Origin of the sequence: Lacticaseibacillus chiayiensis (assembly GCF_004123795.1) — a bacterium.
GTDB lineage: Bacteria > Bacillota > Bacilli > Lactobacillales > Lactobacillaceae > Lacticaseibacillus > Lacticaseibacillus chiayiensis.
This window is the reverse complement of sequence record NZ_MSSM01000025.1, coordinates 1-43,345: the sequence shown is the minus strand read 5'-3', so window position 1 is coordinate 43,345 and position 43,345 is coordinate 1. Positions and strand designations below refer to the sequence as shown.

Annotated in this window: 37 protein-coding genes; 36 read left to right on the top strand and 1 reads right to left on the bottom strand. The window is 47.5% G+C overall.

The genetic code is table 11. The features are described 5' to 3' along the window. Positions 1-494: 494 nt before the first annotated feature. From BVJ53_RS09530 to rny, 3 genes are all read left to right on the top strand, one after another. Positions 495-1,736, top strand: coding sequence for a competence/damage-inducible protein A (locus BVJ53_RS09530; protein WP_129302211.1), 1,242 nt, complete (start codon positions 495-497; stop codon positions 1,734-1,736). A 49-nt stretch (positions 1,737-1,785) separates the two neighbouring features. Beyond that, a complete protein-coding gene (recA, locus tag BVJ53_RS09525; RefSeq protein WP_129302210.1) occupies positions 1,786-2,829 on the top strand; it encodes a recombinase RecA in 1,044 nt (347 codons plus the stop codon). A gap of 466 nt (positions 2,830-3,295) precedes the next feature. After that, positions 3,296-4,867: a ribonuclease Y gene (gene rny / locus BVJ53_RS09520; protein ID WP_010489446.1), complete on the top strand. Its 1,572-nt coding sequence runs from the start codon at positions 3,296-3,298 to the stop codon at positions 4,865-4,867. Between the two features lie 146 nt (positions 4,868-5,013). On the opposite strand, the gene BVJ53_RS09515 is transcribed toward rny, so the two are convergent. Beyond that, the gene (locus BVJ53_RS09515; protein WP_129302209.1) at positions 5,014-5,667 is read right to left on the bottom strand and encodes a YigZ family protein; all 654 of its coding nucleotides are present in this window, start codon (positions 5,665-5,667) and stop codon (positions 5,014-5,016) included. Positions 5,668-5,694: 27 nt separating this feature from the next. On the opposite strand from BVJ53_RS09515, the gene BVJ53_RS09510 reads away from it, so the two are divergent. The 33 genes from BVJ53_RS09510 to clpP all read left to right on the top strand — a co-directional run bounded on the left by BVJ53_RS09510 (position 5,695) and on the right by clpP (position 43,020). After that, entirely contained in the window at positions 5,695-6,957 is a 1,263-nt protein-coding gene (locus BVJ53_RS09510) for a DEAD/DEAH box helicase (RefSeq protein WP_129302208.1), read from the top strand. A 157-nt stretch (positions 6,958-7,114) separates the two neighbouring features. Then, positions 7,115-7,633: a ComF family protein gene (locus tag BVJ53_RS09505; RefSeq protein ID WP_129302207.1), complete on the top strand. Its 519-nt coding sequence runs from the start codon at positions 7,115-7,117 to the stop codon at positions 7,631-7,633. Positions 7,634-7,757: 124 nt separating this feature from the next. After that, on the top strand, positions 7,758-8,315 hold the full coding sequence (hpf, locus tag BVJ53_RS09500; RefSeq protein WP_129302206.1) for a ribosome hibernation-promoting factor, HPF/YfiA family: 558 nt from the start codon (positions 7,758-7,760) through the stop codon (positions 8,313-8,315). A gap of 266 nt (positions 8,316-8,581) precedes the next feature. Continuing rightward, positions 8,582-10,945: a preprotein translocase subunit SecA gene (gene secA / locus BVJ53_RS09495; protein WP_129302205.1), complete on the top strand. Its 2,364-nt coding sequence runs from the start codon at positions 8,582-8,584 to the stop codon at positions 10,943-10,945. Between the two features lie 91 nt (positions 10,946-11,036). Continuing rightward, a protein-coding gene (prfB, locus tag BVJ53_RS09490; protein WP_129302204.1) for a peptide chain release factor 2 occupies positions 11,037-12,153 on the top strand; the annotation gives its coding sequence in 2 pieces (ribosomal slippage) (positions 11,037-11,108 and positions 11,110-12,153; 1,116 coding nt in all). A 77-nt stretch (positions 12,154-12,230) separates the two neighbouring features. Next, a complete protein-coding gene (gene ftsE / locus BVJ53_RS09485; protein WP_129302203.1) occupies positions 12,231-12,917 on the top strand; it encodes a cell division ATP-binding protein FtsE in 687 nt (228 codons plus the stop codon). Beyond that, a complete protein-coding gene (ftsX, locus tag BVJ53_RS09480; RefSeq protein WP_129302202.1) occupies positions 12,907-13,794 on the top strand; it encodes a permease-like cell division protein FtsX in 888 nt (295 codons plus the stop codon). The genes ftsE and ftsX overlap by 11 nt, the downstream gene beginning before the upstream one ends. 529 nt (positions 13,795-14,323) lie before the next feature. Next, positions 14,324-15,433 (top strand): PDZ domain-containing protein, encoded by a 1,110-nt coding sequence (locus BVJ53_RS09475; RefSeq protein ID WP_129302201.1) that lies wholly within the window; start codon positions 14,324-14,326, stop codon positions 15,431-15,433. Beyond that, positions 15,430-16,137 (top strand): response regulator transcription factor, encoded by a 708-nt coding sequence (locus tag BVJ53_RS09470; RefSeq protein WP_129302200.1) that lies wholly within the window; start codon positions 15,430-15,432, stop codon positions 16,135-16,137. The genes BVJ53_RS09475 and BVJ53_RS09470 overlap by 4 nt, the downstream gene beginning before the upstream one ends. Then, complete coding sequence (gene pnpS, locus BVJ53_RS09465; RefSeq protein ID WP_129302199.1) at positions 16,130-17,797, top strand: two-component system histidine kinase PnpS; 1,668 nt, start codon at positions 16,130-16,132, stop codon at positions 17,795-17,797. The genes BVJ53_RS09470 and pnpS overlap by 8 nt, the downstream gene beginning before the upstream one ends. 90 nt (positions 17,798-17,887) lie before the next feature. Beyond that, a complete protein-coding gene (locus BVJ53_RS09460) occupies positions 17,888-18,754 on the top strand; it encodes a phosphate ABC transporter substrate-binding protein PstS family protein (protein ID WP_129302198.1) in 867 nt (288 codons plus the stop codon). 144 nt (positions 18,755-18,898) lie between these two features. Continuing rightward, positions 18,899-19,822 carry a phosphate ABC transporter permease subunit PstC gene (pstC, locus tag BVJ53_RS09455; protein ID WP_129302197.1) on the top strand — a complete coding sequence of 308 codons (924 nt, stop codon included), beginning with the start codon at positions 18,899-18,901 and terminating at the stop codon, positions 19,820-19,822. Then, on the top strand, positions 19,819-20,703 hold the full coding sequence (gene pstA / locus BVJ53_RS09450; RefSeq protein ID WP_129302196.1) for a phosphate ABC transporter permease PstA: 885 nt from the start codon (positions 19,819-19,821) through the stop codon (positions 20,701-20,703). Before pstC ends, pstA begins: the two co-directional genes overlap by 4 nt. 84 nt (positions 20,704-20,787) lie before the next feature. Beyond that, positions 20,788-21,606, top strand: coding sequence for a phosphate ABC transporter ATP-binding protein PstB (pstB, locus tag BVJ53_RS09445; RefSeq protein WP_129302195.1), 819 nt, complete (start codon positions 20,788-20,790; stop codon positions 21,604-21,606). Between the two features lie 9 nt (positions 21,607-21,615). Then, positions 21,616-22,380: a phosphate ABC transporter ATP-binding protein PstB gene (gene pstB, locus BVJ53_RS09440; RefSeq protein WP_129302194.1), complete on the top strand. Its 765-nt coding sequence runs from the start codon at positions 21,616-21,618 to the stop codon at positions 22,378-22,380. Positions 22,381-22,390: 10 nt separating this feature from the next. Next, positions 22,391-23,068 carry a phosphate signaling complex protein PhoU gene (phoU, locus tag BVJ53_RS09435; protein ID WP_129302193.1) on the top strand — a complete coding sequence of 226 codons (678 nt, stop codon included), beginning with the start codon at positions 22,391-22,393 and terminating at the stop codon, positions 23,066-23,068. Between the two features lie 165 nt (positions 23,069-23,233). After that, positions 23,234-24,724 (top strand): daptomycin-sensing surface protein LiaX, encoded by a 1,491-nt coding sequence (gene liaX / locus BVJ53_RS09430; RefSeq protein WP_129302192.1) that lies wholly within the window; start codon positions 23,234-23,236, stop codon positions 24,722-24,724. A gap of 12 nt (positions 24,725-24,736) precedes the next feature. Further along, entirely contained in the window at positions 24,737-24,997 is a 261-nt protein-coding gene (locus BVJ53_RS09425) for a hypothetical protein (protein ID WP_129302191.1), read from the top strand. A gap of 2 nt (positions 24,998-24,999) precedes the next feature. Continuing rightward, positions 25,000-25,335: a phage holin family protein gene (locus BVJ53_RS09420; RefSeq protein ID WP_129302190.1), complete on the top strand. Its 336-nt coding sequence runs from the start codon at positions 25,000-25,002 to the stop codon at positions 25,333-25,335. Positions 25,336-25,563: 228 nt separating this feature from the next. Further along, on the top strand, positions 25,564-26,523 hold the full coding sequence (gene hprK / locus BVJ53_RS09415; protein WP_129302189.1) for an HPr(Ser) kinase/phosphatase: 960 nt from the start codon (positions 25,564-25,566) through the stop codon (positions 26,521-26,523). 1 nt (position 26,524) lies between these two features. Continuing rightward, positions 26,525-27,352 (top strand): prolipoprotein diacylglyceryl transferase, encoded by an 828-nt coding sequence (lgt, locus tag BVJ53_RS09410; RefSeq protein WP_129302188.1) that lies wholly within the window; start codon positions 26,525-26,527, stop codon positions 27,350-27,352. 10 nt (positions 27,353-27,362) lie between these two features. Beyond that, positions 27,363-28,418 carry an NAD(P)H-dependent glycerol-3-phosphate dehydrogenase gene (locus BVJ53_RS09405; RefSeq protein WP_129302187.1) on the top strand — a complete coding sequence of 352 codons (1,056 nt, stop codon included), beginning with the start codon at positions 27,363-27,365 and terminating at the stop codon, positions 28,416-28,418. A 65-nt stretch (positions 28,419-28,483) separates the two neighbouring features. After that, complete coding sequence (gene trxB / locus BVJ53_RS09400; protein WP_129302186.1) at positions 28,484-29,431, top strand: thioredoxin-disulfide reductase; 948 nt, start codon at positions 28,484-28,486, stop codon at positions 29,429-29,431. A gap of 241 nt (positions 29,432-29,672) precedes the next feature. Continuing rightward, on the top strand, positions 29,673-31,400 hold the full coding sequence (locus BVJ53_RS09395) for a phospho-sugar mutase (RefSeq protein WP_129302185.1): 1,728 nt from the start codon (positions 29,673-29,675) through the stop codon (positions 31,398-31,400). Positions 31,401-31,607: 207 nt separating this feature from the next. Then, positions 31,608-32,255, top strand: a complete 648-nt coding sequence (locus tag BVJ53_RS09390; protein WP_129302184.1) for a YfbR-like 5'-deoxynucleotidase — start codon at positions 31,608-31,610, stop codon at positions 32,253-32,255. A 172-nt stretch (positions 32,256-32,427) separates the two neighbouring features. Beyond that, positions 32,428-34,443 carry an excinuclease ABC subunit UvrB gene (gene uvrB, locus BVJ53_RS09385; RefSeq protein WP_129302183.1) on the top strand — a complete coding sequence of 672 codons (2,016 nt, stop codon included), beginning with the start codon at positions 32,428-32,430 and terminating at the stop codon, positions 34,441-34,443. 195 nt (positions 34,444-34,638) lie between these two features. Then, positions 34,639-37,527 carry an excinuclease ABC subunit UvrA gene (gene uvrA / locus BVJ53_RS09380; protein WP_129302182.1) on the top strand — a complete coding sequence of 963 codons (2,889 nt, stop codon included), beginning with the start codon at positions 34,639-34,641 and terminating at the stop codon, positions 37,525-37,527. A 482-nt stretch (positions 37,528-38,009) separates the two neighbouring features. After that, positions 38,010-38,549, top strand: a complete 540-nt coding sequence (locus BVJ53_RS09375) for an HdeD family acid-resistance protein (RefSeq protein WP_129302181.1) — start codon at positions 38,010-38,012, stop codon at positions 38,547-38,549. A gap of 139 nt (positions 38,550-38,688) precedes the next feature. After that, positions 38,689-39,576 (top strand): RNase adapter RapZ, encoded by an 888-nt coding sequence (gene rapZ / locus BVJ53_RS09370; RefSeq protein WP_129302180.1) that lies wholly within the window; start codon positions 38,689-38,691, stop codon positions 39,574-39,576. Further along, positions 39,573-40,601: a gluconeogenesis factor YvcK family protein gene (locus BVJ53_RS09365; RefSeq protein ID WP_129302179.1), complete on the top strand. Its 1,029-nt coding sequence runs from the start codon at positions 39,573-39,575 to the stop codon at positions 40,599-40,601. Before rapZ ends, BVJ53_RS09365 begins: the two co-directional genes overlap by 4 nt. A 4-nt stretch (positions 40,602-40,605) precedes the next feature. Continuing rightward, a complete protein-coding gene (gene whiA / locus BVJ53_RS09360; RefSeq protein ID WP_129302178.1) occupies positions 40,606-41,553 on the top strand; it encodes a DNA-binding protein WhiA in 948 nt (315 codons plus the stop codon). A gap of 303 nt (positions 41,554-41,856) precedes the next feature. Continuing rightward, complete coding sequence (locus BVJ53_RS09355; RefSeq protein WP_129302177.1) at positions 41,857-42,312, top strand: MarR family winged helix-turn-helix transcriptional regulator; 456 nt, start codon at positions 41,857-41,859, stop codon at positions 42,310-42,312. 117 nt (positions 42,313-42,429) lie between these two features. Further along, complete coding sequence (gene clpP, locus BVJ53_RS09350; protein ID WP_005684526.1) at positions 42,430-43,020, top strand: ATP-dependent Clp endopeptidase proteolytic subunit ClpP; 591 nt, start codon at positions 42,430-42,432, stop codon at positions 43,018-43,020. The last annotated feature ends 325 nt before the right edge of the window (positions 43,021-43,345 follow it).

The following is a 43,345-nucleotide window of genomic DNA, read 5'->3' as shown; positions in this document are numbered from 1 at the left end:
ATATTCATGACGAACAAAGGCAACTTTGATATTATGGTCTGGTATTCCAAGGACGGACAGTGTAGGATCGTATTGGGACATTTACTCATAACCTCGCTTGCTTTTGGTTTCGACGCTAACAAGCATAGCATGGACACTGAGTAGGTGTCTTTTTGCGTTATCCAAAAAGGGCCTACACGTTCAGTGTTGATTATTTCTCAACACCAGAAAGTGTAGACCCGAATAAGTTTGTTAGAAACCCAGGTCAGGTGATCTGGGTTTTTTAGTACGCAGATTTCTGCATCAGTGTGGGCTATGTAAGCCGGTAGTTAGGGGACCGCACCCGTCTTGTTGGCAAAGGCTGTTTTGTGCAATCACAGGTAGTAAAATAGATTGTAGGCAAACAGCGTTTTAATATGTAATGTGTGGGTTGCAATGGCCTTTATCCAGAAAATTTTGATTTGAAAAAGGGAAAAAGGAATTAAAGTCGAACTTTATTGTTAGGTGGGAAAGATATGCAAGCAGAGATTATTGCCGTCGGAACTGAAATTCTGATGGGTCAGATTACCAATACTAATGGCGCCTATATGGCTAAACAATTGGCCGCTCTTGGAATTGCTAGCTATCATCAACAAGTTGTCGGTGACAATGCGCAGCGCTTGGCGGATGCGATCAGCTTAGCCGAAAAACGCAGTGACATCGTGATTTTGATTGGCGGTTTGGGACCAACGCCGGATGACTTGACAAAACAAACGTTGGCGTCACATTTAAATTTACCACTGGTTGAAGATGCCGATGCGATGGCAAAATTGACAGCACGTGTCAAGCAACAGCAACGACCGATGACGCCAAATAACAAACTACAGGCAATGTATCCGCAAGGTGCTGATGTGTTGGTCAATCGAGTGGGGTTGGCTGTTGGTGCTTGGATCAAGCAAAAGCAGCATGCTTATGTGTTACTGCCTGGGCCGCCTAAGGAATTTGTTCCCATGGTTGATCACGAGTTGTTACCGCATTTGGCTAAGTACAGTGGGCATCACGAAGTTTTGGTCAGTCGCGTGATGCGTTTCTTTGGCATCGGTGAATCACAATTGGTGACGGATCTCGGCGACTTAATTGCCAAACAGACGAATCCGACACTTGCCACCTACATCAAAGATCATGAGGTGACCATTCGGGTGACGGCAAGCGGTAAGACCCAAACAGACGCTGACGCAAAACTGGAGCCTGTGATCGGAACCATTATGGATCGTGAAGGTCGTTATTTTTATGGTTATGGCGATGATAACAGTTTGGTCAAAGAGCTGGTGAAGGCATTAGCGGCGACCGATAAGCAAATAACAGCGGCAGAGAGCTTGACTGCCGGTGAATTTCAGGCGGCTTTGGGGGATGTTCCCGGGGTCTCGAGTTATTTCAAAGGCGGTTTTGTGACGTATTCACTAGCCACGAAAGCAGCGTTTTTGAACATTGATGCACGTGAGTTAGCCGCTCATGGGGTGGTTAGTGAATTTACCGCAAAGGCAATGGCCGAACATGCTCGTCAGCGAGCAGCAGCCGATATTGCAGTCAGTTTTACCGGAGTTGCCGGTCCGGACACGTTGGAAGGGCAACCAGCCGGGACCGTTTGGATAGGATTGGCGCGACTTGGACAAGCACCGATCGCACAGGTTTATCATTTTCCCGGTGGTCGTAATGATGTTCGTAAACGGGCCGTGATGACAGGTATGATGATGGCACTAAGAAGTTTGCGTGATTGATTTTTAAGTTGGTTCGGTAGGCGTTTGAATGACGAGGGGGCGGCAGGAAGTGGCAGAAAAAGAACGACAGGAAGCGTTGGCGACAGCATTAAAGAAGATCGAAAAGAATTTTGGTAAAGGGGCCATCATGAAAATGTGCGACAAGGCTGATACACGTGTTTCGGCCATTTCCAGTGGCTCACTTGCGATTGATGAAGCACTTGGCGTTGGTGGCCTGCCACGTGGGCGGATTGTCGAGATGTATGGTCCCGAAAGTTCCGGGAAAACCACTGTTGCCCTGCATGCGGTGGCAATGGTGCAACAGCATGGCGGAACAGCGGCTTATATTGATGCGGAAAATGCCATGGATCCTAAGTATGCGACCGCGCTAGGAGTCAACATTGATGACCTGTTGCTGTCCCAACCAGACACTGGTGAACAAGGACTGGAGATTGCTGACGAATTGGTCGCCTCAGGAGCGATTGATATTCTGGTAATTGATTCGGTGGCCGCGCTAGTCCCGCAAGCCGAGATTGACGGTGACATGGGTGATGCACACGTTGGCTTACAGGCACGAATGATGTCACAAGCATTGCGGAAACTGTCTGGCAACATCAGTAAGACGAAAACCATTGCAATCTTTATTAACCAGATTCGTGAGAAAGTCGGCATCGTTTTTGGTAACCCGGAAATAACGCCGGGCGGTCGGGCCTTAAAGTTTTATGCAACAGTACGGCTGGAAATCCGCCGCTCTGAACAAATTAAAAACGGTGCGGAAATTATCGGTAATCGCACTAAAATCAAGGTTGTCAAAAACAAGGTGGCGCCGCCTTTCAAAGTGGCGATTGTGGACATTATGTATGGTCGTGGCATTTCACAAAGCGGTGAACTCGTCGATATGGCGGTTGAAAAAGAGATCATTGAAAAGTCCGGATCGTGGTACGCCTACCAAGGTGAGCGAATCGGTCAAGGACGCGAGCATGCCAAGACTTACCTTGAAAATCATGAGGAAATGCATAAAAAGATTGAGGCACAAGTGCGTGAAGCTTACGGAATGCCGTTAAACCAAGTGATTGAAGTGGAAGATCCGGATGTATCAGTGCGAGCTTCCTAGATAGTGGCGACTTGCTAAATGATTCGGAAGTTGAATAGTGAAATCCAAGTTATATAGACACTAGTCGGCGAATTTGGGGTTTAGTGTCTGTTTGGTTTTAGAGGAGTAAGTAGGAGCTGAAAAATGTTTGTTGGCGCTGGAGTATGCTTGTAAAAATCTTGAGTGTAGTGGACAAAAATTTGAGTTGTTGGGGACGGAGAATAGATTGAATTGGCATCTGCGCGTTTGGAGAGACACTCAGAGACTGAGAGACTTCAGATTTATGGCCGAGGTCACTTATGCTCAGGATTATAGTTGGGGGGTGCGTGCTTTTGTTTGAAATTAGTCTGACACATACACCGATGAACGGTCAGTTGACACCTTCATTGCCAGCACGTAAACTGATAGAGGTGTAATAATTTAAAAAGCATCAAAGATTTTGATCAACGAAATGATTGAATCGCTTAGATGATGCGGAGGTGAAATGATGAGTTCAGTAACACTGGTCTCAATAACCCTCGCAGCAGTCATCGCTTTAGCGGTCGGTTTATTGATCGGATTTGCACTTCAAAAGAAGCTCCACCAGAACAGTTTGGATCGAGCGACGCAGACAGCAGAAGGCATAATTGAGGCCGCTAAAAAAGAAGCAGCGACTTTAAAAAAAGAGAAACTGCTAGAAGCAAAAGATGAGAATCATCGCTATCGAACCCAACTTGAAGATGAATTGAAAGATCGGCGGGCGGAAGTCCAGAAGTCGGAACATCGACTGAATCAGCGGGAAGATACTCTGGATCGGCGTGATGACACGCTTGATCGTAAGGAGCAGAGTCTTGCTGACCGAGAAGCAAATTTGAACAAGCGGCAGCAACAGTTAGATGAACGTGAACAAGATATCTCTTCAGAAATCAGTAAGCAACAGACGGAGCTTGAACGTATTGCCGAGTTAACGCATGAACAGGCGCGGACTCAGATTCTTGACGAAACGCAATCAGAATTGACGCATGAACGCGCGGTTATGATTAAAGAAAGTGAAGATGAAGCTAAGGAAGCTGCGGATAAGAAAGCCAAGGTACTGATTGCGGATGCTATCCAACGCAGTGCTTCGGATATCGTTGCCGAAACAACGGTGACCGTGGTGAACTTGCCTAATGACGACATGAAAGGCCGGATTATCGGTCGTGAAGGTCGCAATATTCGGACGCTTGAGACTTTGACGGGTATTGATTTGATTATTGACGATACCCCACAAGCCGTTGTTTTGAGCGGCTTTGATCCGATTCGGCGGGAAATCGCTCGGATCGCTTTGGAGAAGCTCATTCAAGATGGTCGGATTCATCCGGCACGCATTGAAGAAATGGTTGATAAAGCACGCAAAGAAATGGATGACCGTATTCGTGAAATTGGTGAACAAGCCATTTTTGACGTGGGCATTCATAATATGCATCCTGATCTGATTAAGATTTTGGGTCGGCTGCATTTTCGGACAAGTTACGGCCAGAATGTCCTGGATCACTCAATTCAGGTTGCAAAGCTGGCCGGTGTCATGGCTGCTGAATTAGGAGAAGATGTTACCTTAGCAAAACGTGCGGGGTTATTACATGATATTGGTAAGGCACTTGATCACGAGGTAGACGGATCCCACGTTGAAATCGGGGTTGAGTTGGCAACAAAGTACAAGGAACCAAAGACGGTTATTAACGCCATTGCATCCCATCATGGTGACGTTGAGCCGACCAGCGTTATTTCGGTGCTGGTCGCCGCCGCTGATGCTATTTCCGCCGCTCGTCCAGGCGCGCGGTCGGAATCACTTGAAAACTACCTGCATCGCTTAGAAAAACTGGAAGCCATTGCCAACAGTCATGCTGGTGTTGATCACAGTTTTGCGATTCAGGCTGGTCGCGAAGTACGCGTGATTGTTCAACCGGAGAAGCTCTCTGATGATCAGAGTGTGATTTTGGCACGGGACATTCGCAATGAAATCGAAAAAGAATTAGAGTATCCGGGTCACATCAAAGTTACCGTGATTCGTGAAACCCGAACCGTTGAATATGCTAAATAGACACGCGGGGAACCAACGTTAGCGTTTGGATGTCGAGTGTCGCATCAAAAAGATCCGCAAGATGAGTTTTGTCTTGCGGATCTTTTTGTACCCGAATGATCGCTGGCTTGCTGACCGTTTGTTAAATCTTAACCCGGTCGCAACAGTCATTCCCGCTTTTTGGCAAATGGATACGGCGCCTCGCGATACTCACTCTGGCCGATTGTCGGGGAAAACTGGCCGTTCAGAAAATCATTGATCAACGTTAATGAGGCATTTAGTTGGTCTTCATCCAAGTACAGCGTCATGGTGACCTTCACGCCGTAATCAATTTTGGCAATGGCCAGATGGTGGGTAATCAAAAAATGTTGCAACGGTTCAAGATCGGCGTAAGGAATCCGAAATGTGACGGCTTTTTGCTTGATGCGTGTGACAATGCCGATGGTTTCAATGGCGTTGTTGACGTTACCGGCATAGGCGCGAATCAAACCGCCGGCACCAAGCTTGATGCCACCAAAATACCGAGTTGTGACTGCCACCACATCGCGTAGTTCGTGGTTCAGTAAACCTTCAAGAGTAGGGTTTCCGGCTGTTCCTGAAGGCTCGCCGTTGTCGCTCGCCCGCTGAATCTGACTTTCATCGCCGAGAACATACGCATAGACATTGTGATTAGCTTTAGCGTTGTCATGGCTGATTTGATCAATGATGGTCTTGGCTTCATCTTCACTTTGGATGCGGGCTAAATGGGTCATGAAGCGCGATTTTTTAATGATCCGAGTGTAATTTCCGGATTCTTTAATGGTGAGATATGGCTTGGTCATGCGTAATCTCCTTTTGAGGTGATAAAAATGGATCTTGCTGGAGCACAACTCACCCAACCTGAGCTGGCGCGGTTGGCTGTCTCTAATATAGCACAGGCCACCGTGGTACCGGCATTGGTTAAGGTTAAAGGCCATTGGCGCTGTCAACGGTGCCGCAGCCAGTTTCCCGTGGCATTGCCGGATGGCCGCTTCTATTGTCCGGAATGTGTGACACTAGGACGATTGACTGATCAGGATAACCTTTATCGATTCGACCAACCACATCAGCCGGTTGGAGACGGTCGACTGACTTGGCATGGGACGCTCACACCTGACCAGCAAGCGGCTTCTGATGCGCTAATGGCGAGTGTAACGGCTGGCCGCGATCATCTCATCTGGGCAGTCACCGGCGCAGGGAAGACCGAGATGCTATTTCCAACCATAGCTCGGCTGATTCAGCAACAACAACGCGTTGCCATCGTCTCACCGCGAATTGATGTTATCCGAGAGCTGGCACCACGATTTCGCGCAGCATTTGGAACGACACCGATCACCGTGCGTTATGGCGGGCATTTTGATCAGACGGATAGCGACTTGCTGTTAGCCACGGTGCATCAGCTGTTGCGATTTTATCAGGCGTTTGATCTGATTGTTGTCGATGAAGTTGATGCGTTTCCCATGAACGGCACGCCAATGTTGCATCAGGCCGTCCAGCAGGCACGCCGCGGGTCGGTGGCGTATTTAACCGCAACGCCGGATCGTGTCTTGAAAAGAGCGTTACATCGCGGCCTGGGCGTCAGTCGGCTGTTTCGCCGTTTCCATGGACATCCCTTACCTGTGCCAATTATTCGTCTGATGAATTTGCAAAAAGTGCCGCACCAACTTCCGGCTGCCATGATCACGTGGATTCGCCAAGTGCTTGCAACAAAGCGGGTTTGTTTGTTATTCGTACCAAAAATCAGTTGGTCAGAACAGATTGCCGACGTGCTACGTCAACTGGGCCTAAAAACTGCTGGAGTAGCCAGTACCGATCCGCAACGGGCAGAAAAAGTCATGGCATTTCGGCAGCGGCAGATTGATGTCCTAGTCACGACCACTATTTTGGAAAGAGGGGTGACAGTTACCCAGTGTGCGGTGGGGGTCATTTCGGCCGCGGATCGAGAATTTTCGGCCGCGGCTTTAATTCAGATTGCGGGGCGAGCCGGACGAGCAGCAGATAGCCCTGATGACCCGGTCGTGTTTTTTACGGATCGGTACACGCTGGCGCTCTTAGCTGCTAAACGCCAGATCGTGATGATGAACGGAAGGTGATAGTATGCGCTGTATCGGATGTGATCGGCCTACAGACCGCAGTTTGCAACTGACGACTTTGTTTGCTCATGGACCGCTGTTGGCGCCGAGATTGTGCCACAGTTGTTTAAGTCGGTTTTGCCTGATTACCGGGGCGACCTGTGTTGGATGCGGGCGGATGCAACCAACCGAGCAACTGTGTTCGGATTGCCGCAAGTGGGAACACCAAGGCCGACTTTTACATAATCGGGCGTTATTCGCGTATGATGCAAGCATGAAAGCGTGGATTTACCAATATAAGGGGCTTGGCGACTACCGGCTGCACGTCGCGTTTCAGGACCTAATTGCGGCGCGTTTACGACATGCCGCCGCGCTCGTGCCGATTCCAAGCGAACCGAAGCACTTCGAACTGCGGGGGTTTGATCCGATTATCGGCTTGTTTGGCTGTTTACGGTTGCGGTCGTGGTTGCGCAAAACCGCCACTGAGCGGCCACAAGCCCAAAAAACCCGGCAGGAACGTCTTAAGACCCCGCAAAGTTTTCACGTTCTGGCGTCAGAACAGATGTTGAATCGGGCTCGGCAAATCACGTTGCTCGATGATTTGTATACCACCGGACGAACCTTATACCATGCGCGTGATGCATTGGTGGCGGCCGGTTTTAAGGGAACAATCGATTCGTTTACATTAATTCGCTGAATCGCGGCTTTTGTTGTGTCTGACTGCAACATTCGGGTATAATGAAATTGAAGATTGGAAGGGTTTTATCCCAGCCAATCAGCGTGTAAGCATTTGGTTACACGCAGGAAAGGGGAGAAGTTTTATGCTCACATACAATGTTCGTGGCGAAAACATCGAAGTCACCGAAGCCATCAGAAATTACGTGGAGAAGCGAATTAGCAAACTGAACAAGTTCTTCGGAGGTTCAGTCACTGCGACGGCGCACGTCAATTTGAAGGTTTATCCGGATAAGACCGCAAAAGTCGAAGTGACAATCCCGCTCTCGTTTTTGACCCTGCGTGCGGAAGAAACCAGTCCTGATTTATACGCCAGCATTGATCTTGTAACTGATAAGCTGGAGCGGCAGGTTCGTAAGTTCAAGACGAAGATCAATCGTAAATCCCGTGAAAAAGGCTTTGGCCAAATTGATGTTGATACCAGTGCATCAGCTGAACCAAAACCAGCCGAAGACGATGATAATCTGACGGTGGTACGAACAAAGCGGGTTTCATTAAAGCCAATGGATTCGCAGGAAGCCATTTTACAAATGGATATGCTGGGCCATAACTTCTTCATCTTCGAAGATGCTGATACAAATGGTACGAGCATTGTTTACAAGCGTCGTGATGGACGTTACGGCCTGATCGAAACCAACGAATAAATAAATACCCTTTAAGCAAAAACAAGGCTGCTGGTGCTGGCAGTCTTGTTTTTGTTTGTTGAGCGCGGCAACCATTTGCTGTAATTGGAAGGCATTAAGTCGAATGCCATGCATTTTCTGTGCATCATAATTGAGTTAAATAACCGGAAATGTCATCATGGTATTTTCAATCCCCCCGTGAAAATGTTAAGATGTTACAATGTATTAATGTTAGAATGATTAAAGTGTGTTAGATTCACGAGGTTTCGACAGAGAGGAATCCATTTATGGCCAATATTCTTAGAAAATGGGTCGAAAGCGATAAGCGAGAGATCGGTCGCCTCGGCAAAATCGCTGATCAGGTTCAGCGCTATGAAGATGAATATGCAGCATTATCTGATGAACAATTAAAAGCAAATACCAAGAAATTTAAAGATCGGCTTGCAGCAGGCGAAACACTGGACGATATTTTACCAGAAGCCTTTGCAACTGCTCGTGAAGGTGCCAAGCGGGTTTTGGGACTATTCCCGTTTCGGGTTCAGATTATCGGTGGCATCGTGTTACACGAAGGCAATATCGCGGAGATGAAAACCGGTGAAGGTAAGACTTTGACCGCCACCATGCCTGTTTATTTGAACGCCTTGACTGGCAAAGGTGTGCATGTTGTTACCGTCAATGAGTATCTATCCACCCGTGATGCCACGGAAATGGGCGAGTTGTATAACTGGCTTGGCCTAAGTGTCGGGTTGAACCTCAACTCCAAGAACAGTGATGAAAAGCGCGAAGCTTACAATTGTGACATTACCTATTCGACCAACAGTGAACTTGGATTTGACTACTTGCGAGATAACATGGTTGTCTACAAGGAGCAAATGGTTCAACGACCATTAAACTTTGCGATTGTCGACGAGGTGGATTCCATCTTGATCGATGAGGCGCGGACGCCGTTGATCATTTCTGGTGGTGCCGAGAAGTCAACGGGTCTCTATATTCGGGCTGATCGGTTTGTGAAGACGCTGAAAGCCGATACCGATTACAAGATCGACTGGCCGACAAAGACCATTTCCCTGACAGAAAGCGGCATCCGTAAAGCTGAAAAGAATTTTGGCTTGGACAATCTGTATGACACGGAAAATACCGCATTGACCCATCATATCGATCAAGCCTTGCGTGCCAATTATATTATGCTTAAGGATATCGATTACATGGTTTCAAACGGTGAAGTCTTGATTGTCGATCAGTTTACCGGTCGGGCAATGGAAGGCCGACGTTATTCTGATGGCCTGCATCAAGCAATTGAAGCCAAAGAAGGCGTTCAGATTCAGGATGAAAATAAGACGATGGCCAACATCACTTATCAGAACTTCTTCCGGATGTATAACAAACTGGCTGGGATGACCGGGACGGCGAAAACCGAGCAAGAGGAATTCCGCGAAATTTATAATATGGAAGTCATTTCGGTACCGACCAATAAACCGGTCATTCGAGTTGATTCGCCTGATGTCCTTTACCCGACACTGGATGCTAAGTTCAATGCCGTCGTTGAAGATATTAAAGAACGCCACAAGAAGGGTCAACCGATTCTGGTCGGGACAGTTGCGATTGAATCGAGCGAACGGTTAAGTAAGCAGCTTGATGAAGCCAAAATTCCGCACACTGTTTTGAATGCGAAAAACCATTTTAAGGAAGCGGAAATCATCATGAATGCTGGCCAGCGGGGCGCGGTTACGATTGCGACCAACATGGCCGGACGTGGTACCGATATTAAATTAGGACCTGGCGTGACCAAATTAGGCGGGCTTGCTGTCATCGGTACCGAGCGCCACGAAAGCCGCCGGATCGATAACCAGTTGCGTGGTCGCTCTGGTCGACAAGGTGATCCGGGTTCCACTCAATTTTATTTGAGTCTTGAAGATGATTTGATGAAACGTTTTGGTTCCGAACGTATCAAAGCCATGCTGGATCGTTTCAAAGTGGCTGACGATGATCAGGTCATCCAAAGCCGCATGATTTCCCGGCAAGTTGAGTCGGCCCAGAAGCGGGTTGAAGGGAATAACTACGATACCCGCAAGAACACTCTGCAATACGATGATGTGATGCGCGAACAGCGTGAGGTTATCTACAAACAGCGGCAGCAGATCATTGATGAAAACGAAACACTGAAGCCAGTCTTGATGGCGATGATCAATCGTACAATTACCCGGATTGTTCAGACCCACACGCAAGGCGAGCAAAAAGGCTGGAATCTGGATGCGTTGTATGCGTGGATTACCGCGAACATGGTTGATCCGGAGAAATTCAAGCGCAGCGAACTGGATGGCAAGTCACAGGACGAGCTGATCGGTTTGTTGGCAGATCTGGCCGAAAATAACTTCAAGCAAAAGAACAAGCAACTTGGTGATGACGCCCAGATGCTTGAGTTTGAGAAGGTTGTTATTTTGCGGGTGGTCGACTCGGCTTGGACCGATCATATCGATGCTATGGATCAGCTACGTCAGTCCATTGGCTTGCGTGGTTATGGTCAAATGAACCCGCTTGTTGAATATCAAGAAGAAGGCTATCGGATGTTTGAAGAAATGATTGCCTCAATTGACGATGACGTAACCCGGCTGTTCATGAAAGCCGAAATCCGGCAAAATATCCGCCGTTAACAATGAACAGGCGCCCCGGCACTGCATTTTTGATACTGCAGTACTGGGGTGTTTTGAGGATAAGGACGAAATTATGGAGGAAATGAAACAAATGGAACTTAATGTTATGCGCAATACCTTGGCCGCCATGCGAACCAAAATAAATCAATTTAGGGGGTCACTTTGACCTCGATGCGTTGAACGAACGAATTACTGAGAACGAAGGCAAGATGGCCGAACCGGGCTTTTGGGATGACTCTGAAGCTGCACAAAAAGTGATTGATGCCAACAATGCGTTGAAGGAAAAGCATGATCGCTTTTATGCGCTTGAAAACGAGTTAGAGGATCTTGAAGCTGGCCTTGAGCTTTTGCAGGATGAACCTGATCCGGATCTGCAGCATGAAGAAGAAACCAAGATTAAGGATCTTCAAGACAAGCTCGATCATTACGAAATGCAGCTCCTTTTGAACGGCCCGTACGATCACAACAATGCCATTTTGGAAATTCATCCCGGAGCTGGCGGTACGGAATCGCAAGACTGGGGTTCCATGTTGATGCGCATGTATCAACGGTGGGCCGACCAAAATGGTTTTAAAGTGGAAGTGGCCGATTATCAGCCGGGGGACGAGGCCGGTATCAAAAGCGTGACGCTGCTGATCAACGGTGAGAATGCCTATGGTTTGCTGAAAAGCGAAAAAGGCGTGCATCGCCTGGTGCGGATTTCGCCATTTGATTCCGCCGGCCGTCGTCATACCAGTTTTGCCTCTGTCGATGTGATGCCCGAACTCGACAATTCGATTCAGGTCGACATTCGTCCTGAAGATGTCAAAATGGAAGTGTTCCGATCTAGCGGTGCTGGCGGTCAGCATATTAACAAAACTTCCAGCGCGGTTCGGCTGATTCATATTCCAACTGGGATAGTCACCTCAAGCCAGGCACAACGGTCGCAATTCCAAAATAAAGCGACCGCGATGGCCATGCTGAAAGCCAAGTTGTATCAGCGCGAAGAAGAAGCTAAACGCGCCAAAGCCAAAGCAATTCAAGGCGAACAAAAAGATGTCGCGTTTGGCTCACAGATTCGGTCTTACGTTTTCCATCCATATACAATGGTTAAGGATCATCGGACTAATTATGAAACCGGCAACGGTAACGCTGTCATGGATGGGGATCTCAATCCTTTTATCAATGCTTATTTACAGTGGGAACTCTCGCAGAAAAATCCGGATTAAAACTGTAATCTGCCTGAAACCTTGCTGACTTAATCGCCTGTTATACTGTCTCTAGCTTAGAAAAAGGAGCAAAATGCATGATTCAAATGGAAAACGTGACGAAGCAATACGCTAATGGCGTCACCGCTATCAAGGATGTGAACCTTGAGATCCAAGACGGTGAGTTTGTTTACGTCATCGGGCCTAGTGGTGCCGGAAAATCGACACTTGTTAAAATGCTATACCATGAACTGATGCCAACCAGCGGCACCATTAAAATCGATAGCTTTGACTTTTCGACAATGAAACCCGCAGAAGTACCGTTTTTACGCCGTCATATCGGCATTGTCTTTCAAGACTTTAAACTTTTGCCGCGATTGACTGTTTACGAAAATGTTGCTTATGCCATGCAGGTTATTGAGGCACCCGATGCCGAGATTAAAGACAGAGTGCTTGAGGTGCTAGGGCTAGTTGGGCTAGAGCAGAAGTTGCGTCGTTTTCCTGATGAATTATCTGGTGGTGAGCAGCAGCGGGTGTCAGTTGCCCGTGCGATTGTCAACAAGCCAAAGGTTCTAATTGCTGATGAACCAACCGGTAACTTAGATCCACAAACCTCCGATGAAATTGTTGATATCCTTGAACGCATCAACGCCAACAGTACGACCGTTATCATGGCGACGCATAACAAGGATATTGTCAATGAACGGCAACATCGGCTGCTTGAAATTGCCGGTGGTCGTTTAGTTCGTGACGAAGAAGGAGGCACATACGGCAATGAAGAGTAAAGTCTTTTTCCGTCATGTCAAAGATTCCCTGCGCAGCTTGCGGCGTAACGGCTGGATGTCAGTTGCCGCTGTCAGTGCCGTGACGGTGACCTTGTTACTTGTCGGCATTTTTATGGCATTAATCTTCAACTTGCACCATATTTCGCAACAGGTTGAAAACGATGTTCAGGTACGGGTTTATATTGATAAAAAAACAACAGTCAAGCAACGGGATGAGTTAAAGAACAAGCTGAAGAAGCTTGATCATGTCAATAAAGTGACTTACCGTTCACGTCAGCAGGAATTGGATACGATTATCGGCGGTTACGGGTCTCAATGGCGGATGTTCTCCGGCGACCAAAATCCGTTAAGCGACGTCTATATGGTTAAGACCACCAGTCCCAAGGCAACGATAACCGTGTCTAAAGAGGCACAAAAGCTTGATCATGTCGTTGATGCCAGTTACGGCGGCCGAACGGCGAAGAAACTTTTTAATTCTGTCGATCTTGCTCAAAAGTGGGGACTTGGCTTCACGATTCTGCTCCTATTTGTCGCTGTGTTCTTGATCAACAACACCATTCGCATCACGATTCTATCGCGTTCCGACGAAATCAGAATCATGCGGTTAGTCGGCGCAACCAATTCCTATATTCGGTGGCCGTTCTTACTTGAAGGGGCATGGACTGGCTTGTTCGGGGCAATCTTGCCGATCATCGTTGTCGATGTCGGCTATGCGGTTGTCTATCATAGTTTCAGCATGGCTAACGGCGCCAGTGGTTATTCACTTTATGCCAATATGCCATTCCTATTCTGGCTAGATTTGATGTTAGCTGGCATCGGGATCGTCATTGGTGCGCTCGGATCGGTCATCTCAATGCGTCGGTTCCTTAAGTTCTAGAGCATTAATCACCAAGCAAAAGTCGGATTAGTTAATTGGCAAGTAAGAGGTTGAGCCATAATTCGTGTGGGATGTCTTTTAATCACTGAATTCCGAACGATACAGAAGTTTGATTAATTAGTTCCTTGCCGTGCCAAACTCCGCAATCTCCGGCCGATGGTGCTGGAACGCTGTGACGGCGCTTTGAGCCAGAAACCCGCTGTCTCAAAGTCGCCTAACAACATCAGCGACAAAGCCCGGTCGCTGTGTAGTTTCCACGGCTGAGCCCCATCCGGCCTACGATTGCTACGCTTTGGCACTAGTATCTTAAACTTCTTGCAAATTATCCCTTGAGAAACAAAATGCGAACGACGCTTTCGATGACGGAAGCGTTGTTCGCATTTTACTTATAGCTGTGAATTGTGACCCAGCCTCTTTGTGTACTTCAATACTGCCTCCACACCACTTGGCATCCCCGATTGCTCAAACCTTATAGGAGCAGCAGTTGATTTCTGCTATACTGTTTACAGTGAATATTGGAGGGTTACCGATGGCAGTGATCATTGCCTTACTTATCAGCCCGGTTGGTTTGGCCTTTTGGCTAGCCTTAGGGTTGACGATTTTGTTTGCGGTTCAACGCACGAACCGTGAACGCCACCAGTACTTGCGGGCGATTCACCCAAAACATATTGAGATTCCCCGATTTTTTTGGGCAGGTATCCTAATCGGTATTTTGGTATCCGCCATCTCGGTCTTGGCACGACTTCAGGTCAGTTTAGCTGCCTTGTTGGTTTTAAGCGGCTTAACCGTGATCAGTTTGATATTGTCTGCATGGTCTTTTAGTCCATGGTGGCTAGGTCTTGTAAGTTTGGCCACGTTTATTCAACCAGAGTATTCTGATACAGACGGACAGCTAGCAGCTAATTTGGCACTTTTAATCGGACTGCTTTGGCTTGTCCAGGCGGTGTTGGCGCGGCTGAATCGTGGCGACCAACTTGAATCGCCGGTTATTTTGACAGATCGGCGTCAGCGAAAAAGTGTGGCGTTTCGTTTGCGGCAATTTTACTGGGTACCGTTGCTGGTGCCAGTGGATCCCGCTCAGGTCGCTGGTTTGCCGGTTTTGACTGTGATCATTCAAACATTTGCAATCGTCGGCTTGCCTATGGTCTTAGGTGCCTCATTTACGGCGCAGCATGATCGGGCGAAGATGCATTGGCAACGCAGCTGGCCATGGTTTGCTGGGGCTGGCGGCGCGTTAGTTGCCTACAGCCTGGTCGCACGACTACTTTTCCTTCCTGTAGTTGTGAGCGCCATCGTGCCTGCATGTGTCAGTGTTATTCTTGGAAGCGGGTTACTTTGGCAAAGCCATAAGGTGTATCTGACGGTCACGCGCACTGATCGCGGAGTTGTTTTAATTGGGGTTGTTCCTGATACCCCAGCAGCACAAATGAATTTACAACCAGGAGATCGTGTGCTTTCCTGTAACCACATAGCGGTCAATAGCGCCCGTGAATTGTACAATGCCATTCAAAAGGAACCCACTTATTGTCGTTTGCGGCTTCAACAGGCAGATGGTGAGTTACGTCTTGCCGAAACCGCTATTTTTGCAGGTGCGCCGCATGAACTTGGTATGATTTTATTCCCGGAGGAGACAGCATGAAGAAGATCTTGATTGTTGATGACGAGCCAGCCATCTTGACGTTGCTGCAATATAACTTAGAAACCGAACACTATCAGGTGGAGACAGCAACAGATGGGCAAGAGGCCTTAGACAAGGTACGTAGCGAACCGTTTGATTTTATTATTCTCGATCTTATGCTACCAAGCCTGAGCGGGCTTGATGTTACCCGCAAGATTCGTGAAGACAAGATCCAGACTCCTATCATGATCCTGACAGCGAAGGATAATGAAACCGACAAAATTGTCGGACTTGAACTGGGTGCCGACGACTATGTCACCAAGCCGTTTTCACCGCGGGAGATCATCGCGCGTATCAAGGCCATCGAGCGGCGTAGCCAGAGCCAGCCGCAAACCACGGCGCGCTCGGGTAACGACAATCAGATTACCGTTGGCCAAATCACCATCGATCCGGAAAACTATAAAGCAAGTAAGGCCGGTCACCGACTACAGCTGACCCCTAAGGAATTTGAGTTACTGGTTTATTTTGCCCAGCGAGTTGGCAAGACCCTGTCTCGTGACGCTTTGCTCAATGGTGTCTGGGGATTTGATTATCCAGCTGAAACCCGCATGGTCGATATTCAGGTCAGTCATTTACGAGATAAAATCGAAAGCGATCCAAAGCATCCCGAGTATTTAAAGACAGTTCGGGGATTCGGTTATCAAATGGAGGCACCACATGAATAAACGGGTTTTTCGCCGTGCATTTGTTATTAGTCTGCTATCATTGGCAGGCTTTTTTGTGCTTGTGACGACGGTGAATCAACAAATTGTTCACCAGCAGGCGCGTGATCTTCGTCGAGTGGCCAGAACTTACGTGACGTCTAATCATGATGGCGTTGATCGCCAGGCGCTGGCTGAATCAGAGGATTCTTTTATTACAGTCATTCCGGATAATCCTCAGACCACCAGACAGAAAGTAATGGCTGATGCGTTGCGTGGCCGCCGCGCCAAGGCTTTCGTCACATCAGTCAATGTTCATGGGCGGACAGAACAAGCCTATCTGTTTCGGGATCATAATCAATGGGTTGCTGTTAGCCGCTATAAATCAAGCATATGGACCACGGCACCCGAGCAGTTTTGGATCTTGACGCTGATCTTTGCGGCCTTAATTGCGCTGATCTTACTCTGGCTTTTCCGCTCTGAGCATCAGTATCAAGAAGCAATTCGGGTCATGAGTCACAATCTGGATCGCATTCGTGAAAAGAAAGAACCCGATCCGGTGATTTTACCGCCGAAGTCAGCATTTGTACCCGTGGCACAGCGAATTAATGCACTTGCAGTCGAACAGGCACATCTGCGCGAAAAAGTGGCTGTGCGCCAGTCGAGCTTTGATCGCCTAATCGACAATTTGCCTTTAGGCGTCATGTTGATTGACACCAACAAAGATGTAATTCTGCATAATCATGCCATGTCGCAGCTTTTAGGGCATCAGATTCCCCAACCGCGCCACAGTTACCTCGATGACGTCAAAACTTACGCGCTCGCCCGGATGATTGAGCACACATTCCGCCATGAAAAGACCCATCGTCAGGAACTAACCGTTTTAGCAACGCAGAAATCAGTGGATGCCTCTGTTATTCCGTTGAACCAAGGTATCAGCCGCTTGCAGGTGTTGGTCATTTTGTATGATGTCACTTACCTGCGTCAGGTTGAAAAAATGCAGTTGGATTTTGTCGGCAATGTCAGCCACGAATTAAAGACGCCAGTCACCGCGATTGCCGGATTTGCGGAAACTCTGTTGAACGGGGCTAAAAATGATCCAGCGACCCTAAATAAATTTTTAGGCATTATTTTCGATGAAAGTAAGCGACTCACACAGTTAATCAATGATATTCTGACACTGAGCCGGCCCGAAACGAATCGGACGGTGCAGGCGACAGTTGCGCTCAAGAAATTAGTTGATGATGCTTTGCGCAATTTGGATAAGGTAATTAAAGATAAACAGATTCGGGTTGAGGTCGCAATTGCGCCGGACTTGCAGGTCGTGACTGATGAACGCAAGCTGACCCAAATCGTGCGGAATCTCCTGAATAATGCCGTCTTTTACAATCGGCTGGCCGGTCATGTGACGATTACCGCGCAAGTCGTAAGCGATCATTTGTTGTTAGCGGTGGCGGACACAGGAATCGGGATTCCGGAAGCAGAGCAGGCCCGTATTTTCGAACGCTTCTACCGGGTCGATAAGGCTCGCAGCCGTCACAACGGTGGAACCGGTTTAGGTTTGGCCATTGTGGCGGAACTGGTGAAAGGTATGGATGGGCGGGTTGTTGTCAATAGTCAGGTAGGAGTGGGTTCAACCTTTACCGTGACATTGCCGGTCGGCCAAAATAATCGTCCGGCTTAACGTCGATGTTTACACAAACTTTACATTCAACAGCATGAACATTTACACACAGCTGATAAGATGGTTGGAGCTTGAAATGGAGGATTTCTTGTGAAAAAAATTGTGACCCTGTTTACGATCATGCTTTTGGCTTTTATGGCAAGCGCATGCGGCAGCGGCAGTAATAGCAAACAGTCGGGTGAATCCATCACCGCAGTTGGATCAAGTGCACTGCAGCCATTGGTTGAAGCAGCAGGTGAACAATATCAGACGGAACACCTTGGCGTCTTTATCAACGTTCAAGGCGGCGGGAGCGGAACCGGATTAAGTCAGATTCAGCAAGGTGCTGTCGATATTGGCAATTCGGATCTTTTTGCTGAAGAAAAACCGGATATTAACGCTAAAGCATTGGTTGACCATAAAGTGGCAGTTGTTGGCATTGCGCCGATTGTTAACCCGAGTGTGGGGGTCAAGAATGTCACGATGACTCAGTTGCAACAGATCTTCTTAGGTCAGATTACCAATTGGAAACAGTTAGGTGGCAAGAATGTGCCGATTGTCTTGGTTAACCGGGCACAAGGTTCTGGCACCCGCGCAACGTTTGAAAAGTGGGTGCTTCAAGGCAAGCAACCGATTGCCGCGCAAGAACAGGATTCGACCGGGATGGTTCGCCAGATTGTCGGCAGTACACCCGGGGCCATTTCGTACGTCGCCTTTTCATATATCAATAAAACGGTTCAGAGTCTTTCGGTAGATGGCGTTGCGCCGACCGATGCCAATGTGACAACGAACCGGTGGCGAATCTGGTCATATGAACACATGTACACAAAAGGCCAGCCGCGAGGGCTAACCAAGCGATTCTTGGCTTATATTATGTCATCACCGATTCAAAAAAAGCTGGTGCAGAAAATGGGCTATATCCCGGTGACCCAGATGAAGGTCGTCCGTGACGCCAGTGGCCGTGTTAGCAAGGAATAACTGCACAATAGCAGGTTTTTTGACGATTTTGTTGCAGTCGGGTGCGCTGTGAAGATGACGCGCGACAACAAAAACGCTGATCGTCGCCAAGGAATCATTTGTTGACATGCACGGTCACGGTGATGAGATTTTAGGAGGGTTATGATGGATCCAATTCGAGAAGCGATGTTAAAAAAATCGCATTCAGCCAAGTTAGAGCGGCGTGGTAAAACGATTAGCCTAGTTTGTATCAGCTTGATTGTAATCGTGGTCGTGGCAATCTTTTTCTTTGTTGCGTCAAAGGGACTTGCCACATTTTTTCAAAACAAAATCAATCTCTGGTCTTTCCTGACTAAGAGTGTTTGGAACCCTTCAATGAAGGATGCTCACGGGAATCCCGAAGTCGGAGCTTTACCGATGATTGTCGGCTCGTTCGGAGTTACGTTCCTGTCGGCGATTATCGCGACGCCTTTTGCAGTCGGCGCCGGCATTTTTATGACTGAGATTTCCCGCAAGTGGGGACAAAAGATTCTGCAACCGGTCATCGAACTGCTGGTTGGCATTCCGTCAGTGGTTTATGGCTTTATCGGATTGTCCGTTGTCGTGCCGTTCATTCGCCACATTTTTGGCGGCACTGGCTTTGGCATTCTGGCCGGGACGTTTGTTTTGTTCGTCATGATTTTACCCACTGTGACCTCCATGACGGTCGATGCTTTAAAAGCGGTCCCGCGCCATTATCGTGAAGCATCGTTGGCGTTGGGTGCGACTCGCTGGCAGACGATTTATCGGGTTGTTTTGCGAGCAGCCATTCCGGGCATTTTGACAGGGATCGTTTTCGGTATGGCACGAGCGTTTGGGGAAGCTTTGGCGGTGCAGATGGTCATTGGGAATGCGGCCTTGTTGCCAAAGAACCTGGTATCTCCGGCTTCGACGTTGACATCGGTTTTAACCAGCGGCATCGGTAATACCGTTATGGGATCGCTGGAAAACAATGCCTTGTGGTCCTTGGCCTTGCTCTTGCTGCTGATGTCCTTGGCCTTTAACCTGTTGATTCGCTGGATCGGGAAGAAAGGGGAGCTGAACAAATGAATCCGAAAATTGCAGATAAAGTGGCAACCACGGTGCTTTACATTATCTCAGGCATCATCATTATTATTTTAGCAAGCCTGCTTGGCTATATTTTGTTTCAAGGGGTTCCCCATATTTCCTGGCACTTTTTGACGAGCCCGGCGCAGAGTTTTGAGGCTGGCGGTGGGATCGGTGTTCAGTTGTTCAATTCATTTTATTTGTTAGTGCTGGCCATGTTGATTTCGACCCCAATTTCGTTGGGTGCTGGCATTTACTTGAGTGAATACGCAAAGAAAAACTGGTTGACGGATGCGATCCGGACGTCCATTGAAATCCTGAGTTCGTTACCTTCTGTTGTTGTCGGCTTGTTTGGTTTCCTGATTTTTGTTTTGCAGTTCAAGTTTGGGTTTTCGATTTTATCCGGCGCTCTGGCGTTGACGGTGTTTAATTTGCCACTGTTGACCCGCAATGTTGAGGATTCATTGCGCGGAGTTAGCGATGAGCAGCGTGAAGCCGGCTTGGCACTTGGGTTATCGCGTTGGGAAACAGTTTTACATGTCGTGATTCCCGAAGCTTTACCTGGTATCATTACGGGGATGATTCTTGGTGCTGGCCGTGTGTTTGGTGAAGCTGCGGCGCTGATTTATACGGCCGGGCAAAGTGCGCCTGCGCTTGATTTTACTAATTGGAATCCGGCAAACATTGCCAGCCCGTTGAACCCGTTCCGCCCAGCCGAGACGCTGGCGGTGCACATCTGGAAAATCAACTCTGAAGGGATTCAGCCGGATGCGGTTGCTGTTTCTGCTGGTGCTAGTGCGGTGCTGGTTATCGCTGTTTTAATCTTCAATTTAAGTGCGCGCTATTTTGGTAATCGTTTATTCAAAAAGATGACCGCGGCTTAATGCGTGGTTCAGGGTAGTGATTTGCCCGGGTGATGCGATGGAGATAGTCATGGCGCTTGTCATGAAAAGGCATGGAGGTTCAAGATGCAAGAACTTGAAAAGTATTCATTAGACGATACGTATATCCGCCCGTTTGATCGGGACAAGCAGGAGATTGCCATTGAAACGAAGGACGTGCACGTCTTTTATGGGGACAGTGAGGCCATTCACGGCGTGTCGCTGCCTTTTGAACGGTATAAAATTACTGCACTGATCGGTTCGAGCGGATCCGGGAAGTCGACTTACTTGCGTTCGCTTAATCGAATGAACGATAATATTGAGAGTGCCCGTGTCACCGGCAAAATTATGTATCGTAACATTGACATTAATAGTGATGCTGTTGATGTCTATGAGATGCGTAAACACATCGGGATGGTTTTCCAACGACCCAATCCGTTTGCCAAATCCATCTATGACAATATTGCCTTTGCGTTACGCCGCTTCGGTCTTAAGGATAAAAAGAAACTGGATGAGATTGTTGAAACCAGTTTGAAACAAGCCGCCTTGTGGGATCAGGTTAAAGACGATCTGAATCAAAGTGGGATGTCGCTGTCAGGTGGCCAGGCACAACGGTTGTGTATCGCCCGTGCCATTGCGATGAAACCGGATATTCTGTTGCTTGATGAACCGGCTAGCGCGTTAGATCCGATTTCGACTTCAGCGGTTGAGGATACCTTGCTAGCATTGAAGGATAAGTATACGATTATCATCGTTACACATAACATGCAACAAGCGGCTCGGATTAGCGACTATACCGCGTTCTTCTATAGCGGAGCTGCACTTGAATACGATGAAACTCGCAAGATCTTCACGCGTCCCAAGATCAAGGCAACCAACGATTATGTTTCCGGACATTTCGGCTAGGAGGGTCCCATGGCTGAAGCACAAAAAATCATTACCAGTTCAGACGTTCATCTTTTTTACGGCAAATTTGAAGCGTTAAAAGGGATAAATCTGGATTTCAATCAACATGAAATCACGGCTTTAATCGGACCTTCAGGCTGCGGCAAGTCGACCTATTTACGCACGCTGAATCGGATGAACGATCTGATCCCGGACGTTACGATTACCGGCACGATCAGCCTGCGCGGTCAAAACATCTACGCACCAAGTGAAGATGTGGTTCAGTTACGCAAGCAGGTTGGAATGGTGTTTCAACAACCGAATCCTTTTCCTTTTTCAATTTATGAGAATGTGATTTATGGGTTACGTTTGGCTGGTGTGAAAGACAAACGTGAGCTGGATGAGGCTGTTGAAACAAGCTTAAAGCAAGCTGCCATTTGGGATGAAGTTAAAGATCATCTGCATGACAGTGCATTGTCGTTGTCAGGCGGGCAGCAACAGCGGGTCTGCATTGCAAGGGTGTTGGCGGTCAAACCGGATGTTATTTTGTTGGATGAACCGACCAGTGCCTTGGATCCGATATCCAGCACGCAGATCGAGAACATGTTGTTGGGGTTGCGTGATCAGTACACCATCATTTTGGTGACGCACAGTATGCATCAAGCCTCCAGAATCTCGGACAAAACTGCCTTTTTCCTAACTGGCAATTTGATCGAATTCGCTGACACGAAACAAATGTTTTTAAATCCAAAAGAAAAGGAAACCGAAGATTACATCACTGGACGCTTCGGATAGGAGGGGTAGTATGCGACGACTTTTTGTTGACGAATTGAACGATCTTCATGTACGCTTTTCGGAAATGGGGATGATGGTCAATGAGGCCATCTATAAGTCCGTGAAAGCCTTCATTAATCATGATAAGAGTTTGGCCCGCGAAGTGATCCAGGAAGATAAACACATCAATGAACGTGAAGTCGATTTGGAAAAACGCAGCTTTGAGCTGATTGCCTTGCAGCAACCGGTCACAACAGATCTGCGCGTGATTGTCACAGTGATGAAGGCTAGCTCTGATCTTGAACGGATGGGTGATCATGCGGTTTCCATTGCCAAATCAACAATTCGTGTCAAAGGCAAAACTCGGGTGCCACAAATCGAAACCGAAATTGCTGGCATGGCCGAAGCAGTTAAAGAAATGGTCGAGCAGGTTTTGGATGCCTATGTTAAGGAAGACTCTGTTCGCGCCCGAAAAATTGCGCTTGAAGACCACGGGATTAACGACTTCTCATCTCGAATTTATAAAGAATGTATTCGTCAGATGCAAGAAAACCCGGAAACCGTGGTTGGTTCGATGGACTACATGCTGGTCTCTTCTTATCTGGAACGGATCGGCGATTATGTCACCAACATCTGTGAATGGATTGTTTACTTAAAGACCGGGAAAATCACTGAACTTAACTCCAATGCGATCGAGGATAAGTTCTGACTAAACGAGGGCGAACAGGATTCCGAAAACTGGAATTCTTGTTTGCCCCTTTTCGTAAACGGCTGTCCGCCTTCCGACCCGTTTAAAAATCAACCTTTGGACCTATGCGCCGTGGTCAAATTCCGTGCATACTAATCATGTAATCAAATCCTGGAGGGATAACCCATGAATGAACGCGAAAGAATTTTAGACCTCGTCAAAAAAGGCGTTATTTCAAGCGAAGAGGCATTGGTACTTTTGGAGAACCTCGCCAAACAGCAAGGCTCCCAAACCGACAGCCCGGCCGATCATACTGCTCCCGAAGATCACTCGGAGTCAAATACGTATGATCAAGCCAAACACGATGATCACGAAGAAACCGATACTGATACCGATGCCGCGTTGACCGAACTCAACACCGAGATTGCCGAAGCAGCTGGTGCATTGGACGCGGCAACAACGCAAGTAACCAGCATCAACAAGCAAATTGAAGCCAATAATGAGCAGATTATTGTCTTAGATACGATGGAAGATCTTGAGGCTTTGTCCCCGGAGAAATACCAAAAGCGTGGGGAATTAAAGCAGGAGAATCAGAAGCTCACCGATCAACTAGCTGAGTTAAATGGTCAGGTTGAGTCGCTCAAGGCCAGCTTGGCCACACTTCGTCATCAGAAACACGATCTGGAACGTCAAAAGATCGGCGATAAGATTTTCAATGACGAGTGGCAAAAAGATGCCCGTGACATCTTTTCCGAACTTGGCAAAAATATTGGGGATGCGACCTCGCAAATCGGTGGTTTTGTCAAGGATACGGTTAATAATGTATTAGACAATGTTGATTGGAAGAATGTCACTGTTACAGTTCCGGGCTTAGCCACAGAGAAGTTCGAGCATGTATTCAAGTTTCCTGACAGTGAGGCAACCATTTTGGATGTGAAGGTTGCAAATGGGGACGTGCATTTTAAGTCTTGGGATCAACCTGGCATTCAAGTCGAGGCTGCCATCAAGCTATACGGTAAGATGGACGCACCATCACCACTAGACGCTTTTAAAGATCGCAGCCGGATTGATGTCACCGATGACCATTTCAGTTTCCAGGTGCCTAATAAGCGCGTTCAGGCCGATCTAGTCATTTCACTACCAAAACGCAGCTATGATCATGTGGCTGTCCGTTTACTCAACGGTAGTGCGGATCTGACTGGCATGAGCGGAAAAGATTTCTACGTTAAGAGCACTAACGGTCAGATGACCTTCACCAATATTGATGGTGTCATGATCGAAAGTGAAGGTGTCAATGGCTCTATCAAGGTTCAGGGTGGCCATACGCACGATTTATTGCTGACCACCGTCAACGGCGATGTTTCGGTTGATGCCGATCCCGCAACAGCCGCACTGAAAACCGTGAATGGGACGGTTCGTGCCACCTATCACACCGACTTCACCAAAATCGAAGGGACATCGATGAATGGCAATGTGAAAGTTGCCGTACCGGCTTCGATTGCCTTGAATGGTGAAGCGCGGACCCATTTTGGCAGTATTAAGAGTCGGCTGAGCAATGTCACCGAACCGGCGAAAGGCATCAAACGTTTCGAACTGGAGCGGCCAGGAACCGGCAGCAGTGAACTGAAACTCAATACGACCAGTGGCAATATTCAACTGAAAGATTCAAATGACTGAGGAGGATCGCTTATGCCTTTTCTATTAATTCCATTAATGTTTTTCATCGTTGGCTTGGTTTTGGTGGCGGTATTTGCGATCGGGATCATCTTATTGAAAATGTTGATCGTGCCGGCACTTCTGGTGGTTTTGGCCGTATGGTTATTCTCGCGTCATGACCGCGATGGCCGCCGTGGTCCACGGCACCCATACCGCGATCAAGGTGCGCCGCGACCTCGTAAAAATGCCACCCATGTTACCGAGTCACATGATGATGATTGGAGCGATTTCTAGTCATGAATTTCATCAAACGTGCCATCATCACAACTGCCGTTTTCCTAATTTATGCGCAACTGTTTCCTAGTCAACTCTATGTTGCGGGCTTTGGGGTGGCCGTTGTCGGTGCGCTTGTTTTAGGAGTTCTTAATGGTTTGCTACGACCGATCCTGGTGATTTTATCGATACCAATTACGCTTCTCACGTTAGGTTTATTTTTAATCGTCCTCAATGGCTTGATGCTCAGTATGATGACATGGTTTGTTCCCGGAATTGTTTTCAGCGGTTTTGGCTCGACCATGATGCTGGCCATCATCATCTCGGTGATGAATATGATTTTTGTGGGTAAAAAATAACGTGATTCGATTGACAGTTGCAGTAAGAGTTGGTTCTCAAGACGAAAGTTGTCTGGGGGAACCGACTTTTTTTATGCGCGCGTCAATAGGTGCATGAGTAGGCAGCAATATCTTGACTTTATTCTGGCGAAACACGACGACTTTGGTAGCTATTTTACCTGTCGCTCCCGTGTGGTTCACTGAGTTATGGTAAAATGAAACCAACATGGCGAAAGAAAGGTGGACTTCATGGCAGACAGCGTGACGGTACGTCAACTCGTCAAGGCGACTAAGCTTGAGGTATACAGTGGTGAAGAGTATCTTGATTCTCGGCAGGTCGTTTTGAGCGATATTTCGCGTCCGGGCCTCGAGTTGACAGGGTACTTTAATTATTATCCACATGAACGGATTCAACTTTTTGGGCGGACAGAGATCTCATTTGCGCGTAATATGTCATCGGAAGAACGTTTGTTGATTTTAAAACGAATGGCAACCGAGGATACGCCGGCTTTTCTGGTTTCGCGTGGGTTGCAGCCACCAGCGGAGATGATTACGGCAGCAACAGCAGCACATATTCCGGTTTTGGGATCGCGATTGCCAACAACGCGACTGTCGAGTTTGATTACTGAATACTTAGATAGCGAGCTGGCAGAAAGACGCAGCATGCATGGTGTGTTGGTCGATATTTACGGTCTCGGCGTGCTGATTACCGGCGATTCCGGCGTCGGTAAGTCAGAAACAGCGCTTGAGTTAGTTCAACGTGGGCATCGCTTGATTGCTGATGATCGGGTGGATGTTTATCAGCAGGATGAACAAACCATCGTGGGTGCTGCACCGCCAATTCTGTCTCATTTGTTGGAAATTCGCGGCCTGGGGATCATTGACGTCATGAATCTATTTGGTGCCGGTGCTGTTCGTGAAGACACAACGATTTCGCTGATTGTTCATCTGGAAAATTGGACGCCGGACAAGACCTTTGACCGATTGGGATCTGGCGAGCAGACGCAACTTATTTTTGATGTGCCGGTTCCAAAAATTACCGTACCAGTCAAAGTTGGCCGTAACTTGGCCATTATCATTGAAGTGGCCGCCATGAATTTCCGTGCCAAATCAATGGGCTATGATGCGACCAAGACATTCGAAAAAAATCTTAATCATCTGATCGAACATAACGAAGCAAAAGACCAGAACAGTTCGGAGGAAAAATAACTTGTTATTAGTACTCAATCCAATCGCGTTTCAATTGGGCGGTCTGGAAGTTCATTGGTACGGAATTATTATTGCTAGCGCCGTTTTACTGGCAGTTTATCTGGCAATGAAGGAGGCACCGAAACGCGGAATTAAAGAAGACCATATTCTAAATTTGATTTTATGGGCGTTGCCATTTGCACTCATCGGGGCACGCCTTTATTATGTAACGTTTGAATGGCCATATTATGCGGCTCATCCGAGTGAGATCATCGCTATTTGGCATGGGGGTATTGCGATTTATGGTGCCTTGATTGCCAGTGTGATTGTTTTTGCGATTTATTGCCGTATCGAATGGCTTCCGGCATGGCTGGTGCTTGACATTGCGGCGCCCACGGTTATGCTGGCGCAGGCAATCGGCCGATGGGGAAATTTTATGAATCAGGAGGCCCATGGCGCGATCACAAGCCTGGCATACTTACACGGCTTGCATTTGCCGGAGTTCATCATTCAGCAAATGAATATTGGCGGCGCCTACCGCCAGCCGACATTTTTGTATGAAAGTATGTGGAATCTGGTCGGGTTTGCTTTAATTATGACGGTACGGCATCATCAGCATTGGTTCAAGCAAGGCGAGATTGTCTTGAGTTACGTAATGTGGTACAGCTTCGCCCGCTTCTTTATTGAAGGCATGCGGACCGATTCGCTATATGTCGTGCCAGGTCTGCGAGTTTCTCAGATTCTGTCGATTATTTTGTTCATTGCGGCTGCTGCGTTAATCTGGTATCGGCGACGTCGGGGAGATGTTGCGTGGTACTTAGATGGCAATCCGCTGAAAGCAGTTGAATAGGAGTGGTTTTGTGTCGACAAAAATAGCAGTGTTAGGTGCTGGTTCATGGGGAACGGTGTTAGCCAACCTGCTAACGGAAAATGGCCATGACGTTTATTTGTGGAGTCATAGTCCGGAGCAAGTTGCGACCATGAAGCAGACCCACAAAAATGAACATTACTTGGGTGCTGAATTTACATTACACGATGCGCTTCATGTGACCGCTGATTTAGGCCAGGCATTGCATGGGGCAGCAGTGATTTTATTCGTGGTGCCGACCAATGCGATTCGCAGCGTAGCCGAACAAGTCAAGCCGATTTTGAAGGCGCACCGTGGTCGTGGCGAACAGCCGATTATTGTCCATGCGGCAAAAGGCTTGGAACGCGGCAGTGAGTTGCGAATTTCGCAGGTCTTAGCTGACGTCTTGCCGCCGAATATCATTCAGGGAATTGTTGTGATCTCAGGGCCCAGTCATGCCGAAGATGTTGCTACCCACGACATTACAACTTTAACCGCTGCATCTGAAGATTTACCGCTAGCAAAAAAAGTGCAACAATTATTCATGAACGACTATTTTCGACTTTACACGAATACCGATGTGATCGGTGTTGAAATCGGCGCAGCATTAAAAAATGTGATTGCCATTGGCGCGGGTGCATTACATGGACTCGGTTATGGCGATAACACCAAAGCAGCTCTGATGACCCGTGGATTGGCAGAAATCAGCCGAGTGGGCGTCAAATTAGGCGCTGAGCCGCTTACGTTTATTGGCTTATCCGGTGTAGGTGATTTAATCGTGACCTGCACCTCAGTTCACAGCCGCAACTGGCGGGCTGGTAATGCGCTGGGTCAAGGCGAGAAGCTTTCAGACGTGTTGAAGAATATGGGCATGGTGGTCGAAGGCGTTTCAACCACCAAAGTTGCCCACCACATGGCACGCGAACTCGACGTCGACATGCCGATTACCGACGCTATTTACCAGGTTCTGTATGAAAATGCCCCGATTCGCGCGGTGATTACTGATCTCATGCAACGATCCGGTAAGCCGGAATTTGATTTTGATAATGCTAGTTTACAAAAGCACTAAAACCCTGTATATTAAACTATGTAGCTTACTATTTGTAAGCAATACGGCAAAAGGAGAGACTGCCTATGGCAAAAAAATATGATGTAATCGTGATCGGTGCCGGTCCCGGCGGTATGACGGCGGCGCTTTATGCTTCGCGTGCCAATCTGTCAGTGTTAATGCTTGATCGCGGTGTCTATGGCGGTCAAATGAACAACACTGCTGAAGTGGAAAACTATCCGGGTTACAAGTCAATCCTTGGGCCTGATCTTGGCCAAAAAATGTACGATGGCGCCACTCAATTTGGTGCTGAATACGCCTATGGTAATGTGATCAGCGTCCAGAACCATGGCGCAACCAAGTTAGTCAAGACTGATGAAGACGAATTTGAAGCCAAGGCGATTGTGATTGCGACAGGCGCAGAACACAAAAAGCTGGGTGTACCTGGCGAAGAAGCCTACAGTGGCCGCGGTGTTTCGTACTGTGCAGTCTGCGACGGTGCCTTTTTTAAGGACCGCGAACTTGCCGTTATTGGCGGTGGCGATTCTGCGATTGAGGAGGGCCTTTACCTGACCCAAATGGCCAAAAAGGTAACGGTTATTCACCGGCGTGATCAATTGCGGGCCCAACAGATTATTCAGAAGCGCGCGTTCGCTAATGACAAGATGAATTTTGTCTGGAATGCCCAGGTTCAGGAAATCCAGGGAGATGATATGAAAGTCACCGGCGTCAAGTATCGCGACAAGGAGACCGGAGAAGAGCATGTTCTGCCGGTTGCCGGTGTCTTCATTTATGTCGGCATCATGCCGATGACCGAACCATTCCAGGATCTAGGTATTCTGGATGATCATGGTTGGATTCCAACCGACGATCATATGCGGACAAAGGTGCCAGGCATTTTCGCTATTGGTGATGTTCGTGCCAAAGACCTGCGTCAGATCACCACAGCTGTAGGCGAAGGTGGTACCGCTGGCCAAGGTGCCTTCAACTATATCCAAAGTTTGAATGATACCAACATTGAAGTTAAAGCCTAATCATTTCAGGCGTTGAACGGCGTCAGTAGGTAAACATTAGAAAAATCGGCTCTGGAGACGCTCTTCGTTTCCGGAGTCGATTTCGTTTTGGCCTAGATTTTAAATGGATCGCAAAAGAATCCCGCAAAAGAATTTTCTTATTTGAGCGCGTTTTCAACCAAGTGTTGGTCACTTATAGTATGATTGGAAAGGGAAGGGCTGTACCCGAAATTTTCAATTTAGACAGATAGGAGCTGATCACGTGAGTTACCGTGATACGTATCAACAATGGATTGATGAACCAACACTTGATCCGGAGCTAAAAACTGATCTTAAGAAAATGGCTAACGATGAAACAACTAAGGAAGAAGCGTTTGCTGCACCTATGGCATTTGGGACTGCAGGTATGCGCGGCGTTCTCGGCGCCGGCATTGGCCGTATGAACATTTATACAGTACGGCAGGCAACTGAAGGTCTGGCCCGGTTTATGGACACTTTGTCAGATGAAACAAAGGCGCGCGGCGTGGCGATTAGCTACGATTCCCGTTACATGAGTCAGGAATTTGCTTATCAAAGTGCCGGTGTGCTTGGCGCTCACGGCATCAAGAGTTATGTGTTTGACCAGTTACGGCCAACACCAGAGTTAAGTTTTGCGGTGCGCCATTTGAAGACTTACGCTGGGATTATGATCACGGCTAGCCATAACCCGAAGCAATACAATGGTTACAAGATTTATGGTCCGGATGGCGGTCAAATGCCGCCGGAAGAATCCGATAAAATTACCAAGTACGCCCGGTCGGCATCTGATCTTTTTGCGATTAAAGCGTTGAATGTTCACGAGCTGCGGGCCAAGAATTTAATGCAGCCGATTGGTGAAGATGTGGATGAAGCCTACTATGCCGAAGTGGCAACGGTAACGATCAATCCTGATTTGGTGCACACTGTCGGGAAGAACATGTCACTGGTTTATAGTCCTTTGCATGGCACTGGTCGCATTCCGGCACAAATGGTTTTGCGCAATGCCGGATTTGAAAACTTCCGGTTGGTTCCGGAACAAAGCATTGCCGATCCGGAATTTGCGACAACTCCGTTCCCTAACCCTGAATTTGCCCAAGTTTTTGACTTACCGATCGCATTGGGCAAGAAAATCGGTGCAGATGTGTTGATTGCCACTGATCCGGATGCTGATCGTTTGGGCACTGCGGTTAAAGTTGGCGATCATTATCAGCTGCTAACCGGTAATCAAATTGCCTCTGTATTGTTGCACTATATTCTCGAAGCCCGCAAACAAGCAGGTACGTTGCCGAAAAACGGCGCGGTTGTGAAGTCAATCGTTTCAACCGAATTGGCGACAGCAATTGCGAAGGATTACGGCGTGGACATGATCAACGTGTTAACCGGTTTCAAGTTCATCGGTGATCAAATCAAACATTTCCAGGCCACTGGTGAGCATGAATTTCTCTTTGGTTTTGAAGAGAGTTATGGTTATCTGATCAAACCGTTCGTTCGGGATAAAGATGCGATTCAGTCAACGGTTTTGCTAGCTGAAGTGGCCGCATATTACCAGTCGCAAGGCAAGACACTTTGGGATGGCGTTCAGGAACTGTACAAGAAGTATGGCTATTATGCTGAAAAGACGGTTGGCGTTGATTTTGAGGGTGTTGACGGTCCAAAGCAAATGGCCAACCTCATGACGAAGTTCCGCGAAGAGCAGCCAGATCATTTTGCCCGTGTCAAGATTGCCAAAGTGGAAGACTTCTTGAGTCAAGAAGCGAAGTCAGCAGATGGCACTGTTGAGAAACTGACGATGCCGTCTAGTAACGTGCTGAAATATATCTTGGACGACGGCACCTGGATTGCAATTCGCCCATCCGGCACGGAGCCAAAAGTCAAATTCTATGTTGGCACCAAGGCAGAAACCGAGGCGAAAGCACAGGACAAGCTCGACGCATTTGAAAAAGCCTTGCATGATTTTCGTGAGGAAGCCTAAGCTAATCACTGTTGCAAAGCGATTTCCTGTATCAAAATAAATGGATTCTGGCAAGATGGTCAGGGTCTATTTATTTGTACGCGCTTTTTGATGGATGTGGGCAATAATTGTGAAGCACCTTGCAATGGTCTGGTTATGGTGGTAGTCTTTTAGCAATTTAAGTCATTTTTTCGATCGGCAAAACAAACAATAGGAGGTCATTTTGACATGGGCATGCACCAATTTATCCAAGGACTGAATAATCTGGAGACGCTGCGGCGGGCACCGGGCTTTTTCAAGTATCAGGAGCACTCGGTGGCGGCACATAGCTTCAAGGTCGCGGAAATCGCACAGATGTTGGGCGACGTCGAGGAATTGGCGGGAAACAAGGTTAATTGGCAGATGCTCTATGAAAAGTCGCTGAACCATGATTATACGGAGCGTTTTATCGGCGATATCAAAACGCCGGTCAAATATGCCACACCGACACTGCGACAGATGCTTGCTGACGTTGAGGCCACAATGACGGAAAACTTCATCAAAAATGAAATTCCACGCGATTTTCAGGATCGGTATCGCCGCCGTTTGTCTGAAGGCAAAGACGATACGCTTGAAGGCCAAATCTTGAGCGTAGCTGATAAAGTCGACTTGCTTTATGAAGGTTTTGGCGAAATTGAAAAAGGTAATCCGGAACAGGTCTTTCTTGATATCTACACGGAAAGCCTGAGAACCATTTTGGAATTTAAGAACCGTCCAAGTGTCCGCTACTTTCTCGATCAGGTTTTGCCGGATATGCTGGAAGAAAAGTTTGCCAGTCGTGATCAGTTGGCAAAACTAACCAGAGAAACCATGATGGAACACGAGCCAAGTAAGTAGCGAAAGTATGTTCGCTATGTTATAATATGCGAGTTGAAAGTTGGAATGCGTTTCATACCATTTCCAACTTTTTTGATGAGAAATTTTGTCGTAACAGCGGTACGCCGCATACGAATGGACGTTAATGCGCGTGGAAATAGCTGCGCGTCACGTGTTGATTGGAGGCATGTCGATGATCGAACGAATCGCTGATCGTAAATTTGATCTGGTTTCACCTTATCAGCCAGCTGGGGACCAACCTCAGGCGATTGCCAAGTTGACAAAAGGGTTTGAACAAGGCAAGAAAGAACAAATCCTGTTAGGTGCAACCGGAACCGGGAAGACGTTTACGATGAGCAACATCATCGCCAACCTGAATAAACCGACTTTGATTTTATCGCATAATAAAACCTTGGCGGGACAGCTTTATGGCGAGTTTAAGGAATTCTTCCCGCATAATGCGGTTGAATATTTTGTCTCTTATTATGACTATTATCAGCCTGAAGCATATGTGCCCAGTACGGACACTTATATTGAAAAAGACAGTGCTATTAATGATGAAATCGACAAGTTGCGGCATAGTGCGACCAGTGCGTTACTTGAACGAAACGACGTGATTGTGGTGGCGTCGGTATCATCCATCTTTGGCTTGGGCGATCCGCATGAATATAAAAATCACGTATTGTCGCTTCGAACCGGGATGACGATTGACCGGAATACATTGTTGCGGCAACTGGTCGATATCCAGTTTGATCGGAATGATATTGATTTTCAGCGTGGCCGTTTTCGCGTTCGCGGTGATGTTGTTGAAATTTTCCCGGCAAGCCGTGATGATCACGCCATTCGAGTTGAATTTTTTGGTGACAAGATTGACCGAATTACCGAAGTGGATGCATTGACCGGTGAAGTGATCGGTACTCGGGATCATGTCGCCATTTTCCCGGCTACCCACTTCATGACCAGTGACGAGCAGATGCAACGCGCGATCAAGAGTATTTCGGCGGAATTGGAGGACCGGCTGAAGGTGTTGCGTGACGAGAACAAGTTGCTTGAAGCGCAGCGTTTGGAACAGCGGACGAATTATGACATTGAAATGATGCGCGAAATGGGCTTCACCAGTGGCATTGAAAATTATTCTCGCCACATGGATGGCCGCAAACCCGGTGAACCACCGTACACGCTGTTAGATTTTTTCCCGAAAGACTTTACAATCATGGTTGACGAAAGCCATGTCACCATGCCGCAGATTAAGGGGATGTACAACGGTGACCGGGCGCGGAAACAGATGTTGATTGATTATGGCTTCCGTTTGCCAAGTGCTTTGGATAATCGGCCATTGAAGATTGAGGAGTTCGAAAAGCACGTCAAGCGCATTTTGTATGTCAGCGCCACCCCAGGCCCTTACGAATTGAGCCGCGTACCCAAAAAGGATATTGCCGAACAGATTATCCGGCCGACCGGGCTGCTAGATCCGAAGATTGAAGTGCGCCCGGTTATGGGACAAATCGATGATCTAGTTGGTGAGATCAATAAACGCATCGATGCCCATGAACGGGTTTTCATTACCACCTTGACTAAAAAAATGGCGGAAGACCTGACTGATTATCTAAAGGATATGGGGATTAAAGTCCGCTACCTGCATAGCGATATCAAGACACTGGAACGAACCAAGATTATTCGTGATTTACGGCTTGGTAAGTTCGATGTGCTGATCGGTATTAACCTTTTGCGTGAAGGGATTGATGTGCCGGAAGTCTCGTTGATTGCGATTCTTGATGCCGACAAGGAAGGCTTTTTGCGGGCAGAACGATCCTTAATCCAGACGATCGGGCGGGCATCCCGTAATGAGCACGGCAAAGTGATTATGTATGCGGACAAGGTCACTGATTCAATGAAAGCCGCAATTGATGAAACCAAGCGGCGTCGTGCGATTCAGGAGAAGTTTAACGAAGAACATCATATTCAGCCTAAGACCATTATCAAACCGATTCGAGCAGCTATTTCGACTTACGAACAATCTGACGATGAGAAAGCCGAAGCCAAGAAGACCTTTGCTGAGGTTGATTATGAAGACATGACGAAAGCCGATAAGAAAGAATTGGTGGCTAACCTGCGTTCACAGATGCAGGCGGCGGCCAAGAAACTAGATTTCGAACAGGCGGCATCGTTACGGGATACCATTCTGGAGTTGCAAGCAGATATGTCTTGAGATTTTTGTAACGAACTTGCATGATGAAACAAAGTCAGCCATGATTACCTTGATTAGATCCGGCAATTGTGGCTGTTTTGTTGTCGTGATCCCGCGTTGGCTGAGACGCAGGGACTGACGCGCTTCGTCGGGCCAGATTAGCAGATATTTTGGTTGCGGACAGCAGCTTGTTTTAATTGAGGAGATTTTTTGTGAATGGTAAATGATAAAATTGTGATCCATGGGGCGCGTGCCCATAACTTAAAAGATATTGACGTGACCATTCCCCGCAACAAACTTGTGGTCATGACAGGTCTATCAGGTTCTGGCAAGTCCAGCCTGGCGTTTGATACGTTATATGCAGAAGGCCAGCGCCGTTATGTTGAAAGCCTGTCTGCTTATGCCCGCCAATTTCTGGGCCAGATGGAAAAGCCGGATGTCGATTCAATTGATGGGCTCAGTCCGGCGATTTCGATTGATCAAAAGACAACTTCCAAGAATCCCCGGTCAACAGTCGGCACGGTCACGGAAATCAACGATTATTTGCGCTTGTTGTGGGCACGGGTGGGGCATCCGATTTGTCCAAACGATGGGACACCGATTACGAGCCAGAGTGTCGAACAAATGGTGGATCGTGTCTTAGCTTTACCTGAAAAGAGCCGCATTCAGATTCTGTCGCCAATTGTGCGGCGCAAAAAAGGCAGTCATAAGAAAGTCTTCGCCAAGATTATGCGTGAAGGCTATGTTCGGATGCGTGTTGACGGCGAAGTCATGGACGCAACGGCTGACTATGAGCTGGATAAAAACAAGGCCCATGATATTGATATCGTGATTGATCGAATTGTGGTGAAGCCTGAAGCGCGCAGCCGGTTGTTTGATTCATTTGAAGCAGCGTTACGCTTGTCGGAAGGGTACGCCAATGTCGACGTGATTGGCGGCGAGACGTTACGATTTTCCGAGCATTTTGCCTGCCCAATTTGTGGGTTTACCATTGGTGAAATGGAGCCACGGCTTTTTTCGTTCAATGCCCCATTCGGTGCCTGCCCGGAATGTGATGGCTTAGGGGTTAAGCTCACGGTCGATATGGATTTGGTCGTGCCGGACCCGAGCATGACTTTGGCACAAGGCGCGATTGCTCCGTGGAATCCTATTAGTTCCCAGTACTATCCGGAACTGTTGGAACAAGCTGCGACAGCCTTTAAAGTACGGATGGACGTACCATTTAAAAAGTTGACTAAACGGGAACGCAACGTTGTTCTTGAGGGCAGCAACGGCAAGCCGTTCCATTTTCATTACGAAAACGATTTTGGCGGTGTTCGGGATGTCGATGTGCCGTTTGAAGGGGTGTTGACTAACATTTCCCGGCGTTATGCTGAGACTAACAGCGATTTTACCCGTCAACAGATGCGGAGTTACATGACTGCGCTGCCTTGCCCGGTTTGCCATGGCAAGCGGCTGAATCGGCAAGCACTTGCCGTAAAAATTTCCGGTCGTGATATTGCCGAAGTTTCGGATCTGGCTATCAAAGACGCCTTACCGTTCTTCAAGCAGATTCAGCTGAGTGAGGCTGAAAGTGTCATCGCCCAACCAATCGTGAAAGAAGTTGTGGATCGTCTAACCTTTCTTGTTAATGTCGGTCTTGGCTATCTGACCTTGAGTCGTAGTGCTGGGACGCTGTCTGGCGGTGAGGCGCAGCGTATTCGGTTGGCAACCCAAATCGGTTCCAACTTGAGCGGGGTCATGTATGTTCTGGATGAGCCGTCAATCGGCTTGCATCAGCGCGACAACGATCGCTTAATCGCCTCCTTGAAGAAAATGCGTGATTTAGGTAATACGCTAATTGTGGTTGAACACGACGAAGATACCATGCGGGCGGCCGATTACCTGATCGATGTCGGTCCGGGTGCCGGTGACCACGGTGGGCGAATTATGGCGGCGGGTACGCCTAAACAAGTAGCGCGCGTTCGCAAGTCGATCACGGGGCAATACCTGTCTGGCCGCAAGTTTATTCCGGTGCCGTTGAAGCGCCGGACAGGCAATGGCAAGGTGATTCGGTTGGAAGGTGCATCCGACCATAATCTCAAGCACATCAATGTTGATTTCCCATTAGGCAAGTTCATTGTGGTTACAGGTGTTTCTGGATCAGGGAAGTCAACACTCGTCAATTCGATTTTGCGGCGAGCATTGGCCCAAAAGCTGAATCACAATTCGGAAAAACCCGGACCCTATGATAAGATTCTGGGTTATAAAAACATTGAAAAGTTAATCAATATTGATCAGAGTCCCATCGGCCGGACGCCACGTAGTAATCCGGCCACTTATACCAGCGTTTTTGATGATATTCGCGGCTTGTTTGCGGAAACCAATGAAGCTAAATTGCGTGGTTACAAAAAAGGGCGGTTCAGCTTTAACATCAAGGGCGGTCGCTGTGAAAATTGTAAAGGCGACGGGATTATCAAGATCGAAATGAACTTTTTACCAGATGTTTATGTTCCCTGTGAGGTTTGCCACGGCAAACGGTATAATTCCGAAACGCTCGAGGTCACGTACAAAGGCAAGAACATTGCCGAGGTATTGGATATGACGGTTGAAGAAGCGACCGACTTCTTCAAAAATATTCCCAAGATTCGCCGCAAGCTGCAGACGATCGTGGATGTCGGTTTGGGCTATGTGAAGCTTGGTCAAAGTGCCACAACCCTATCCGGTGGTGAGGCACAACGAATGAAGCTGGCTAGTGAGTTACAGAAGCTTTCGACCGGTAAGAACTTTTATATTCTAGATGAACCGACAACCGGTTTGCATACCGATGATATTAAGCGATTGCTGGAAGTGCTGGAACGCTTAGTCGATGAAGGCAACACAGTGTTAGTCATTGAGCATAATCTGGATGTGGTTAAGTCTGCTGATTGGGTCATTGATCTGGGCCCTGAAGGCGGGGATGGCGGTGGTCGTGTTATTGCCACTGGCACGCCGGAGCAGGTTGCCGAGGTGGCTGATAGCTATACAGGCCAGTACCTCAAACCGGTTCTGATTCGTGACACCAAACGGACCAAAGAGGCGGCTGCAGGCAAGGATAGCAAAGCAAAAAGCGGCACCAAGAAATAATGTGGGAATAAGGCTGAGTCAGCATTCGCAGCTATAAGAAAAAGCGAACAGAAAATCCGATTTATCGGTTATTTGTTCGTTTTTTGTTTTTACCGTGAATAATTTGTAAGAAGGTTTAAGGCACTCGTGCCAAAAAGGGAGCAATCGTGGACCGGGTGGGGCTCAGCTGTCTCCGCTCTAGCTTTGCGTTGCCAACACTGCGGCCAGAAATTGTAGAGTTTGGCACGGCACGCAACTTATTGCCTAGGCTTCCTTATCAGTCGGAATTCGGTAATTCAAAGACATTCCACACGAATTATGGCTTAACCTCATTATGTATATAAATGAGCAGCGTTGAACCGATTTTTGATAACTTTTGAAAGGTCGCGTATCATGAATGGCTGGCGGTATTTACTAGCATCTTCAAAAATTTCGGTAATTCAATTTATTGAATTGCTTTTCGAAATGGTATGATATAAATGATCAAGAAAGTAGGTAATAATATGTTAAATCGAAAGAGTTTTGGCTTTGACTGGGGGCAGTTCATCACTGGTATTCTGTTCCTGATCGCTGCTTTTGTGGTCTTGCGCTATCCCCTGGCGACATTAAAGACGGTTACCTTCATCTTTGCCGTCGTTGCCATTATTCGAGGGATTGCGGTTCTTGCGGGCTACGCTACCTTGCGCCAGTTTACTGGTAGATTAGCATGGATTTCTCTGATTATGGGGATCTTTGACATTGTCATCGGACTGATTTTCTTATTGAATTCTGGCTTAGGCGTGGCGACGATCACCATGATGTTTGCTATCTGGTTCCTGGTCGATTCTGTCGGTTCACTGTTCAACGTTGGCCATTTGCGCGTTGCTGGCACTGGCTGGTTTGTTGTTTATCTGATTTTGGATATTCTAGCGGTCATTGTTTCGTTGATGCTATTCATGCAGCCGGTGATTGCGGCCGTGACGCTGGTGACCTTGTTGGCAATGTTCTTTGTCCTGTTCGGCATCGAGTGCATTGTCATCGCCTTTGCCCGGCGCAACATTTAAATTGTCCATCCAAAGCCTGAAGAACCGGCGTTTCCAAGCGGGTTCTTCAGGCTTTTTTTGATTTCGGGAGTCTACGATGGTAGGAATGACACGCCCGGAATGTTATACTTAATTGAATATGAGCACAAAGGAGCCTTTTATGACTGAAAGTTTGGATCTTGTTATTATCACCGGGATGTCGGGTGCCGGCAAAACCGTTGCTATGCAGGCATTTGAAGATTTGGGGTATTTTTGCGTTGATAACATGCCGCCAGCGCTGCTTCCTAAGTTCTGGGAACTCGTTAAGGAATCTGGGAAGATTTCGAAGGTCGCGCTAGTCGTGGATCTGCGCAGTCGGGCTTTTTATGACCAGATTATCGACATGTTAGCTAATTTGGACAACAACACTTACGTTCATTCGCGCATTTTGTTCTTAGACGCGACGGATGAAGAGTTGGTTTCGCGTTACAAGGAAACCCGCCGGTCCCATCCTTTGGCGATGGAAGGCCGGTTGATGGACGGCATTAAAAAGGAACGCGTGCTATTAACCGAGTTGCGGAATCGAGCGCAAGTCGTGATCGACACCACCACGTTAAGTCCGCGACAGTTACGTGAAAAGATTTTTTTAAACTTCAAAGAAAATAGCGGTCAACCAGCCTTTCATATTGAAGTCATGTCATTTGGGTTCAAATATGGGTTGCCGATTGATGCGGACATTGTCATGGATGTCCGTTTCCTGCCTAATCCGTTTTACGTCAAGGCTTACCGACCAAAGACCGGTTTGGATCAAGAAGTTTATGACTATGTAATGGACAACGAAGATGCCGAGAGTTTTTACAACAAATTTTACGATTTGCTGGCTGAGATCATGCCCAAGTATAAAGCCGAAGGAAAAACCAGTGTGACGATCGCGATCGGTTGCACAGGCGGCCAACACCGGAGCGTTGCGTTTGCAGAGCGCATCGGTAAGGCATTTTCGGATGCCTATGCGGTTGATATTACCCATCGCGACATTAAGAAACATAAGGAGACGGTGAATCGTTCATGAGTCGGGAAACTAAATTTATCCGCGTCATTCGCGGGCGGCGTCCTAAAGTCGTTGTGATTGGCGGGGGAACCGGATTGCCGGTTATCTTGCATAGTCTGCATGAACAGGATGCTGACGTAACGGCGATTGTGACAGTTGCCGATGATGGTGGGTCGTCCGGAACCATCCGCAATTATATTAACGTGGTGCCGCCTGGTGATATTCGCAATGTGCTTGTTGCCTTGTCGGAATTACCGAGTCTGTATCTGGATATTTTCCAATACCGCTTTAACACGACCGATGCATTTTTCGCCGGCCATGCGATTGGCAACTTAATTATTGCGGCTTTGTCAGAGATGAAAGGCGGTATTTTCCCGGCGGTTCAGCAGCTGAGCGAAATGATGCAGGTGGATGGGCACGTTTATCCTGCCAGCAATACGCCACTCACACTTAATGCCGAGTTCACAGATGGCACGAGCCTATCTGGTGAATCAGAAATAACCGCGGCCGGTAAGAATATCAAGCATATTTCCGTCTCCGAGACCGATCCGGCTAATGGTGAACCTAAAGCCGTCCATGAAGTCATTGATGCTATTATGGATGCTGACGTGGTTGTACTGGGTCCTGGTAGTTTGTTTACCAGCATCCTGCCTAACCTGATGATTGGTAATCTGGGTGACGCTGTGAAGAAAACACAGGCCGAAGTCATCTATATCGTCAACATCATGACACAGAAAGGCGAGACCCAGAACTTCACCGATGCCGACCACGTTCGAGTGTTGAATGAACAGATGGGTGAGAATTTCGTCGATACTGTGCTCGTTAATATCGAACCGGTTCCCGAGAATTATCTGGATCACCAAAAGTACAACGAGATTCTGACGCCGGTTAAGCATAATTATCAAGGTTTGCGTAACATGGGTTGTCGTGTGATTTCGGAAGACTTTTTGAAGTTACGCGATCGCGGCGTTTTCCATGATGGCGACAAGGTAGCTAAGGAAATTTTGAATTTAGCCTTTCAAGTGAGTGCGAAAATCCGGAGGTGATGGCATGGCAAGCTTTGCCAGTATGGTAAAAAAAGAACTGACCCAACTCGAGGTTCATCCTGAACATGCGAAGGCAGAGCTGTCGGCATTGATCCGGATGAACGGCAGCCTGACGTTGATGGCCCATCGGTTTGTTTTAAACATTCAGACCGAAAATCCGGCTATCGCCCGGCGAATTTATAGTTTGATTCGTCAGGTTTACCGGCATGAAGCTAACTTGGTTGTTCATCGCAAAATGAAACTTAAGAAAAATTATCAGTACATTGTTCGCCTGACGGAAGGCGTCAATGATATTCTGTCGGACTTGTCAATTTTGGATCCGACGACGATGGCGATTTCAACGACCGTTCCGGCAGCGGTTTTGGAGGAACCACAACGGATGCGTTCGTACTTGCGCGGGGCGTTTTTAGCCAGCGGGTCGGTGAACAATCCGGAAACATCGCGCTATCACTTGGAAATTTATTCATTATATGCCGATCACAATGCCGGTATTTTAAAAATGATGAATCATTTCAACCTGAATGCGCGTACCGTCGAACGCCGAAGCGGCTATATCGTTTACTTGAAAGAAGCGGAAAAAATCGCGGATTTTCTGCAAGTAATCGGGGCAACGAATGCGATGCTCAAGTTCGAGGATGTTCGGATTGTGCGCGATATGCGTAACTCGGTGAACCGTCTCGTGAACTGCGAAACGGCGAATATGAATAAAACCATTGATGCTGCTCAGAAACAAATCGAGAACATCAACTATCTTAAAGATCATGTGGGGTTGGATAATCTACCAACCAAATTGCGCGAAATTGCCACTTTGCGCTTAGCCCATCCGGATGTTTCGTTGCAGGAGTTGGGTGCTATGGTTCCGGGCGGGACAATTTCGAAGTCAGGCGTCAATCATCGATTACGCAAACTCAATCAGATTGCTGAGGGCTACCAACAGCCTGAAGATGCGTAGCCGCCATGATAATTGCGATATAAGCAAATAGTCATGTTTATAAGATAATACCTTTGTTTCCTCAAGATAATCGTGTACAATGAAACGGACATCAAGTTATTGATGTAGGCATTTCAGCGACCGGGTTGCCGTATTTAGGACACTCAAAAATGTCCAGCGGTGAGCTCGCTGGTCGACAAATGCCACGACAAGAGACATGATTCAGTTTACATTCGGATTTACAGTGATGTTATTACCAAATGAATCGGTAATCGGCATTTTCATTGGGATATAATTGTTGCTTAGGTTTTAGGAGGAAGCACTATGGTCAAACCGATCACATTAAATGAACAACTTTGTTTTGCAATTTACAAGGCACAGAAACAATATAATCATTTCTATGCTCAAGCATTAGCACCATTTAAGTTGACTTATCCGCAGTACATTACGTTGCTGTCGCTATATGAACACGGCACGATGTCGGTTAAGCAGGTTGGACAAACACTTGAGTTGGACAGCGGTACTTTGACACCGTTAATGAAGCGCCTGGAAAAAGACGGCTGGATCAGCCGCAAACGATCAAGCGAAGATGAACGTCGCGTTGATGTTAGCCTGACGCAGAAGGCTTTGGACGCTCGAGATGAGATTTTTGAACATGTCGGCTCCTGCATGGAATTGATGAATTTGCCGCAATCTGAATATGATCGTATCAAGTCCGAGGTGACGCGTGTCGATGAGCATCTGAGTGCCATCGCTGACGACGCTTATCCACAAGTCTGAACGATTTTTATAAGGTCAAAGATTGTGATTAAAATCTTTGACCTTATTTGACTTTAGCAGTATACTTAGCACTGTACTTTAAAGAGTGCTAAAAAACGATTCTCAGGAGGTTAGGACATGCTAGTACCTACCGTCGTTGAACAAACCAGTCGTGGCGAACGCGCTTACGACATTTACTCTCGTCTATTAAAAGACCGGATCATCATGTTGTCCGGCGAAGTAAACGATCAAATGGCAAACTCTGTCATCGCCCAGTTACTTTTTCTTGATGCACAGGATTCTGAAAAGGATATCTACCTTTATATCAACAGTCCCGGTGGTGTGATCACCAGCGGCTTGGCGATGCTTGATACCATGAACTTCATCAAGTCCGATGTTCAGACCATTGCCATCGGGATGGCTGCATCCATGGCATCTGTCTTGTTAGCCGGTGGCACGAAAGGCAAACGCTTTGCTTTACCGAATTCGACCATTTTGATTCATCAGCCTTCAGGTGGTGCCCAAGGTCAACAAACCGAAATCGAAATTGCGGCCGAAGAAATTTTGAAGACTCGTAAGAAGATGAACCAGATCCTAGCCGACGCAACAGGTCAGACAGTTGAGCAAATCAAGAAGGACACTGAACGTGATCACTATATGAGCGCTCAGGAAGCTAAGGACTATGGCTTGATTGATGACATTCTGGTTAATAAGAATAATCAAAAATAAGGTTTAGACGAATTGGCACACCGTTGCTTTAGTAGCGGTGTGCCTTTTTGATTTGAAGTGAAAGGGCGCGTAAAAAAGTTTTAAAGTTAAAAAAATTGAACCCAATATTGCGTTTGGGTTCAATCTGGAAGCAGGCAAACACCTTAACTTTGTGAACAAAGAAATCCCAAGGTTAAAGAAGCGCATACAGTCATTGTTAGAGTAAGGAAGGCTGCTAGCATTTTGAAAACTTGGGTCATCAGCTATACTGATCTCGAAAAGTAATATTTACCAGCCGGTTCCTTCCAAGTCAATATAAGCAAAAAGCCCGCTACAGCGGGCTTTT

Excerpts from the sequence above, each read along its gene's own strand:
- uvrA (WP_129302182.1), top strand. The coding sequence starts at position 34,639 with ATGGTAAATGATAAAATTGTGATCCATGGGGCGCGTGCCCATAACTTA.
- liaX (WP_129302192.1), top strand. The coding sequence starts at position 23,234 with ATGAATGAACGCGAAAGAATTTTAGACCTCGTCAAAAAAGGCGTTATT.
- ftsE (WP_129302203.1), top strand. The coding sequence starts at position 12,231 with ATGATTCAAATGGAAAACGTGACGAAGCAATACGCTAATGGCGTCACC.
- BVJ53_RS09375 (WP_129302181.1), top strand. The coding sequence starts at position 38,010 with ATGTTAAATCGAAAGAGTTTTGGCTTTGACTGGGGGCAGTTCATCACT.
- BVJ53_RS09470 (WP_129302200.1), top strand. The coding sequence starts at position 15,430 with ATGAAGAAGATCTTGATTGTTGATGACGAGCCAGCCATCTTGACGTTG.
- whiA (WP_129302178.1), top strand. The coding sequence starts at position 40,606 with ATGGCAAGCTTTGCCAGTATGGTAAAAAAAGAACTGACCCAACTCGAG.
- hpf (WP_129302206.1), top strand. The coding sequence starts at position 7,758 with ATGCTCACATACAATGTTCGTGGCGAAAACATCGAAGTCACCGAAGCC.
- secA (WP_129302205.1), top strand. The coding sequence starts at position 8,582 with ATGGCCAATATTCTTAGAAAATGGGTCGAAAGCGATAAGCGAGAGATC.
- pstC (WP_129302197.1), top strand. The coding sequence starts at position 18,899 with ATGGATCCAATTCGAGAAGCGATGTTAAAAAAATCGCATTCAGCCAAG.
- trxB (WP_129302186.1), top strand. The coding sequence starts at position 28,484 with ATGGCAAAAAAATATGATGTAATCGTGATCGGTGCCGGTCCCGGCGGT.
- BVJ53_RS09390 (WP_129302184.1), top strand. The coding sequence starts at position 31,608 with ATGGGCATGCACCAATTTATCCAAGGACTGAATAATCTGGAGACGCTG.
- pstA (WP_129302196.1), top strand. The coding sequence starts at position 19,819 with ATGAATCCGAAAATTGCAGATAAAGTGGCAACCACGGTGCTTTACATT.
- rny (WP_010489446.1), top strand. The coding sequence starts at position 3,296 with ATGAGTTCAGTAACACTGGTCTCAATAACCCTCGCAGCAGTCATCGCT.
- pstB (WP_129302194.1), top strand. The coding sequence starts at position 21,616 with ATGGCTGAAGCACAAAAAATCATTACCAGTTCAGACGTTCATCTTTTT.
- BVJ53_RS09475 (WP_129302201.1), top strand. The coding sequence starts at position 14,324 with ATGGCAGTGATCATTGCCTTACTTATCAGCCCGGTTGGTTTGGCCTTT.
- phoU (WP_129302193.1), top strand. The coding sequence starts at position 22,391 with ATGCGACGACTTTTTGTTGACGAATTGAACGATCTTCATGTACGCTTT.
- BVJ53_RS09355 (WP_129302177.1), top strand. The coding sequence starts at position 41,857 with ATGGTCAAACCGATCACATTAAATGAACAACTTTGTTTTGCAATTTAC.
- BVJ53_RS09420 (WP_129302190.1), top strand. The coding sequence starts at position 25,000 with ATGAATTTCATCAAACGTGCCATCATCACAACTGCCGTTTTCCTAATT.
- uvrB (WP_129302183.1), top strand. The coding sequence starts at position 32,428 with ATGATCGAACGAATCGCTGATCGTAAATTTGATCTGGTTTCACCTTAT.
- rapZ (WP_129302180.1), top strand. The coding sequence starts at position 38,689 with ATGACTGAAAGTTTGGATCTTGTTATTATCACCGGGATGTCGGGTGCC.
- ftsX (WP_129302202.1), top strand. The coding sequence starts at position 12,907 with ATGAAGAGTAAAGTCTTTTTCCGTCATGTCAAAGATTCCCTGCGCAGC.
- hprK (WP_129302189.1), top strand. The coding sequence starts at position 25,564 with ATGGCAGACAGCGTGACGGTACGTCAACTCGTCAAGGCGACTAAGCTT.
- BVJ53_RS09505 (WP_129302207.1), top strand. The coding sequence starts at position 7,115 with ATGCAACCAACCGAGCAACTGTGTTCGGATTGCCGCAAGTGGGAACAC.
- BVJ53_RS09530 (WP_129302211.1), top strand. The coding sequence starts at position 495 with ATGCAAGCAGAGATTATTGCCGTCGGAACTGAAATTCTGATGGGTCAG.
- BVJ53_RS09510 (WP_129302208.1), top strand. The coding sequence starts at position 5,695 with ATGGATCTTGCTGGAGCACAACTCACCCAACCTGAGCTGGCGCGGTTG.
- pnpS (WP_129302199.1), top strand. The coding sequence starts at position 16,130 with ATGAATAAACGGGTTTTTCGCCGTGCATTTGTTATTAGTCTGCTATCA.
- BVJ53_RS09515 (WP_129302209.1), bottom strand. The coding sequence starts at position 5,667 with ATGACCAAGCCATATCTCACCATTAAAGAATCCGGAAATTACACTCGG.
- clpP (WP_005684526.1), top strand. The coding sequence starts at position 42,430 with ATGCTAGTACCTACCGTCGTTGAACAAACCAGTCGTGGCGAACGCGCT.
- pstB (WP_129302195.1), top strand. The coding sequence starts at position 20,788 with ATGCAAGAACTTGAAAAGTATTCATTAGACGATACGTATATCCGCCCG.
- BVJ53_RS09365 (WP_129302179.1), top strand. The coding sequence starts at position 39,573 with ATGAGTCGGGAAACTAAATTTATCCGCGTCATTCGCGGGCGGCGTCCT.
- BVJ53_RS09425 (WP_129302191.1), top strand. The coding sequence starts at position 24,737 with ATGCCTTTTCTATTAATTCCATTAATGTTTTTCATCGTTGGCTTGGTT.